We start from the raw sequence: 57,671 nt of genomic DNA, 5'->3' as shown, positions 1-57,671 counted from the left end.
CCCGTTCTCCGTCGGCCCCGACCAGTGCCTCGTGCACAACGGCTCGTTCTCGAACCACATGAGCATCAAGCATCAGCTCGAACGTGACGGCGTCGTCTTCGACAGCGCCAACGACACCGAGGTCGGGGCGCGGTTCGTCGCCAAGCAGCTCGCCGAGGGCGTCGACCTGGAGAAGGCGCTGCTGATGCTGAACGAGACGTTCGACGGTTTCTACACCCTGCTCGTCTCGACGGCCGACTCGTTCGCCGTGGTCCGGGACGCCATCTCCTGCAAGCCCGCCGTCATCGCCGAGACCGACCAGTGGGTCGCGATGGCCTCCGAATACCGCGCCCTGGCGAACCTGCCCGGCGTCGACAACGCCCGAATCTTCGAGCCCGAACCGGAAGAGGTGTACGTATGGCACCGGTAGCCACCACCGAAGCGACTGTCCTGAACCTCGAGACGTCGAGTACCCGTGCCGTCAACGAGCGGCTCACCTCACCCGAAGCCCCGAAGACGGTCACCGTCACCGGCCCGCAGGGCGCGCACGCGCTGGCCTGCGGCCTCGACTCCGACATCGACGTCACCATCGACGGGCACGTCGGCTACTACTGCGCCGGCATGAACCAGCACGCGACGGTGACCGTCACCGGCAACGCCGGAGTCGGGGTCGCCGAGAACATGATGTCGGGAACGGTGCGCGTCAAGGGTGATGCGTCGCAGTCCGCGGGCGCCACCGCCCACGGCGGCCTCCTCGTGATCGACGGCAATGCCGCTGCCCGCTGCGGAATCTCGATGAAGGGCGTCGACATCGTCGTCGGCGGCAACATCGGCCACATGTCCGCGTTCATGGGTCAGGCCGGACGTCTCGTCGTCCTCGGCGACGCCGGTGAGGCCCTCGGCGACTCGCTGTACGAGGCCCGCATCTACGTGCGCGGCACCGTCGCCTCCCTCGGCGCCGACTGCATCAAGAAGGAGATGCGCGAGGAGCATCTGACGGAACTGCGGGAACTGCTGGATCTGGCCGGTTTCGACGCCGACCCGTCCGAGTTCACCCGCTACGGCTCCGCCCGCAACCTCTACAACTTCCACGTCGACAACGCCAGCGCGTACTAGGAGAACCGTCATGACCACCCCGAACCCGGCCCTGCGCGAATCGGCGACGTTCGACCGCGGCGTCATCTCCGAGATCCAACGCGCCGCCGAAACCGGCATCTACGACATCCGCGGCTGGGGTGCCAAGCGCAAGCTGCCGCACTTCGACGACCTGCTGTTCCTCGGTGCGTCGATGTCGCGGTACCCGCTCGAGGGCTACCGCGAGAAGTGCGACACCGACGTCGTGCTCGGCGACCGCAACGCCAAGTTCCCGCTGCACCTGGACATCCCGATCACCATCGCCGGCATGAGCTTCGGGGCACTGTCCGGGCAGGCGAAGGAAGCGCTCGGCCGCGGCGCCAGCGAGGTCGGCACATCCACCACCACCGGTGACGGCGGCATGACCCCCGAGGAACGCGGGCAGTCGAAGAACCTCGTCTACCAGTACCTGCCGTCGCGGTACGGGATGAACCCGGACGACCTCCGCAAGGCCGACGCCATCGAGATCGTCCTCGGCCAGGGCGCGAAGCCCGGCGGCGGCGGAATGCTGCTGGGACAGAAGATCACCGAACGCGTCGCCGGGATGCGCACCCTCCCGATGGGCGTCGACCAGCGGTCGGCGTGCAGGCACCCCGACTGGACCGGCCCCGACGACCTCGCCATCAAGATCATCGAACTCCGCGAGATCACCAACTGGGAGAAGCCGATCTACATCAAGGTCGGCGCCACCCGCACCTACTACGACGTGAAACTCGCCGTGAAGGCCGGAGCCGACGTCGTCGTGGTCGACGGCATGCAGGGCGGCACCGCCGCCACCCAGGACGTGTTCATCGAGCACGTCGGCATCCCCACCCTGGCCGCGATCCCGCAGGCGGTGCAGGCGCTGCAGGAACTCGGGGTGCATCGCAAGGTACAGCTCATCGTGTCGGGGGGCATCCGCAGCGGCGCCGACGTCGCGAAGGCCATGGCCCTCGGGGCGGACGCCGTCGCCATCGGCACCGCCGCTCTGATCGCGCTGGGCGACAACAGCCCCCGCTACGCGAAGCAGTACGAGGAACTCGGCTCGGCGGCCGGGTTCTACGACGACTTCCAGGCCGGCAAGGACCCTGCCGGCATCACCACCCAGGACCCGGAACTGTCCAAGAACCTCGACCCCGTCGAGGGCGGACGGCGGCTCGCGAACTACCTGCGGGTGCTCACCATGGAGGCGCAGACCCTCGCCCGCGCCTGCGGCAAGTCGCATCTGCGCAACCTCGAACCCGAGGACCTCGTCGCCCTCACCGTCGAGGCGTCGGCGATGGCCCGCGTGCCCCTCGCCGGAACCACCTGGATCCCCGGCGCCCTGTAGGCGGCTCCGCCACCCGTGCGCCTTTTTGGTAGCTGGGACAACCAGAAAGGCGCACGGGCGCGAAGCGCCTGCCGGCTTTGACACTATGAGTAGAGGACCGAGAACATGACTTCCTTCGATTCGCTGTGGGCGAGCATCCTCGATGTGGGACAGCACAAGTCGACCAGGGGATACCGAAGATTCGCGTGGAACGACGCCGACCTGACACTGCGCGAATGGTTCTCGGACTGTGCGCAGGCACGCGGCATGAGCGTCGAGGAGGACCGCAACGGCAATCTGTGGGCGTGGTGGATGCCCGAGGGCTGGGACGGCGACCCCCGCGACAGTTTCGTCACCGGATCGCACCTCGATTCGGTACCCGACGGCGGCGCCTACGACGGACCGCTGGGGGTGGTGTCCGCGTTCGCCGCGATCGACCTGGTTCGCGAGCGGGGGATCACGCCGACGCGTCCGGTGGCGGTCACTGCCTTCTCCGACGAGGAGGGCGCACGGTTCGGTGTCGCGTGCGTCGGCTCGCAACTGTCCACCGGGGCGCTGGCACCCGAACGCGCGCTGGCGCTGCGGGACAGCGACGGCATCAGCCTCGGCGAGGCACTGGTCGGCGCCGGCCGCGACCCGCACCATCTCGGCGAGGACCCAGACCTCGTCGACCGCGTCGGCGTGTACGTCGAGTTGCACGTCGAGCAGGGGCGCGCCCTCGACCTGATCGACAGCCCCATCGCCGTGGCGTCGTCGATCTGGCCGCACGGCCGGTGGCAGTTCGTGTTCTCCGGAGAGGCCAACCACGCCGGCGCCACTCGACTCGTCGACCGCCGCGACCCGATGCTCGCGTTCGCCTCCTCCGTTCACACCGCCCGGACCGCCGCGACGCTGCACGAGGCGGTCGCGACGTTCGGCAAGGTGCGGGTACTTCCCAACGGTGCCAACGCTATTCCGTCGGAGGTGCGGGCGTGGCTCGATGCGCGGGCCGCCGACGAGGAGACGTTGACGAAGCTGGTGCAGCAGATCACCGCCGAGGCGCAGGCCTACGCGGCCGCCGACGGTATCGGTCTCGAGGTCGACGCCGAATCGGTCACGCCGATCGTCGAGTTCCCGCACTCCACCCGGGAACGACTGCGCCGCTCGCTCGCCCACCTGGGTGACATTCCCGTCCTCCCGACCGCTGCCGGCCACGACGCCGGAATCCTGTCCGCGAAGGTGCCGACGGCGATGATGTTCGTCCGCAACCCCACCGGCGTGTCCCACTCGCCCGACGAGTTCGCCGAGGCGGACGACTGCAACCGCGGCGCCGAGGCGCTGGCGGACGTGATGGCGGACTGGGTCAGCGGGCACCAGCGTATGTGAGTGGCAAAGCGTGTCGGGGCACTCTTTGCCACTCACGTCAGGAGGTGGGTCGCCATTCCTCCAGTTGCTCGACGGCGGTGTTCGCGACCGCCACGGCCTCGTCCCGGTTGACCCGCGACAGCAGGAGCGCGCTGACGGACAGTGATGTCAGGAGCCGGGTCCGGTGTGCCAGGGTGGCCGTCGACGCGTCCGGGTCGTGGGCCCGGAGAGCGTGGGCGAGCGCCCCGGACAGTTCGCGCTGGTATGCGTCGACGACGGACCGTTGCGTGTCGTCGTGCGCGGCGAAACCGGCGGCACTGTTGAGTAGCAGGCAGCCGCGTCCGGGGGTTTCGTCGGGGAGGGCCGCGAGGGCGCCTGCAAGGCTGCGGTAGTAGCGCACGGCGGCGTCGGGGCGCGTCGGTTCGTCGGTCAGGATGCGGAGCCGGGGGCGAACCACCCGGTCCAGGTAGTCGTGCACGGCCGCGTCGAAGAGTCCGCGTTTGCTGGTGAACGCGTTGTACAGGCTCGACCGATTCAATCCGGTGACGCGCTCGAGGTCGGGTATCGACGTGGCTTCGAAGCCCTTGTCCCAGAACAGGTCGCGGGCGCGGCCGACCACTTCGGCCGTGTCGAAATCCTGCGTGCGCGGCATGACGATCCTCACTCCTGGTTGTGAAACGACCATTTCAGTATATATTGAAATGGTCAGTTCAGAACGAGGAGGGATTTCGTATGGTCGCCGCGGGTCTTGTTCTTGCCGCACTCGCCAGTGCGCTGCACGTCTACATCTTCGTGCTCGAGTCCGTCCTCTGGACCGCGCCGCGCACCCGCGCGACGTTCGGAACCAGTGCCGAAGAAGCCGACGCCACCAAGGAGCTTGCCTTCAACCAGGGCTTCTACAACCTCTTCCTGGCGATCGTGACGGCAGTCGGCATCGTCGCCGTGATCATCGGCGCGACCGCCGTCGGTGCTGCCCTCGTCTTCGCCGGTGCGGGATCCATGCTGCTCGCGGCCCTCGTGCTCCTGCTGTCGTCGCCCGACAAGGCTCGCGCGGCGATCACCCAGGGAACACTTCCGCTGCTCGCGGTACTCCTCCTCGCGCTCGGACTGGCGCTGTGACCTCAGACGTATCGAAAGGAACACCCGTGACCACGAGCACCCAGATTCAGCTGATCAACCGGCCGGTGGGCTGGCCCACCCAGGACGACTTCCGCACCGCGACCGTCGAGCTGCCCGACCTCGGGCCCGACCAGGTGCGCGTGGCCAACGAATTCGTCTCCGTCGACCCCTACATGCGCGGCCGGATGAACGACGTGAAGTCGTACATCCCGCCGTTCGCGCTGGGCGAGACGATGACCGGCGGAGCTGTCGGTCGCGTCGTCGAATCCACCGCCGCCACGCATCCGGTCGGCTCGGTGGTGGTTCACGACCTCGGGTGGCGGGACGTCGCGCAGGGTGATGCCTCGGCGTTCCGCGTCGTCGAAGAGATTCCGGGAGTCTCGATCTCGGCCTATTTGGGAATTCTCGGACTGACCGGGCTCACGGCGTACGTCGGACTCGTGCACATCGCCCACCTGAAGCCCGGCGACTCCGTGTTCATCTCCGGCGCCGCGGGTGCGGTGGGGACGGCCGCCGGGCAGATCGCTCGACTCGAGGGCGCGTCCCGCGTCATCGGATCCGCCGGGTCCGCGGAGAAGGTCGCGCTGCTGACCGACCGTTACGGATACGACGCGGCCTTCGACTACAAGCAGGCACCGGTGCGTGAGCAACTCCGGGGACTCGCGGGCGACGGCATCGACGTCTACTTCGACAACGTCGGCGGCGACCACCTCGAGGCCGCACTCGACGTCATGCGGAACGGCGGCCGCGCCGCCCTCTGCGGTGCCATCTCCGCGTACAACGCCACCGAGCGCACACCGGGCCCCGACAACATGGTGAACATCATCAGCCGCGGGCTCACCCTCGAGGGCTTCACCCTCGGCAACTACACGCACGTCTTCCCCGAGTTCGCCGCCAAGATGGGACCGTGGCTCGCATCCGGCGACGTGGTTCACGACGAGACCGTCGTCGACGGCATCGAGAACTCGGTCGACGCCTTCTTGCAGCTCATGCGCGGCGGAAATGTCGGGAAGATGCTGGTGAAGGTGGCGTAGCCCCCCGTGCGCGGACTTCGTGAATACATCTGTCTCAGGACTTCGTGGACAGTGCGGTCAGTGGCTGGAAGCTAACTGATCAATCAAGGGTGAGCTCGCCGGCGATGACGTCACCGACCATGACGGTGACGTCGTCGCCTCGCCAGTGCACTATCGCTTTCTGATCTCCCCATCGTCTGCCCAGGGAGATCGAGTGCCCGTCGAACTGGACGATCCCGGTGTGTGAGACCGACCGGGTGACCTGCCCGTACCGGGTCTTGTGTTCGGGAGTGGCTGCGACAGTGGGTGTGTCGTCATACCGTTGCTGCGGCGTCCGGCCCGCCAGGCTCTGATGTCGGCGGTTGCCGTAGACCTCCCGGTACTGGTCGAGCAGGGCCTGCAGTTCGTCGAGCGTGTCCGGTGCGGGTTGCTTGCGTAACCATTTCTGCAGGTCGGGGCACTCGGCGACGAACCGGGCAACGTACTTGTAGAACGTTGTCGGTGAGATGTGGTGGGTTCGGCAGAACTCGGCGACGTTGACTTCCTCACCCTGCGCCACCCGGACAATCGCGGACACAAACTCTGGATGCATCGAAACCCTGTTCCACTCATCCCCGAGGATCTCAGGGGCGAGTCGGTCAGTGTTCACGATGTCCTGAGACATCAAGTGTTCGCGATGTCTTGAGCACAGACAGGAGTCCAGAGACTCGTCAACCACGCACGGGCGCGGAGCGCCTAGTAGTGGCAGTCCCCTACATGGAACGGCGGCGATGGTGCAGAACGGGCCGGCACTGTCCGGATATGGTTCGAAGTCCGTCCGTGATGCTCTGGCCGCGACGCTGACACCATTGCCCGAGCACTATGCAGATCCGTGATATGGGATCGGGGAAGGGAACTCGCGCGTACACACCGATGTCGGGCACAGGAATGCGCTGTACGCACGCTGCCATCGCCGCCCCACCCGTGGGCACCAGAGCACCCTCAGAGTAACTCGGGTGCGGCGAGAATGGTTGCGCCGATGGCGCGATGCAGTTCGATCTCGTCCCCGTACCACGCGCGTAGAGCGAGGGCGCGCTTGTAGTACCAGTGCAGTTCCACTTCCGTCGTGAACCCGATCCCGCCGTGCATCTGTAGTGCGTCTTCGCACACGCGCAATGCCGCGTCGGCGGCGTAAGCCTTGGCCACTGCTGCGGTGTGGGCGAGTTTCTGCTCGGTCGAGGCGGGAGCGTCAGCCATCGCTGTGGCGCAGAGGTTCCGCAGGGAGCTCGTGCGCTCATACATGTTCGCCACGGTGTGTTTGACGGCCTGGAATGTGCCGATCGCAGCACCGAACTGTTGTCGCTGCTGGACGTAGTCCACGGTGCGTTCGAGTAGCCTCTCGGCGATGCCGGTCAACTCGCACGCGATGAGTAGCCTTGCCCACGAACGTATCTGACCGATCAACGTGTCCGACTCAGGGCCGACGGCCAACGGTGCGATGTCGCGGTGTGCACCATTGAAGGTCACCCGCCCGTACCGTGCGGTGGGGTCCGCGCTGTCGATCTCCTCGACGACGACTCCTGGGTCGGCGGCGTCCACCACACACACCGCCTGTTCGTCACCGCGCCGGGCGATGACGACGAACGAGTGCGCTTGGGCTGCGAATCGCGCCACCGCGACGCTGCCCTGCAGCCCGTCGTCGGTCAGGGTGATTCCGCCGACGTCGGAGAGCCAGTCGTCGGTGATACCGGGGTCGGCGAGGGCGAGCACTGCGCCCTCGGCGACGGTTCGCTGCAGCCGCGTGGTCAAGGCCGCATTGTCGTGTCCGTTCAGAAGTACCGCCGGGAGGAGGAGGCTTTCGAGCATCGGCCCCGGCACCAGGTGCCGGCCGAACGTGGTGAAGACCGGGCCGAGCGCGCACAGCGGAAAACCCAGGCCGTCGTGACGCTCGGGAACCGCGAGTCCGAACCAGCCCAGTTCGGCGAGCTCAGCCTGGAACTGGACGTCCAGTCCGCCCTTGTCGAGTAGCGCGAGTCGCCGGTCCGAGTCGAACGATCGGGTCAGGTACTCGCTGATGGCGGATGTCAGCGCGTCTCGGTTGTCAGGATGGTCAGCCACGAGGAAGTCCTAGAAGTCGTTCGGCGATGATGTTGCGCTGGATCTGGGAGGTCCCGCCATAGATCGAGGCGGCACGAGAGTAGAGGTGGTTGTGGACCCATCGCTCCGCGTTCAGGCCGAACGGCCGGGCGGACGGCGACGACCGGAGCGGACCGAGCAGGTCGGCGATCGATGCGAAGATGGTCTGCTCGAGGTCGTTGAGGAGGAGTTTGTCGACCGAGTCCTCCGGGGTCGGACCCACGTTGTCGGCGAGGCGAGTGATCGTCTGGCGGGTTTGGGCATCGAGGACCTGCAACGCGACACGGATGCGGCCGATCGCAGTGCTGACCCGGTCGGGTGCGGTCTCACCTCGGTCGTGGAAATACCGGCGGATCTCGGCGACGGCGTCGTCGACCGCTACCTCGTAGTCGACTCGACGTCGCAGGGTGTATCCGGCGCGTTCGGTGCCGAGTGTGTGGATGGCCAGTGGCCAGCCCTCGTTGATCCGGCCGACCAGGTTGCGTCGGGGGACGCGGACCTCGTCGAAGAAGACCTCGCAGAACTCTTCGTCGCCGGTCATCTGGACCAGGGGGCGGACGGTGATGCCGGGGGAGTTCATGTCCACCAGCAGATAACTGATCCCCTTGTGTTTCGGAGCAGCCGGATCGGTGCGGACGAGCAGGGCGCACCACTGGGACATGTGAGCCCAACTGGTCCACACCTTCTGCCCGGATATCACGAAATCGTTCCCGTCGACCCGGGCGCGGGTCCGGAGGGACGCCAGGTCGGAACCGGCGTCAGGCTCCGAGAAACCCTGGCACCAGATGTCCTCACCGGACAGGAGCCGAGGCAGCAGTTCCGTGCGCTGCCCGGGCGAGCCGTAGTGGTCGATCGACGGGCCCACAACGTCGAGGCCGATCAGTCCGATCGGCTGCGGTGCGCGAGCTCGGGCAAGTTCTTCGGTGAATACCAGGTGGTGCATGGGTGTCAATCCCTGTCCACCCGCCTCGACCGACCACGCGATGCCGACCCATCCGGCTTCGTACAGGGTCTTCTGCCAGTCACGCAGAACGGCGAATCGCTCGGTGAGCGCGAGTGGGACCTCCGGAATGGCAGCAGCACCCAACCACTCGCGGGCCTGCGTCCGGTAGCGGGCCAAGTCAGAGGCGAGTTCCTCGCCGAGAATCGGCATGTCAGCGGCCCACGTAGACGGGCGTACGCCCCTCGACGACCGCGTTGACCGCTTCCTTGGAATCGTCGTACCCGGACAGTTCGCCAGTCAGGCCCTGCTCGAACTCGTATCCGGACTTCAGTTCCATGTATTCGATGGTGTTCAGGCTGCGTTTGGCGAAGCCCAAGGTAACCGGGCTGTGACGAGCGATCGACCGCGCCACCGCCCGCGCAGCGTCCACGAGCTGCTCCGGCGGGACGATCTCGAGGATGCCGCCGTACGGCTGGAGCTTCTCCGCCTCGATCAGATCTCCGGTGTAATGCATGAAGCGGACCATCCCTTGCGGCACCAACCGGGACAGGTGCTTGGCACCGCCCATCACACCGACGTTGACTTCGGGAAGGGCGAACCGGGCTCCCTCGGCCGCAACCACCAGGTCGCATGACGCCGCGATCGCCAGGCCGGTGCCGACAGCCACACCGTGCACCGCCGCGATGACGGGAACCGGGTTGTCGTACACCGCCCAGAATGCATTGCGCACCAACTTCATCCGCTCGGACGCATTCGACGGATCCATGGTCTGGAACTCGGCGAGATCGTTTCCGCCGCAGAAATGCCGGCCCCGGCCTGCCAGGACGACAGCACGGGCGTCGGGCAGGTAGTCACGGATGTTGTCGAAGAAGTTCTTGATCTCCTCGTACATCTCGCCATTGACGGCGTTCACCGGTGGTCGATCGAGCCAGACCGTCCCGATCGTGCCCTCCGTCTGCCAGTCGATGAACTTCAGATTCTTCATTGATGTTTCCTGTTTTCTCTCGAAATCGTTGAACAGCCAGGGGAGTGCCGGGCGAGGATCAGCGGCTGCCACCGTCGCAGACCAGGCACTGACCACTGACATAGTCGGTCTCGGGCAGGCACAGTGCGAAGACGGCGCCGGCGGCCTCGTCCGGTCGTCCGGCCCGTCCCAGTGGAATGATGCGCTCGGCCGCGGCGAGCAGCTGCGGGTTGACGCCGACCTTGATCTCGCGGCCTTCGATGTCGATGGTGGAGTTGCCGTCTGCCGACCCCTTCGTCAGGCGGGTGTTGATCAGTCCGTAGGCGACGGCGTTGACGTTGACGTTGTGTCGGCCCCACTCGCGGGCGAGGGTTTTGGTCAGGCCGATGATGCCGGCCTTGGCGGCGGCGTAGTTGGACTGGCCGGCGTTGCCGACGACGCCGGCGTTGGAGGAGATGTTGACCACCTTGCGGTGGTAGTCGGTGGGGTTGGCCTTGATATAGGGATGCGCCGCGCGCAGGATCTGGAACGGCGCCTTCAGGTGCAGGTCGAGGATGGTGTCCCACTGCTCGTCGGTCATCTTCTGGATGACGTTGTCCCAGGTGAAGCCGGCATTGTTGACGATGATGTCGAGGCCGCCGAACGTGTCGACGGCGGTGGCGACGAAGCGGTCCGCGAAGCCTTCCTCGGTGACGGAACCGATACTGGCGACGGCCTTGCCGCCGGCTGCGACGATCTCCTCGACCGTCTCCTTGGCCGGGCCCGGGTCGAGGTCGTTGACGACGACGCTGGCGCCCTCGGCCGCAAACTTCATGGCGATGGCGCGGCCGATGCCGCGTCCGGATCCGGTGACGATGGCCGTCCTGTTGTCGAGCTTGCCCATGATGGGTGTCCTTTCGATCGGGGGAGGATCAGGGGGTAGCGATGACGGCGTCGCCACGTAACGTGACGGTGCCGTCGGTGAGGGTGACGGTGAGGTCGAGGTGCGCCAGGCCGTCCTCGACCTTGACGACGATCCCGGTGCAGATCGGCCGGGCGTGTAGCGGGGTGATGGCGGCGAAGCGCACTCCGTAGGACCGGATGCGTTCTTGCGGAACGTAGTTGGTCAGCAGCCGGCCGAGGTAGGCCATCGACAGCATGCCGTGGGCGAACACGTCGTCGAGGGCGGCTGAACGAGCCACGTCGAGGTCGATGTGCATCGGGTTGTGGTCACCGGAGGCGCCGGCGTAGAGGGCGAGCGTGGTGCGGCTGATGTCGGCAAGCTCCAGTGAGGGAAGGGGGTCGCCGGTCTTCACTTGGTCCCCTTCGGGTTGCGGACGACCAGGGTGTTGGTCAGTCGTGCGATCGGCTTGCCGTCGCGGGTGACGTCGACGGTGCGGACCAGAAAGTCCAGTGCACCGTTCTTCTTCGAGTAGGTGTCGGTCACGCGGCCCGAGTAGCTGAGGGTGTCGCCGGCGTAGGCGGGCGCGGAGTACTCGAATCGCTGCTCGCCGTGCAGGATGTACCGCACGTCGATCCCGAGGTCACGGAGGAGACCGAACGGATCGGGCCTGTCCATGTCCAGGCAGAACAGGAAAGTCGGGGGGACGAGGACGTCACGGTGCCCGGCGGCCTTCGCGGCCTCGACGTCCGAATAGATCGGGTTGGTCTCGCCGATGGCCTGTGCGAAGAACCGCAGCCTGCCGCGTTCGACGACGGCCTCGTGTCGGGGGAGCTCGCGGCCGATGACCGCGGGGTCGATGGCCACGTCAGTCCACCTTCTTGTAGAGGGTGACAACGCAGGCGCCGCCGAGACCGAGGTTGTGCTGCAGGCCGATGCGGGCCCCGTCGACCTGGCGGGCCTCGGCCCGGCCACGCAACTGCCACACCAGTTCGGCGCACTGCGCCAACCCCGTGGCGCCCAATGGGTGGCCTTTGGACAGCAGGCCGCCCGACGGGTTGGTCACGACACGGCCGCCGTAGGTGTTGTCGCCGTCGAGGATGAACTTCTCGGCGGTCCCCTCGGGTGTCAGCCCGAGGCCCTCGTACGTGATGAGCTCGTTGGCCGTGAAGCAGTCGTGCAGCTCGACGACCTGAACATCCTCGGGACCGATGCCGGCCGCCTCGTACACCTGGGCGGCGGCCGCTGCGGTCATGTCGTAGCCGACCAACTGCATCATGTCGCGTGCCTCGAACGTGCTCGGGGTGTCGGTGGTGAGCGCCTGGGCTTCGATGACCACGTCCGCGGCAATACCGTGCTTGCGGGCAAAGTCCTCGCTGCACACCACCGCGGCGGCAGCACCACAGGTGGGCGGGCAGCATTGGAAGCGGGTCAGTGGTCCGAACATGTGCGGCGAGTCGAGGACCTGTTCTTCGGTGAGTAGGTCCCGGAACACAGCGTTGGGGTTGTGGGCCGCGTGCTTGCGGGCTTTCACCGAGATCTTGGCGAAGGTCTCCGGTTTCGTGCCGTACTTGCGCATGTGGGAAACGCCTGCGCCACCAAAAATCTGGGCCGCACCCGGGGTGGCTTCGTCGAATCCCTGCAGGTCCACCATAAGATTATTGAAGCGGAGCATCGGCGCCGGGCGGTCGTCCCAGACCCGCTTGAGCGCACCGGGTTTCATCTGCTCGAACCCGACGGCCAGAGCGCACTCGACTGCGCCGCTGGCAACCGCCTGGCGGGCCAGAAACAGCGCCGACGAGCCGGTGGCACAGTTGTTGTTGACGTTGATGATCGGGATTCCGGTGAGGCCGACGCCGTAGAGTGCGGCCTGACCGGCCGTGGAGTCGCCGTACACGTAGCCGACGTAGGCCTGCCGGATCAGTGAGTAGTCGACGCCCGCGTCCGCCAGCGCGGCGCGCGCGGCCCGGCCGCCCATGATGTCGTAGTTTTCGCTCTTGCCGGGCTTGGTGAACGGGATCATTCCGACCCCGGCCACGTGGACCTTTCGTGTCACTGTCAAACTCCTGATGTCGTCGGATGGGGACTTACTCGAGGCTGCCGAAGTCCGAGCGGTCAGAACCCGGCAGACTTGGCGATGATGGTCTTCATGACCTCATTGGTGCCGCCGTAGATGCGTGAGACGCGGGTGTCCGTGTACAGCCGGGCGATGGGGTACTCGAGCATGTAGCCGTAACCGCCGTGCAGCTGCAAGCACTTGTCGATGATCTCGCCCGCGTTCTCGCTGCAGAACAACTTCGCCTTGGCGGCGTCGGCGACACTGAGATCACCCGTCTCGTGCAGCTCGATGGCTTTGTCCACCATTGCCTGCGCGGCCTCCAGTTTGGCGATGCATTCGGCGATGACGAACTTGGTGTTCTGGAAGTCCGCTACGGGCTGACCGAACACCTTGCGGTCGCGGACGTAGTCGCAGGCGAACGTGATTGCACTGGCGGCAGCGGCGGTGGTGCCGACCGCGATCATCAGGCGCTCCTGCGGCAGGTTGTTGGCCAGGTAGCCGAACGCCGCGCCCTCGGCACCGAGCATATCCTCGGCGGGCACCTTGACGTCGGTGAAGGAGAGCTCCGCCGTGTCGGAGGTACGCAAGCCGATCTTCTCGAGCTTGCGGCCCACCTTGTAACCCTCGCTGGTAGCGTCCACCACGAGAATGCTCAGGCCGGCGCGCCGGTTCTCCTCGGTGGCCGGGGATGTGCGGCAGACCACGAGGACACGGTCGGCCTGGACGCCGCCGGTAATGAAAGTCTTGGCGCCGTTGAGGATGTAGTGCCTGCCGTCCTCCGACAATCGGGCGTTGGTCCTGATTCCGGCGAGATCCGAACCGGTTCCCGGTTCCGTCATCGCGATGGCAGTCATCAGGTCGCCGCTGACGAACCCGGGCAGCCAGCGCCGCTTCTGCTCCTCGGTGCCATAAGCGAGCAGGTATGGCAGAACCAGGCCGGTGTGCACGCCGTACGCACCGAAACTGACTGCGGCACGTGCGGTCTCCTCGACCAGCACCACCTGGTACTTGAAGCCGGTTTCACCTGCCCCACCGTACGACTCGGGCACAGTCATTCCCAGTACGCCCAGCTTGCCGAGCTGGCGGTAGAAGTCGCGCGGCACCATGCCCTCGCGCTCCCACTCGGTGAAGTTCGGGCTGACCTCCGACTCGATGAAGTCGCGGATCACGCTACGGAAGTCTTCATGTTCCTGGTTGAATACATTGCGCTGCATGTCTATTCCTTCGTCTGGGAAATGCGGGGCACGCAATCGTGCCGCCGAGGGTCGGTGATCAACATGAGTACGTCAGCCGAGGAACCGGGACGGTCCGGGACGACGTCGATGTCGAGGTGAGGTCTGCTATCCGGAGGGCCGCAGGCCCGCCAGGTCGGACAGCCGATCTCGGTGACGCTGCAGCGGACCCAGCAGTGTCTGGGCGCTACGTGCTCGGCGGTACGCCAGATGCGCGGGATGTTCCCAGGTGAAGCCGATCCCGCCATGGACCGAGATGTTTCCCAGCGCGCACACCGAGAGCGCCTCTACACAGGCGAGGAGCGCATGTTCGGTATCGAGCGGGGCGGGTTCGCCATCGCGGTCGATTCCCAGGACCGCCTCGTCGAGCACGACGGCGGCGGTTTCGAGGGCGAACCACATATCTGCGAGTCGGTGTTTGACGGCCTGAAAGCTGCCGATCGGGCGGCCGAATTGCCGGCGCGAACATGCATAGTCGACGGCCTGGGAGAGGGCCGATCGTGCAGTTCCCAGGCATTCGGCGGCAAAGACAAAGGCCCCCAGATTCAGGGCTGTCGCCAGTGCGGTGGAGGCTCCCGAGGTGGGGCCGACGGGGACGGCCGGTGTGTCGGCGAAAGCGAGGCGGGCCTGCTTGCGGGTGAGGTCCATGGTGGCCAGAGGATTCCGCTGGACACCGCCACCTTCTACCGGGGTGACGGCAAAGAGTCCGATTCCCGCGTCGCTTCGCGCCGTGACAAGGACGAGTTCCGCTGTACAACCATCGATTACGTCTGTCTTGGTGCCGGTGAGAAACCAGCTGCCGTCGCGAAATTCGGCACGGGTCGCGATGGGGTCGTGTACCGACGAGATCGCGGTGCTCGGAGACGTTTCCTCTTCCCTCAGTGCGACGGTCGCCGTGATCGTTCCATCCGCAATGGCGGGAAGGTAGCGCGTGCAGGCGGACTCGTCGCCGGACGCCTGAAGTAGCGCAGTCGCGAGAACGGTCGACAGCAGCGGGCCGCCGTACAGCGCTCGACCGGCCTCCTCGAATACGGGTGCGAGGTCGGCCGCCGAGAACCCGGCACCGCCACGTTCCTCGCTGATGAGCATGGCGGTGACTCCCATGCCGGTTGCGAGTTCTGACCACAGACTGCGGTCGTAGTCGTCGGGGAATTCCATCCAGTTCCGGACGGCCCGCTCGTCGTGTCGGATGGCGAGCAGGCGGCGGACCGCCGTGGAGAGCTCAGCGCGCTCGTCGGTCGCCGTCGTGAAGGGGGTGATCGTCGTCATTGCTCGTCCTCGGTCTAGGAGTTCTTCAGGCGATTGAACGGTGTGCCGCGTTCCGGGGAGGGTTCGCGGGGCAGTCCGAGGATTCGCTCGCCGATCGTGTTGCGTTGGATCTCATCGGTTCCGCCTCCGATTCCGAGGCCGGGCGCGTCGAGAATTTCGCGAGCCAGCGCGGCGGTGTCAGCGTCCGACAGGTCCCAGCTCGCGCCGGCGGCGAACGCGAGATCTGCGGCGACGCGCGCGTTGCGCTGGCCGTTCCTGGTGCGGTGCAGCTTACCCAGCGAGGTCTCGGGTCCCGGCAGGTGGCCGGCCAGGGTCCGGGCGCTGATCCTGCTGCTGATCAGCGCCGCGGCCCGCTCACCCATCCACGCTTCGAGGAGGTCCTGTTGCACGGCCGACTCGCCGAGGCGGCCGTTGTGCTCGGCCAATCGCAAGAGTGTGTCGACCGGTAGTGGTCGGCGCGAGGACGCACTGCCGGAACGGCTGACCGAGCGCCGCTCGCGTCCGAGGACCGATGTCGCGATCTTCCAGCCTTCACCAGGGGCGCCGATCATGCGGTGGCCGGGTATGTGGACCTCGTCCAGGAAGACCTCGTTGAATTCGCTGTCTCCGGTCATCTGCCGCAATGGCCGAACCTCGACGCCGGAGGCGTGCATGTCGAGAACGAACATACTGAGCCCCTTGTGTTTCGGCGCTTCAGGGTCGGTTCGTGCGAGCAAGATTCCGACGTCGGCGTACTGCGCATAGGATGTCCAGACCTTCTGCCCGGAGACGATCCAACTATCGCCGCCATCGGATACGGCTCGAGTGCGTACCCCGGGAAGATCCGAGCCGGCGTCCGGTTCGGAGAACAGTTGACACCCGATCTGGGTGCCCGACAGCAGTGCGGAGCCGAACTCGACGGCCAGGTCGTGTTCTCCGAACTCGATGAGGATGGGCAAGATGAGGTGTTCGCCCACATGGTGGATCTTGTCTTCCGGCGGAGTGCTCTCGACGCTCAGTTCTGCGAATGCGGACTCGAACTCGTCCGGCAATCCCTGGCCGCCGTAGATTCGAGGGATGTTCAGTCCAGCGAGTCCGGCGTCGAACAACGCGCGCCGGTAGGCGGAACCGCGCGGGCGGAATTCGGTGTGCTGCACAAGAACAGGGGGTACTTCGCAGTGGAGAAACGTGTTCACTCGGTTGCGGAAGTCGGTGCCTGCGTGTGTCGTGTTCATATCCAGTTCCGTGGTGGTCGGTGTGTCGCCTGAATCCGGCTGGTCCGGTGAGGGTGCGCTCATCGTGCTGCCTGCTCGGCGTGCGCCGCGAACCTCGCGGCATCCCGGTCGGGACGCACCAGAAACGTTGCGGCCGCGCCGCCGATGGCCATCAGCAGGCCGGTGATCAGGAATCCCTGTTGGTACCCGGAGATCCTGTCTGCGGCATTTCCGACGAAGTAACCGAGAAGCAGTGGCGCGATGACACCCGCCATGCTGTAGAACGCAACGATGCATCCCAGGACCATCCCGCGCTTGCGTGGATGCACGACGTCGCCGATTGCCGCAAACGCGACGACATACGCCGCGGTGTTCGCCGAGAACGACACGGCGATCAGGGCCATCTGAAGCCAGCCCGTCGGCAGTGCAGTGAAGCCGGCCATCGACAGGCCCGAAAGGACGATCAGGCCGCCGGCCAGATAGCCCCGGGCCACCCTGCGAGACGTGCCTCGTGAAACAAGCCGATTCGACAACCACCCCACCGCCATGGATGCGGCAGCGGCGACGGCATACGGAATCATGATCAGGCGACCCGTTGTGAGCGTGTCGTATCCCAGTCCATCGGAGAGATAGACGGGGAGCCACGCGACCTTCAGCGTTGTCGACCAGTACGAGAAGAACAACAACAGGGCGACACCGACGACCGTTCCCGTCGTCAGCAGTGCGCGGAGGGAGATTTCGACCAAGGGACCGTTGTCGGAACTCGACTCCTGGAGAACGTCGGATGGCGCGTTGTTGCCGAAGATCAACCACACGACGGCCCACAATCCGCCGGCGACGATGAGTACGCCGAAGGCGACATGCCAGGACCAGGTCGCGATGACCCACGTCATGATCGGCGCTGCGAGCAATGGTCCGATCGCGGCGCCGGACGTCGTGATGCCAAGGGGCAATGCCCGCTTGTGGGCGGGGAACCAGGATTGAACGCAGTGCGTGGCGAGCGCGGCGGCGGGGCCCTCCGCAAACCCGAGAACGATCCGGCACGCGAGGAGCACTCCGAAACCCACCGGGCCGAGGAGAGGAACCATCGTGACAACCCACACCAACATCAGCCCTGCGAGCAGCCAACGCAGACTGACTCGTGTGGACAGCGCTCCGAGCACGATGGCACCGACGGCGAACAACCAGAAGAAGGAGCTCTGCAGGAGGCCGAACTGTTGCGGAGTGATGCCCAGATCCCGCTGAATATGTACCCCGGCAAATCCGAGTACCGCTTTGTCGGCGAAGTTGAGCAGCATGAACAAGAACAAGAGAATGGTGATTAGCCATGCACGTCTCGAGACCGGATTCGTCTCGGTGGATCGCACTGCGGTAGTGGTCATAATGGCACTCCGAATGTGGATGAGGGATGGGGTGGGCGCAGGGTCAGCGGCCGGTGAAGACCGGCGGACGCTTTTCGAGGAAGGCTGCGGCTGCTTCCCGCACGTCGTCGGAGCGGGCGCACTGCACGAGGCGCTCGGCTTCCGCGGCGAGGTAGTCGCCGAGGGCCGTCGTCGACGACTGGAGAAGGTTCTGCTTCATAGAACGCAAAGCGAGTGGTGCGGCGGATGCCAAGCGTCGTGCGGTGTCCTGCGCCGTCTCCTGCAAGTCGGCTGCCGGTACGACGGAACCGACGAGTCCCAGACCGAGCGCCTCGGAGGCGGAGAGCTTCCGAGGCAGGAGGTACAGATCGCGCGCGAGCGCTCCGCCGAGCAGCCTGCTCATGAACCAGATGCCGCCCAGATCGCCCGGAAGCCCTGCGGTGAGGAAGGCAGTGTTGAAAACCGCTCGCTCGGAGGCAATCCGAAGGTCTGCGGCGAGTGCGAGCGACAGGCCGGCACCAGCGCACCCGCCGTCGATTGCCGCGATCGTGACTTGGGGCATCTGGTGGAAGTGGTTCAGCATCGTGTTGATCTGCCGAAATCGCTCGGTATCGTCGGCGATCGATTTGCCGCGAACGGTTTTCGTCTCGCGGGGCGCTGCGAGATCCGTGCCCACGCAGAAGTCTGAGCCTCGGCCGGTCAGGATCACAACTCGAACATGGGAGGAAGACGACAACTCGCTCAGGGCCGCCCCGAGATCGTGGAGCAAGTCGAAGGACAGGGCGTTGCGCCGGTCAGGATTGCCGGACTCGATCGTTGCCGTTGCACCCTCGATCCTGGTCGTGACTCGATTGGCCATGGTGTCTCCTCGAATGTTGTGTCGAAGTAGCGTGTTCCAGCTGTAGCCCGTGGTGTCGTGGATGGCGTCGCCGGTGATCCGACCGATCACCCGGCGAGCGCGGCATCATCCTCGGTCCGTACGATCCCGGCAGCGAGAAGTGCGTCCAATTCGGGCTCGGTGTAGCCGATCTCGGCGGCAATCTCCGCGGAGTGTTCACCGAGCCTCGGCACGCGCCGCACAGCACGGTCGTGCTGTGCGCCCAGCCGATAGGGCATCCGGACCACGTCGAACGGGTTGCCGTCCGGGCATTCGCCGCGGGTGAAGAGCTCGCCGGCGGCGACGTCACCTGCACTGCGAACCTGGTCGTAACTGCGTACGGCGCCGACCACGACGCCGTTGCCGGCGAGCAGTTGTACACACTGTTCGCTCGTGCGATCACCGAGGGCGTCGGACAGGGCGACGAGGAGCTCGTCCCGGTTTGCCACGCGCGCCTCGTTGTCGGCAAATCGCGGATCGGTGGCCAGGTCCGGTCGGCCCAGCACGTCGCACAGGCGCGGCCAGTGTTGTGCGGAGTACCCGGAGACCACGATGTAGCCGTCGGTGGTTGCGATCAGGTCTGCCGCCGGTGCGACACCGGGTTGTCCGTTTCCGCGGCGTTGCGGGGCGACGCCGGTGAGGTCGTAGGAAGTCCACTCGGTGGACTGCAGATGCACGGCGACCTCGAGCAGGGAGACCTCGATCGGGGCGATCCGACCGAATCGTTCCCGATCGAGTAGTGCCGCGAGAATGGCCTCGGTGAGAACGTGAGCGGTCGCGGCGTCGATGATGGTGGTGCCTACTCGAAGTGGGGTGCCGCCCATCTCTCCCGTGATGGCCATCAGGCCGCTTTCGGCCTGGGCTGCAATATCGAGTCCGGGCCGGTTTCGAGATGGTCCGTGCAGTCCGAAGCCGCTTACCGTGGCGTAGATCGCTCGTGGGTTCAGTTCCCGAACTCGGTCCGGTCCGAGGCCCAGCGCCGCCATCGCGCCCGGACGCATGTTCTGGATGACGACGTCGGCGTCGGTGATCAGCCGTTCGGCCACCTCGAGTCCGCGGGGGTCCTTCAGGTTCAGGGCGATCGAGCGTTTGCCGCGGTTGTAGGAGCGGAGAATCGCGTCCCCGAGCGAGGTGCCGGATCGCACCCAATCCCCCTCGGGTGGCTCAATTTTGATCACATCGGCACCGAGTTCGGCGAGGGCCTGCGAAGCGCCCGGGGCTGCGACGAACTGGCCGAAGTCGACTACGCGGATCCCCTGGAGCGGGCTGTGCTTCATGGTGTGGTCCGATCTCGTGAAGAGGTGCGAAGGAAGCGGTGCACCTGCCCGGTGGCGGTGTACCGACGTGAGGGGCAGATGCAACGGTTGATGGCGTTGCGGGCCCGGTCCTACGACCATACGATCGGATGTGACGTATATCTAGACTAATATTGACTATGCATACCCTAGTCTGTGGCTATATTTTTGGCTCGTTGTTGGGGATCCCGAGGCTCTCGCGCGACTGCGAGGAACGCCTGGGCTGCCGGTGAGGGGTCGTCGGATCGGTAGTAGATCGCATGACCGGTCGGAAGGTTAGCGTCGAATCTTCGGACCACCGCCCCCAAACGCTCTGCTAGTTCAGCCTCGCCCGACGGCAGGATTCCCCCTCCGACCCCGGCGAGGATCAGGGGAAGGACCATCTGTCGATGGGCGGTCTCGACAACCGAATCGATGTATGGGAGTCCTCGCGCAGCGAGCAGTCCGTTGAGGTGCGAGCGGCCGGCGGTCCCGGGGAACGGGCCGGAGATCCAGTCCCGGCCGATCAAGTCCTCCAACCGGAATGGACGGTCCGGAAAGCGAGAACCGGGCGGCAGAACGGCCAGGACCTTGCACTCGCCCAGCGACAGCATCTGAAATCCAGTCGCAGCTGGGGGAGTTTCGGTCAAGAGCAATTCGATATTTCCGCGCGCAAGATCGTCGAACCCGCGAACCCCGATCGGGACCGTCCGGACGCGAATATTGATTCCCGGGTGCCGCTCCCGATAACGGGCAATGAGCCCGGACAGGGGGTCGATCGCGCGGTTGACCACACATCCGATCTCCAACTCACCAGACTGCAGTTCGGAGATCTCTTCGATGGCCCACCGGGCCGCATCGAGAGCCCGCAGTGCCGCGCGGGCGGGCCCGACGAGTGCCCGCCCGCGGGCAGTCAGGCTCATCCCGCGACCCCGGGTGAAGAGCTTGCACCCGAGTTCGTTCTCCAGTTCGTGAATCGTGTTCGACACCGACGGTTGGCTCAGCTGTAGCCGCCGGGCTGCCGCCGATATCGAGCCCTCATCGACCACCGCGAGGAAGTGCACGAGAAACCGCTTGTCCATAGCTGTGGACTATATAGGCCCTCATTGATATGGCTCTAGTGTCCCATTTGATCGCCCTGTAGTCTCAGTCACATCACCAGCGGCGTGCTCCCCAGATCCGTGGCTGAGCGTCCGCTGCGACGGCCGGTTCCGTCCTGCTTTTCCTCTGCTCGTCGGGAGAGGTTGATGCTCCAGCTCGACACCGTTGGTACGTAGGGATGGAATGCAACCCGGTTGTCAGTCCCGAACTGGTTCGATCCAGACATCGCTGAAATCTCGCCTCTGTGGCGACCTGAAACGTGGCATGGCCGATGGCGTGCGGGAGAAGCGTGGCGCAGGCGCCGGTTGGGTGATGCCGTTCAACTCGATCAACGTTCCCCGTGCCATGAGGTGCTGGTCGCCACTCGCTTCGTCGTAGTCGAGGACGGGAGACACACATGCATCGAGGGGTTCGAAGATTCGAGCCCACTCGTCACGTGTTCTGGTCATAAATGTCGTAGTGAAGATCTCGCGCATTTCATCCCAACGCTCCGTCTCGGTCTGACCGGGGACGACAGCCGGGTCGAGCCCGAGTCCCTTGACGAGTTCGGCGAAGAACTGAGGCTCCAGCGCTCCGACGGCCATGAATCGGCCGTCCGAGGTTTCGTAGGTGTCGTAGAACGGGTAGCCGCCGTCCAGCATGTTGGTGCCCGGTGTGTTGTTCCACTGCCCGGCGCCTCGGAGGGCCCAGATCATGTGGCCCAGGATGCTTGCCCCGTCGACCATTGCGGCGTCGATGGTCTGCCCTGTGGCGGAGCGGCCGCGCTCGAACAGCGCTGCAAGAATTCCGACGACGAGAAACATGGATCCGCCACCGAAGTCTCCGACGAGGTTGAGCGGCGCGTGTGGTCGCTCGCCGTTGCGGGCCATCGCACGCAAATGGCCTGTCATGGCAAGGTAGTTGATGTCGTGCCCGCCACGCTTGGCGGCGGGTCCGGACTGACCCCATCCCGTCATGCGTGCGTAGATCAGGCCGGGGTTCCTGGTGGCGCACTCGTCGGGGCCGAGCCCCAAACGTTCGGTGACGCCCGGCCGGAACCCTTCGATCAGGACATCTGCCCTCTCCACCAGTGCGAGTACGTTCGCAACGTCCGCGGGGTCCTTCAGGTCTGCCTCGATGATGGTCCGTCCGCGTGAGACGTGTTGCTTGTAACCACGATCGAGTTCTGCAGTGCTGCCGTGTCGCCCGATCTGTACGACGTCGGCGCCCATGTCGGCGAGCAGCATCGCGGCATGCGGTACAGGCCCGACTCCAGCGATCTCCAGGATCCGGACACCGGCGAGCGGCCCGGACGATGCAAGGGGACCATTCGGGCGTGAGAAGTCGTTGGTCATCGTCCGGTGAACCTTCCTGGCCGGCGCGCCGCGACCGCGGCGACGCCCTCACTGAAATCGTCGGTGTGGAAAAGTTTTTGCTGTTCTCTCCGTTCGTGCGCCGTCGCGGCGGCAAACTGCTCCGCGAGGTCTCCACGAAGTGTCTGCCGGATGGCTCGGACCGCGAGCGGCGCGGACGTCGCTATCCGAGCCGCGAACGCGCGCGCCTCGTCGCGGAGGTTGCTCGACGGGTCGATCACGGTGTCGACCAACCCGGCGGAGTGGGCCTCTGCGGCCTTGATCCTGCGTCCCGTGTACAGCAGGTCCATGGCGACCTGCTGCCCGACCACTCGGGGCAATGTCACGGACAGTCCGAAGCCGTGGTGGATGCCGATTTGGGCGAAGTTCGCTGCGAAGCGGGCCTCCGGTGACGCAATCCGAAAGTCTGCGGCCATGACCAGGCCCAGTCCGCCTCCTATCGCAGCGCCCTGTACCGCAGCGACCATGGGGAGGGGCTGCCGGAACAGTCTGAGCGCCTGCTCGTATACCGCGCCCGGGTCGCGGTCGTCGGATGAACTGGTGAAATCAGCTCCCGCGCAGAAGGTTCGGCCGTTGCTGCACAGCACGATCGCTCGGGTGCCACCGTCGTCGGCCAGGCCCTCGCAGACCTCGGCCAGACGAGTCAGTAAGGACAAGTCGAAGAAGTTGCTGGGTGGACGGTCGAACTCGACGACGGCGACGTGGTCGTCGCCGACCTCGACCGACACATCGACCAGGTCAGGTATTGGGTGGACCACGATTGTGGCTCCTTCTGGGGTAGATGACTTCGTATACGTGATCGAGACAGTCGCGCTGCGACCGCCGGCAGTGTCACGCGTGTCGGAACCGGGGCCGAAGTCGACAACGCGTGTTCGGCGCCGGCCGTTGCAGCCGCTTGCTCGTCAGCCGGCTGCGTCGCCGTGTGGCTTACCTGTGTGCTCGAAGGGCCGGCGACACGAGGTGTCTCCTGGCAGCGTCAGGCGCCACCCTACCGTAACTCGACATTGATGTCGATACTGCTCAACCCGGTGGCATGGATGCGGGCGCGAGTCTTGTCCAACCGTCTGGCCGGATGTACTGTCCAAGTATTCGACAAGCATGTCGAAATATGGGTTGCGGGTCCACCAGCACCCTGGCGACCTCGATCCGGCATGAAGGCAGTGGTGCTGCATTCATCCGACTCGGCATCTCGAGTAGTGAAGAACTGGAGAACTGATGCATTTCCCACCCACCGTCCTCACCCCGGACGAGCGATCTCTACGAGCGAGCGTGCGCGAGTTCCTGCACGACGAACGGAGCCGCATCGGGAGCGGAAGTACGAACTTCGGCGGCGGCTCAGATCGGGAGTTCAGTCGCAGACTGGCCGACCGGGGATGGGTCGGGATGTCGATCCCCACGGAATTCGGCGGGCACGGCCGGACCGCAGTGGATCGATTCGTCGTGGTGACCGAACTGCTCGCGGCGGGTGCCCCGGTGTCGGCGCACTGGATCGCCGACCGGCAGACCGCGCCCAGCATCCTCAAGTTCGGCACCGACGCGCAGAAGCGATGCTTTCTTCCCCGGATCGCGAAGGCGGAGTGTACTTTCTGCATCGGGATGAGCGAGCCGGACTCGGGATCCGATCTCGCCTCGATCAGGACCTCGGCCACCCGCACCGACGGGGGATGGCAGCTCACCGGCACGAAGGTGTGGACCTCGGGCGCACACGAGGTGGACTTCGTTCTCGTGCTGTGCCGGACATCGCCGCTCGGCGAGAACCGACACGAGGGCATGAGCCAACTCATCGTCGACCTCACCAGTCCCGGTGTCACCGTCAACCCGATCATCAGCATGAACGGAGCGCACCACTTCAACGAGGTGGTATTCGACCAGGTCTTCGTCCCCGACGATCTGCTGCTCGGCGCACAGGGCCAGGGCTGGCGTCAGGTCAACTCCGAACTCGCCTACGAACGTTCCGGCCCTGACCGTTGGCTGTCCACCTATGGCTTGTTCCGCGCCTTCCTCGGCAGCAACGCCGACACGACCTCGGACGCAGTGACCAACGCGGTGGGTCGCATCGCGGCACGATACCGGACTCTGCACAATCTCTCGCTCTCCGTTGCGCGGATGATCGATGAGGGCGGAGCCCCCGCTGCGGAGGCGGCGCTCGTCAAAGACCTCGGCACCGTTTTCGAGAAGCAGGTCGCCGAAACGGTACGCGACCTGGCGGGAATCTCGCCCGACATCGATGCACCGGAGACCGACGCGGGAATCCTCGCCGACGCGATCTTCTCGCTACCCGCCCTGACCATTCGAGGTGGGACCACGGAAATCCTCCGCGGTGCCGCCGCCAAGGAGCTCATCCGATGATCGCCGCAACGATCGACCCGATCCTGACCGACACCGCGCTCCGCATTTTTGCGGAGCACTGTAGCCCTGAAAGACTTGGTGAAGCCGAGAAGGCCGGCTGGTCGGAGGCTCTGTGGAACACTTTGTCCGACAGCGGACTCACGCGGGTCGGCGTCGACGAATCGGGCGGCGGGAGCGGCGGGACGGTGATTGAGGCCGCCGAACTCGTGCGGCTCGCAGCCTATTCGGCTGCCCCGGTACCCCTGGCCGAGGCGCTGCTCATCGCCGGACCTGTCCTGGCGTCGGCGGGGTTGCCGCTGCCGGATGGTCCCGTCTCGGTGGCTCCGGAGCCCGGCGAAATTCATGCCGAAAGGGCGTCGGCCGAGTGGACGCTCAACGGGCGGGCGACCGCGGTGGCGTGGGCGCGGATTTCGGCGCAGATAGTCGTTCTCGCCGAGAGCGCTGACGGGCCGGTCCTTGCGGCGGTCCCCACCACCGAGGTCGAGATCGCGGCCGGACGCAACCTGGCCGGCGAGCCACGCGACACCGTGATCATGCGCGACGTGCGGGTCGGCACCGCGGTCCTGGCATCCAGGATCAGCCTCGACGCCGAGACATGGCGTGCCCGTGGAGCAGCGGTCCGCGCCCTGCAGATCGCCGGGGCACTCGAGAAGACCCTCGAACTCACGGTCCGGCACGCGAAAGAGCGCCACCAGTTCGGCCGGCCCATCGCCCGGTTTCAAGCAGTCGGACAGTTGATCACTCTCCTCGGTGAATCTGTGGCACAGGCGCGCATGGCCGCCGAGGTCGCAGTGGTCTCGCATCGGCTCGACGACGCGATGATCGCGAAGATCATCGCCGGCGAAGCCGCCACTCAGGGCGCGGCGAACGCGCACCAGATACACGGTGCAATGGGCACCACGCGGGAATGCCACCTGCATTGGTTCACCCGCCGCCTGTGGTCGTGGCGCGACGAGTTCGGCGCCGAGACCGCATGGGCCCGGCGTCTCGGAACGAACATCTGCCATCGGGGCTCCGATGGCCTGTGGAACCTGATCACCGCAACTACGATCGAAGGACAAGACTGATGAACGGAATTTTGGACGGCAAAGTCGTCGTCATCACGGGCGCCGGCCGAGGAATCGGGCGGGGTTATGCGCTCGAGTTCGCGCGACACGGAGCCAAGGTCGTGGTGAACGACTTTGGAGGTCCCGCGGACGGTTCGGGCTCGGGAAGCGGTGGACCGGCCGACGACGTCGTCGCCGAGATCGTCGCGGCAGGGGGTGAAGCGGTCGCCAACACCGATGACGTCGCCGACGAACAGGGCGCGCGCAACCTCATCGATACCGCGATCACCACCTTCGGCGGGCTCGACGTTCTCGTCAACAACGCCGGCATCCTGCGCGACCGCACCGTCGCCAACATGTCTTTCCAGGAGTGGGATTCAGTCATTCGCGTACACCTTCGAGGAACCTTCGGCCCTACGCACTACGCGGTGCAGTACTGGCGCGAGCAGCACAAGGCAGGCAATCCCGTCGATGCACGCGTGATCAACACGTCCTCCTCCTCGGGGCTGTACTGCAACCCGGGGCAAGCCAACTACGGCGCGGCCAAGGCAGGAATCGCCGCATTCACCGTGATCACCGCCCAGGAGGTCGCCCGCTACGGAGTGACGGTCAACGCGATCTACCCGACCGCCCTCAGCCGTCTGACCGAGGACGTGTTCAGCAAGATCAAGGCGAAGTTCGACACGCCCGAAAGCGACTTCGACGCTTTCGATCCCGACAATATTGCCCCGGCGGTGGTCTGGCTAGCCGGCCCGGCAGCGCGGGACATCACCGGCCGCGTGTTCGGTCTGCGCGGAGGGAAGATCACGGTCGCCGAGGGATGGGTCAGCGGCCCGACGGTCGAGGTGGACCGTCGCTGGCGTGTCGAAGAACTCGACGCCATCATCCCCGACCTGGTCTCCCAGGCCCGCCCGAACGCCGGTACGGATGGACGGCCCAAGCCTGCGGTGGCGGCGTCGTGACTTTGGATCTGCAGGCAGTCGGCCGCAGCGCCGGCCCCGACACCGTGAGCTGGACATCCTTCGACGCGTTGCTGTATGCGCTCGGAGTCGGGGCCGGACAGGATGACTCGGCACAAGAGCTCGAATTCACCACGGAGAACACCGAGGGCGTACCGCAGCAGGTTCTGCCTACCTACGCAATCGTGCTCGCGCAGCGGGCGCCCGGTCTGAAAGTCGACATCGGCGAGGTCGATCGCACCAAGGTCGTCCATGCCGGACAGGGGCTCATCATGCACCGGGCGCTTCCCGTCGAGGGGAAGGCGAGCCTGACCAATACGGTGACGGGAATCTACGACAAGGGCTCGGGAGCCCTCGTGAGGACGAGCGCCGAGGCGGTCGACTTGGAGACGGGCGAGAAGATCTTCACCACGCAGGGCGCAATCTTCATCCGCGGTGCCGGCGGTTTCGGAGGCCCGCAGGATCCAGCGGCCGGCTCGTCGGAGCCGGAAGGGGAGCCGGATCTGATCGTCTCGGCGGCCACACGCAGTGACCAGGCGCTCCTCTATCGCTTGTCGGGTGACCGCAATCCGCTGCACTCGGATCCTGCATTCGCCGCCCGAGGTGGTTTCACCGCACCGATTCTGCACGGCCTCTGCACCTTCGGGGTCAGCGCCCGAGTGGTGCTCCGTGCGATCGGCGTGGCTGCAGACCAAATGGCGTCGATCAACGGCAGATTCAGCAAGCCGGTCCTGCCCGGCGAGCGCCTCACCGTGTCGGTGTGGAGCGACGACAAGACGCACCTGTTCCGGACCACTGATTCGAGCGGGGAAACCGTTCTCGACCGCGGTGTGCTGACCACCCGTTAGGAAGTAACGACGCCATGGAAAACATCGACGAGTTTCGAGCACGCGCCCGGGCGTGGCTCCACGCACATGCACCGCGAACGGACATCTCGCACGATCTCGCGGCGGCAAAAGCATTCCAAGCCGCACAGTACGACGCAGGGTTCGTCGCGATCACCTGGCCGAGGGAAGACGGTGGTCAGGAACTATCCGCAGAGCACGAGCGGGCGTACCACGAGGAAGCCGGAAGCTACAGGTTGCCCGCCGAACCCTTCGGGGTCGGCATCGGAATGTGCGCACCCATCCTGAGGGAACGCGGCACCGCGTCCCAGCGCGACCTGAACCTGCGGAAGATTCTTCGTGGTGAGGACATCTGGTGCCAGCTGTTCTCGGAACCCGGCGCGGGCTCGGACGTCGCAAGTCTGCAGACCCGCGCCACTCGGGACGACGCCGGTTGGGTGGTCACGGGGCAGAAGGTGTGGACCTCACGCGCCCACTACGCTGATCATGGAATATTGCTGGCACGGACGAATGTCGATGTTCCCAAACACCAGGGCATCACGATGTTCGTCGTCGACATGCACGCGATCGGGGTCGACGTGCGCCCATTGAAGGACATGTCGGGTGGTGCGTACTTCAACGAAGTGTACTTCGACTCCGTCCGTCTCCCTATCGACGCGGTCGTCGGTACCGTCGACGACGGGTGGAGCGCGGCTGTCTCGATGCTGAAGTTCGAGCGGATCGCGATCGGGACTGCACCGCGCAAGCAATCGAATACGTTGTCGGCCGCCAATCTGGTGAAGCTCGCGCGGCAGCGCGGCAAGATCGCCCATCCGCTCCTGCGTAACGAGTTGGTGCGGCTGTCGATCGACGAGCGTGCGGCAATGCTCTTGGGAGTTCGGCTCAACGAGGAGCGGAAGAAGGGCGTCGACCTCGGCGCACGTGGTTCGATCGCCAAGCTCGTCGGCGCTGAACTCACCCGGCGAGCAGCAGGGCTCGCAGTCCGATTGAGCGGACCCGCCGCGGTCGGGTGGGATACAGGCGACGACACCGCCGCGGAGATCGCCCGGGCGATCAATGCCGCACCGTCCGCGGCGATCGCGGGCGGCACCAACGAAATCCAACGCAACATCATCGGTGAACGGGTGCTCGGACTGCCCCGGGAACCGACGGTCGACCGTGACATCGCCTTTCGGGAACTCAGAGGCGGTCCACACCGCGTCCGGTCCGAAAGTGCTTTCCAGACAGGGGAGGGATCGTGACTCTAGTTCTGACGGATGAGCAGGAAGAACTGCGCTCGTCGGTACGTAAGGTAATCGGCGCCAAATGTCCCATGGAGCGCGTACGCTCGTTCGTCGCCGGCGGCGGAGTGGACCAACCCCAGGACCTGTGGACGGCAATGGCACAGCAAATGGGACTTGCCGGCATCGCCATCCCCGACAAGTACGGCGGTACCGGCTCGGGGATACGCGAAGCGGCCGTGGTGACGGAAGAACTCGGGCGGAGCTTGGCGGTGACCCCCTTCCTGTCCTCGATCGTGCTGGGCGGGCAGGCATTGCTCGCCCTCGACGACGAGACGGCGCGTCAGGACTACCTGCCCTCGATCGCGGACGGCTCCGTTCGGATGACGTACGCCTGGTCCGATCACGATCCCACCTCGAAGTCGGGTGTGCGTAGTGGTCCCGCGGGCCTGACCGGAACGGTTCCCTTCGCCCTCGACGGCCTGACGGCAGACCATATCGTCGTCGAGACCGTCGACGCCGGCGGCGAACTCGAGTTCCATCTCGTCTCGACCACCGCGCCGGGACTCACCCGGACGGAACTCGTCAGCGCCGACCCGACACGGTCGGTCGCCCGCCTCGACTTCGACGGCACACCGTCGCGACAGTTGAGGTCGGTCGACCCTGAATCCACTCATAGCCGGATCATCGACCATGCCGCGCATGCACTTGCGGCGGAGCAGCTCGGCGGGATCATCCGAAGTGTGGAGCTGACCGTGGAGTACGCGAAGATGCGCGTGCAGTTCGGCAGATCCATCGGTTCCTTCCAGGCGGTCAAACATCGGCTCGCGGACATGTATTCGGTAGTCGAGCTCGCCACGGGTCTCGTTCGGGATGCCGGCCGGGCGGGTGACGAGGATCCCGCAGCGTTTGCGCTGGCGGCCCGGTCGGCCTTCGCGTACTGCAGTCGCCAATACCCTCGGCTGGCTCGCGAGATGATCCAACTACACGGTGGTATCGCGTACACGTGGGAGCATGACGCCCATTTCTACTACAAACGCGCACATGCGAGCGGCCAGATGCTCGGGGGCCCCGAACCTCATGAGAACTTCGTCGCAACACTTCTCGGCTTCTGAGTATCGGTTGGAGGACACAGTGAACACCACACAAAGCCAGGACGAGTTGTCAGCTGCTCGGGTCGATGGGGCCCTGGGGTTCTGGGAGATCGCACGAGCACAGCCCGACCGAATCGCTGTCGTCGACCCGGCCGGCGCGCAAACCACATTCGGGGACCTCCTCGGACGCGCGGACGCGATCGCGTGCGAACTGCTGGACCTGGGTTTCCGACCGGGCGAATCGGTGGCCGTCTTGATGCGGAACGAACCCCTTTTCGTCGCAGTGCAGTTGGCGACGTCTCAGATCGGGCTCTACCTGACCGCGGTCAACTGGCATCTCTCTGTCGATGAGGTCACCTATATCGTCCGAGACAGCGACGCACGCGCGCTATTCACCGGCTCCGAGGCGGACCTCGCCGGCACCGCAACAGCGGCTGCGGATGCCGCCGGACTCGCGGCGCACTGTCGCTTCGCCAGTTCAGCGATTCCGGGCTTCCGCGATGCCTCGAGCCTCCCTGAGAGGGACGTTGATCCTGCAGTAAGACAGCATGGGATGTCCATGCTCTACACCTCGGGGACCACCGGACGACCCAAGGGCGTGCGAAAAGAGAATCCGAAGACAACGCCGGAAGCCGCCGTTGCGGAATCGATTCCCGGTCGGGAACGTCGGCACGGCATCAAACCCGGTCCGGGCGTGCACGCCGTCGTCGCACCGCTCTACCATGCTGCACCGAACGGGTTCGCGATCAGCGCCCTGCACATGGGCCGCCCACTGATCCTCTTCGACAAGTGGAATCCGGAGGAGTTCCTCAGGGTCGTCGAGAAGTACCGGGTGACGGACACCCACATGGTGCCGACCATGTTCCACCGACTGCTGGCACTGCCCGCCGAGGTGCGCACCCGCTACGACGTATCCTCGCTCGAGGCGGTGGTCCACGCCGCTGCCCCGTGCCCGGTCCACGAGAAATGGGCGATGCTCGAGTGGTGGGGGCCGATCCTGTTCGAGTACTACTCCGCGACCGAGGGCGGCGGTACATCAGTGACCGCACAGGAATGGGTCGAGCATCCCGGCACTGTGGGCCGTGTGTGGCCGGGTGCCGAGATCAAGATCCTCGACGCGGACGGGCGGGAACTGCCTACGGGCGAGATCGGCGGAATCTATATCCGCAACAGCACGTCCTTCGAGTACTACAAGGATCCGGCCAAGACCGCAGAGGCGCGGGAGGGCGACTTCTTCACCGCCGGTGATGTCGGCTATTTCGACGAGGAGGGCTGGCTGTATCTTTCCGACCGCCGCTCGGATCTGATCATCTCCGGCGGAGTCAACATTTATCCGGCGGAGGTCGAGGCGGTACTGCTGACTCATCCGGCCGTCATGGACGCCGGCGTGATCGGTGTGCCCGACCGAGAATGGGGAGCGACCGTGCACGCAGTCGTCGAACCGGCCGCCGGCAGAGAGGCCGGCGAGGCTCTGGCATCTGAGTTGCTCGAACATTGCAAGTCCACTCTCGCACGGTTCAAATGCCCTCGCACCCTAGAGTTCCGCGTCCTACCGAGAACGCCGACCGGCAAGTTGAGTAGAGCCCAGCTCCGAGCATCAATCGTCGGTGATTCGACACGACCGCCCAACCAATCCAGCCCGGGCGACAGCAGCCGCTGACCGGCCTGTCCTTCCCATCCACCCCCATCTCTGAGGAGAACACCATGCGCGATGCCGTTATCGTCGATGCCGTACGCGTCCCGATCGGGCGGCGCAACGGCGCATTGTCCGGATTCCACCCCGCACGTCTTTCCGCGCACGTTCTGTCCGCTCTCGCGGATCGCAACGGCCTGGATCCGCTGACCGTCGACGACGTGATCTGGGGCTGTGTCAGCCAAGTCGGGGAGCAGTCGGGCAACATCGCCCGCATCGCGGCGCTCACGGCGCGGTGGCCCGAGACCGTTCCCGGCACCACGGTGACCCGCGCCTGCGGGTCCAGCCAGCAGGCAGTGTCGTTCGCCGCGGCCACCGTCGTCTCCGGCCAGAACGATGTTGTCGTCGCCGGTGGGGTGGAGGCTATGTCCCGCGTGCCGATGGGATCAGCCGGCACTATTCTGGGCCAGTCCTACCCGACCGAGGTCACCCAGCGCTACGGCGTCGACCAGTTCAGCCAAGGCGTCGGTGCCGAGATGGTGGCGGAGAAATGGTCGCTGTCGCGGACCGAGCTCGACGAGTACGCCCTCCGCTCCCATGCGCTGGCGGCGGCCGCAGCAGACTCGGGAGCGTTCGACCGGCAGATGGTCCCCACCGACACGCTTTCCCAGGATGAGGGCATCCGCCGCAACGGGTCGCTGGAGACGTTGGCCAACCTGAAGCCGGTTTTCAGAGAGGACGGTGTCATCCATGCCGGCAATTCGTCGCAGATCTCCGACGGTTCGGGGGCGCTGCTCATCACCACCAGCGAGTACGCGGCCAAGCAGGGCTGGAAGCCGATTGTCCGCGTGCATACAGCGGTCGCCGTGGGTGACGACCCGCTGATCATGCTCACGGCGCCGATCGCGGCCACCGCCAAGGCGTTGAGCCGGGCAGGCCTGTCCGTGGACGACATCGGTGCGTTCGAGATCAACGAGGCGTTCGCGCCCGTGCCGCTCGCGTGGCAGAAGGAAACCGGTGCGAGCATGGATCGGCTGAATCCGCTCGGTGGCGCAATCGCCGTCGGACATCCGCTCGGCGGGTCCGGGGCCGTCCTGATGACTCGGCTCGTTCATCACATGCGGGACAACGACATCCGATACGGTTTGCAGTCGATGTGCGAAGCCGGGGGAATGGCCAACGCCACGATCCTGGAGTTGCTCTGATCGGCGAGATGGACCGAGTTGCCGACGATCGAACTTTCGGCGGGTCGCAGTGGGTCGCGCCGCATCTGCACGCTGAACGCGTTCAACTTCTGCTGCGTGCCGCCTGCCGGTATAGTCGATAACTATGTCGAATTACGTCCCGTGCGATGTGCCGATGGTCGGCGGAGAAAGGATACTCAATGCCGTCGTCTAAGGATGTCCCCAGCTCGAATGGTGCAGGGGAGACGGGAAATCCATCGACAGCACGGGACCGAAACGGCAAGGGCCCGCGGACTCGTGGGGGATGGACGCCCGCGGGGACTGCGGCGAAGCGCCGCGAGACCCATTCTCGGCAGGGAACTGCGCGCGGTCAGCGGCGGCGTCGAGAAATCCTCGATGCGGCACGGCGGGTCTTCGAACGGGATGGATACATCGACGTCAACGTCGAAGACATTGTGCAGGAGGCGAATGTTTCGAGGGGAAGCTTCTACACCTACTTCCCGTCGAAACTGGATGCATTCCAAGCCTTGACATCCGAGATGGGCGATCAGATCGACCAAGCTGTCACGTATCGGGCGGACCCTGCGCACGTGAGTCCGGTCGATGACCTACGTGAAGCCAATCGTCGATACATCGAGGTTTATCGGGAGAACGCGGCGTTCTACGGGTTGGTGGAGCAGGTATCGACCATGGACGCGGAGACCGGGAGTTTCCGGCAGATCGGCCGCAAGCGTCACATAGACCGTGTCGCCCGGCGTATACGGGCGTGGCAGAAGCAGGGCTACGCGGATCCGGCGATACACCCGACCAGTACGGCTGCTGCTCTGGTATCGATGACGAGCAACCAGTGCTACTGGTGGTTCGTCGGCGGTGAAAAGAGCGGCCACCCCGATCGCGATGACGAAGTGCTTACCGATATTTGGGTGCGGGTGCTCGACCTGCGCGACGACCCTTGTGGTGAGTGGATGGAATCCGCGTAACCTGTCCACCCGGGGCAGGTGCGCCCTGGCCGGCGGCTTGTTTCAAGCCCGGCATCCGATGACAATCGACGGTGCGGATCGTGGGTACTCGTCCGGCCGCCCGGGGTCGGCAACAAACTATGCACAATGAGCCGTGAATAGGACTGCCGGACTGGATGATTGGTTGACCATCCTCTGACAGTTCGGATCGCCCGCTGCGCGCATGCCGCCTCGCGCAGCGTTCGTGGACACTTCCGCTTGCGATGCCTGGCATTCGACGTCGAGTTCGGCTGATGCCGAGGCGACCCTCATCGCGGCGCCCTGAAAGCTCCAACATTTGGGGACAAATCTGGCGGGCCGAGGAACTGAACTGCCGCGACAAAGTCCGACCCAATCAGTCTCTGCGACAACAGAGTCCCGTGACGAGTGCAATGTCCTGAATGCGAGACATCGTCGTCGGAGTCACCTTGGGGGCCGGTTCGCGGCCCCACACCAGGGGTTGACGAGTGACCGCGATCACCTTAATCTCTATTTCGACAGTGATGTCGAAATAGAAGATGGCCGACCCCGACTGAGCACCGCCATTTCTGCAGGAAATGCGTAAGGCCTCACTCGAATGCTGATTTCGACCCGAACCTCATGAAGGATTCTCATGGCCACAGCCAACTTTTCCGTCGATCGCGCGGACACGCGCGCCCCGCAGGACTCTCCCACGACCAGCAAACGTGCGTGGGGAATGACGGGCCTCGTCCTCTTCCTCTACGTCGTCAACTATGCAGACAAGGCCGTCCTCGGCATCATCGCTCAGCCGCTCGCGCACGACCTCGGGCTCGATCACGCCCAGATCGGGCTCGTCGGCTCGCTGTTCTTCGTTACGTTTACGGTCGGCGGGTTCCTTGCCGGTCCGTTGGCTAGGTACCTCACCCTGCGCTGGGCGCTGCTTGCACTCGCTGCCGCATGGTCGCTGGTTATGCTGCCGCTCGTGATCGCTGCGAGCCTGACGGTGCTCATCGTCAGCAGGATGCTGCTCGGAGTGGCCGAGGGGCCGGGCTCCGCGCTCATGCACACCGCCACGTACTCCTGGCACCCGTCGGCCAAGCGTGGTCTGCCGAGCGCACTGCTACTGGGCTCCGCGTCCATCGCAAAGATCGCCCTCGCGCCCATCCTCACTTTCGTCACCATCCAATACGGTTGGCGGGCAGCGATCGTGGCGCTGTCCGGTCTCGGGATGGTGTGGGTCGTGTGCTGGCTGATCGGCTGGAAAGACGGTCCGTTCACCGGCAAGGCGGTGGAGACGGTCGCTGTCGCAACAAGTGTGGACGGCGTCAGTGCGCTCACGCACACCGAGTCTTCGGTTCGCTGGCGTCGCATCTTCCTGTCGCGCACGTTCGTGAGCGTCGCAGTTCTGGCTATGGTCATGTATGCGCTGACGACGGTCGTACTGACCTGGCTGCCGTCCTACTTCGAGCAGGGACTTGGCTATACGAGAATGCAAGCCGGATCGATGTTCGCTGCACCCTCCATCGTGGCACTGCTCCTGATGGTCACCTCCGGTTCGGTCACCGACCAGCTGATCCAGCGAGGCGCCACCTCGCGGCTCGTCCGCGTCATCGTGCCGTGCACCGGTGTCCTGCTCTGTGGGGTAGTACTGACCGCGCTTCCCCTGATAAAGATCCCGGTGCTCGCTGTCGTGGTGCTCTCGATCGGCTACGGGTGTGGAATGATCGCCCTTCCGCTGGTAAGCGCAGCGATCTCCGAACTGTGCCCGCCGCAGCAAACCGCCGGAACAATGGGTGTGTTCATGGCACTCGCCGCCGTCGGCGGGCTGATCGCCCCGTACGCGACCGGTGTCATCGTCGATAATGCTGCCACCGCGGGCGACGGGTATGCCTTGACGTTCCAAGGCATTGGGATCCTCGGTGCCCTCGCCGCAATCCTGGTGCTGGTGTTCGCGAATCCCGAGCGGGACCGCGAGCTCATCCGCACCACGGCATAGTCTGTGCACAACCACTCGTCGATACTCTCGGTATCCGGCGGGTGGTTCACACATGTGAAGCGCCGATTCCTGCCTCGGTCAAGAGGTGGGAATCGGGGTCGACGGGCAGCTCAGCCAGCGCGCTGTCCTCGAGGTGATCTGGCTAAACCGTCGACATCGCGTGCGGCATCTGCGGCGACTGCCCATCCCCACCGGGTCACTCGCCAAGCAGGCCGAGCACGGCGAGCTGACCGTGCGGGTGCAACGATGGCCCGCCGCCACCGGATGGACCATCACTCCGGATCTTCTTTGCCGGACCACGCATGGGACATCGCGAACTGGACTCAGGTTCTTGAACGTCTCGCGAAGTGATGGAATACCCCGCCTGGATTCGCTTGTCGTCAGAGTGGATTCGTTTGTCGTCATCAATGAAGTGCACTGCGGAGCAGGGTCCGGGTGCGCGACCGTGAAGGGCGAGAGGGGGCAATAGGGCGCCCGCCTTCGGGGATCATACGATCACAAATTCTTCCTGACCTGTGGACGAAGCTGCGGCCAGCCGGGCGGCACAGGCGCCGTCGGCCCCGCCAGTGTCGGCGCCCGCACTCCCTCTGCGATTTCGAGGATCGACACGAACCGGTCCTCGTAGGCCACGGTGTCCTCGCCGGTAGTGAAAGACCGGAAGTGGCCGATGTCGAGGTCGGCGGGTCCGTCCCGGGGAGCGGGTATCGGGCGGGAACGGCTGCTCGCGGTGAGCATGCTGTGCGAGCTGAGCTCGACGCCACCACTGCCCGGCAAGGTGTTCCGGCACCGCGAGACCCAACAAGGGCCCGATGCCACGGAGGAACCCGAGAAGGCTTACCGGACTGAGCCGGCGTCGGTCTCCGAGCGAAAGACAGCGCGAGGTGTACCCACCGGCGGAGCGGGTGACGTTCGGTCCGCGAAGGTTGGGCGGTCCGGTGTGAGGGTGCTTCCGATCGGGCTTGGCTGCTGCTCCTCAGCGGGCGGTGGACATCATGGTCGCGACGAGGACAGCGGGCCGCTCGGACCGGTTGCTCCACGCGTGCTTGGTACCTCGCTGCACCACGGAGTCGCCGACCCGGAGCAGTGTTTCTGTTTCCTCGAGGACGACGTAGATCTCGCCCTCCACGACGGTGAGGACGTCGACCGTGTCGGTGACGTGCATCCCGGGGACGTCGCTGTCGACGTGGGTGTCGCCGGCGCCGACCTCGCCCATCGCGTCGGCGAAGGCGTCGGTGCCTTGCCATTCGGCGTCTGGAGGGAATTGGAGCATCCGCACCACGAGCCCGCCTGCCGGTGGGTCGAGCACGATCGTCTCGCCCAGGGTGCTCTCCGAGCCGACTACCGCCGGGAGGGCGTCGACCTGCCACAGGTCGACCGCGCCGAACATCGGGGTCACGAACCGGGTCGCGCCCGGGCCGTCGCTGATGATCGTGGAGCGACCGTCCTCGATCCCGGTGACGACGCAACGGCCGACGAGCTGGTCCGAACTGCTCATGATGTGTCTCTCCTTGACGTAAATGCTGTTGGTGAGGTGATGGGATGAGGGGGTGCGTGAGCTGACCGAGTTGATCGGCAGTTCAGCCCGGCGTGCCGGGTGGTCGCGTCGCGCCGGCATGAGCGAGGGTGTTCCAGTTCTGCGCGGTGTGGCTCTCGACGTCGTAGCCGGCGTCGCGGATTGCCCGGTCGGCTCGCCGGTAGGACGCCAGCAGGGTTCGTGCGGCGAGAGCGTGGCTGCGTGAGATCTGGGCGCTGGCGACGAGCGCGGCGGGGATGAGGTCGTCGTGGGCGACGACCTGGGTGACGAGTCCGGCGGCGTGGGCAGCTGCCGCATCGAGGGGTTCGCCGGTCATACTCATCCTGATCGCGGTGCGGCGGCCGACAGCGGCCGGCAGCAGGACGGTCAGGCCCCAGCAGGGCAGGACCCCGACCCGGGCGTGGGTGTCGGCGAAAGTCGCGCGCTCGGAGGCGATCAGGAAGTCGCAGTGCAGTGCGACCTCGAGCCCGCCCGTAACCGCAGAGCCGTTGATGGCGCCGATGACCGGTTTGGCGGTCGCCGGCCACGGCGCGTGCGAGGCTGCTCCCACGAGTCTCATCAGGTGGGGGTCCTGGGCGGCGACGGCCTTGAGATCGATGCCGGCGCAGAAGGCGGGGCCGGCACCGGTGAGCACGATCGCGTCGACGGCGTCGTCCTGGTCGGCCGCTGCCATCGCGGTGGTCAACTCCTGGAGCACCGGGCCGTTGAGGGCGTTGCGCGACTCGGGCCGGTCGAGCGTGAGGACGGCGGTCCGGTCGAACGTTTCGCACCGGACGAGCTGGTCGGTCATCACAACCCACCTCCCACCATGGCATGCGGTCTGGGCTCGCCTGACGCGGTCTGGGTGCTCATCGGAAGTTGCTCCTGTCGGTTCAGTGATGATCGCGTCCAAAGGGACTCGATCGCCGTTGTGTCGCCGTCGAGCGGCGCGGTGAAATGCGCACGATGGGTTCGCGCGGCGTCAGAGGGAGCGGGCGACGATGTCTTTCATGGTCTCGTTCGAGCCCCCGTAGATCCGCTGCACGCGTGCGTCGGCGTACATTCGCGCGATCTTGTACTCCCGCATGTAGCCGTAGCCGCCGAAGAGCTGGACGCACTTGTCGATGACTTCGCCTTGCTGCTCGGTGAGCCACCACTTCGCCATGGCGGCGGTGGCGGAGTCGAGGCCGCCGTCGAGGTGTCTCTGGATGCAGGAGTCGATGAACACGCGGGACGCGTGCGTCACGGTCGCGCATTCGGCCAGCACGAACTTGGTGTTCTGGAAGTCGAAGATCGTCTGGTCGAACGCCTGCCTGCTCTTCACATAGGTGATTGTCTCCGCCAGTGCGGTCTCCATGGCTGCGACGGCTTGGAGCCCGATGTAGAGGCGCTCTTGCGGCAGCAACGACATCAACTGGGCGAAGCCCTGGCCTTCGACCTCGCCGAGCAGGTGCTCGGTCGGAACGCGAACGTCTTCGAAGAACAGCTCCGCAGTGTCCTGACCGGGCAGGCCGACCTTGTCGAGGACGCGTCCTCGGGTGAAACCTGGGCAGTCGGCGGTCTCCACCAGGAGCAACGAGATACCCCGTGCCCCAGCAGAAGTGTCGGTCTTGACCGCGAGCAGGATGAGGTCGGCGGTCGCGCCGTTGGAGATGAAGGTCTTCGCCCCGTTCACGACATAGCTGCCGCCTTCTCGCACGGCCTTGGTCTTGAGGTTCTTCAGGTCCGAACCGCCGCTGGGCTCGCTCATCGCGACTGCCGCGATCAGTTCGCCGGAGGCCATTCCCGGAAGCCACCGGTATCGCTGTTCCTCGGTGCCGTAGGCAAGAAGGTAGTGCGCGACGACGCCGCTGTGCACGGCGTTGCCGAAGGACAGCTCACCCACGAGCGACTGTGCCTCCAGAACCGCGAGGTCGTGCGCGAAGGTCCCACCACCGCCGCCGTACTCCTCGGGGATCGAGCAACACAGCAGGCCCAACGCTCCGGCCTTCGTCCAGATCTCGGGGTCGACCTGGTGCTGGGCCTCCCACCGCTCCCGCTGGGCGAGCAGGTCGGTGAAGAACCTCTCCGCCAGAGACCCGACCGCTCGGACCTCGTCATCGCGCCAGGAGGAGACGTACCCGCCGCCGCCCCGCGAATGGTCCTCTTGCGCAGCCACCCTCATCCCTTCGCCTCCAGGTCGACGATCCCTCTATGAAGCGGTTCCGGCGGATCCGTGGTGTACATCGCGGCGATCTGCGCGGCGTAACGATCGTTGACGGACTTGCGGCGCACCTTCATGGTAGGGGTGAGCACGTCGCTGCCGGGCTGCCAGTACTCCGGCACCACAGTGAACGCGCGCACCTGTTCGGCGCGTGACAGCTTCGAGTTGGCGACGTCGATCCCTTGTTGCATGGCGTCCTGCAGGCAGGAATGAGAGGAGAGGGCGGCGATGTCGGTCGGAAGGCTGTGCTGCGCGGCGAACACGGCTGCGGAATCGGGGTCGAGGACCACCAGGAGGGAGACGAACGGTCTGAGGTCCGCGATCGCGACGACCAGGCCGGCCAGCGGACATGCGTCGCGGACCGTGCTCTCGATGTGGGACGGCGACATGTTCTTGCCGGAGGCGTTGATGATGAGGTCCTTCTTTCGGTCCACGATCGCAACGTGGCCGCCCTGGATGGTGGCGATGTCACCGGTGTGAAGCCACCCTTCGGCGTCGATGGCCTCGGCCGTCTTCTCGGCTTCCTTGCGGTAGCCCCGCATCACAACCGGGCCGCGGATCAGCAGCTCACCGTCGTCGGCCAGGCCCACCTCGACCTCGGGGTACGGGGTGCCGACTGTGCCGACCCGAATGTCGTCAGGGGGGTGCGTCGTCGCGATCGCGGAGCTCTCCGTCATGCCGTAGACCTCGCGGACGGGGATGCCGAGCATCATCATGAACTCGTGGGCCTCCGGGGTCACCGGGGCGGCACCGGAGGCGGCCACCCGGAGCTCGTCGAGGCCCAAGAGCGCCCGGAGCGGAGCGAGGACGAGCCGGTCGGCCTCGGCGTGCTGCGTCAGGAGCTCGCTGTCGGGATACTCACCCGCCTGCTCGGCACGGACCTTGCGCATCCCGATCTCGAATGCCCACGCCGCGGCGTCCCGCTTGACCTGATCGGTCTCGGCGGCCACGGCCAGTTCGATGCCGGTCCTGAGCTTGTACCAGGTCTGCGGGACACCGAAGAAGACGTGCGGCCGGACCTCGACCAGACCAGCGAGCACGTCCCTCGGATTCGCGATGTCCGTCACCTCGGCCGCTTGAACCATCGCCACGTAGTGGGCGAGCAGCCGGTTGGCCACGTGTGCGTCGGGAAGGTAGGACAGCACACGCTCGTGGACTCGCGGTCCGAGGCCGGCCCTGATGGTGGCCCGGGCGCTCACCAGCGTGCCGGCGTGCGTGAGCTCGACGCCCTTGGGTGTGCCGGTGGTGCCTGAGGTGTACACGATGGTCAGCAGGTCGTCCGGCTGGACTGCCCGCCAGGTCGCGTCGAAGTCGAATTCCGTTGCAGGCGTGGCCTCGACCTCCGCGACGCTGATGGTGCCGTGGGGCGCACCGTCGACGCAGACGATGTGCTCGACGCTGCTGCCCTCCGTCTGCGCCTCGAGCAGTACCGCGACGAAGGCCTCTTCGCAGACCACAACCCGGTTCTCGGCGTTGTCGAACAGGTAGCGGATCGTCTCCACGGGGTTGGTGTTGTACACCGAGAACGGCGCTGCGCCGAGATGGAGCACCGCCGTGTCGACCAGGTGGAACTCCGGCCGGTTGGTGAGCATCAGTGCCACCGTGTCACCCGATCGAACACCCAGACGTGCAAGCCCCGCCGCGATCGTCCGAACCCGGTCGGCGTACTCGCTCCACGTGATCGACACCGCCCCGCCCGGTGTGCGCAGCGCGACTCTGTCCGGGTTGGCCGCGGCGGTCTCCTGGAAGACATGGCAGAAGGTCAGGGGGTTGCTCATGGGGTCTCCTGTAGAAGGTTCGCTGCATAAGTGAATCACACGTCACATCTCCTGGCAATGACGGCTGCGAGCTGGTGACCGTTCCATCGCTCCAAGTGGCGTTCGATAGAATCGAGCGTCACGAAGTTCGCCCTATGGTCTGCGACGTCACCCGTAGCGCCCACCGTCGACGCTGAGAAGACCCGCAGTCCACCCGAGCGGATCGGTTAGGCTGCCAGGCGCATACGAAAGGTCGTGGGGTGAATGGCGACGGGGACCCGGCCGCGCAACCGCAAGGCCTTGATCCGCGTGGCGGCAGCCGAGCTCTTCCGCGACCGCGGCTACCACAACGTCTCCGTGGCAGACGTCGCCGAGGCCGTGGGGATGACCGCTCCGGCCCTCTACCGCCACTACCGCAACAAGCAGGACCTCCTGGCGGACACGGTGGACTCCGTGGTCGACTCCATCGAGGAGGTCCTGACGGGGGCGGACGGGCTCGACGACCTGTTGCGCCGGATGGCGGCCCTCACTGTGCAGCAGCACGGCCTGGCCGCGATCTGGCTGCGTGAGTCCCGCAACCTCGACGACGAGCAGCGCGCAGCGGTCGCCCAGCGCTCTTTCACGTTGATGGAGACGTTCCGGTCCCACCTGCGCAACGAACGCCCGGATCTGCCGGAGTCCGACTGTGTGCTGCTGTCGGTCGCGATCATCGGCGTCTTCGCGATGCCGACGACGGCGCGCCAGCCCCTCTCCCGATCCCGGCCCGAGCACCTCCTCTACCGCGCAGCGTGGGCGAGCGCCAGATGCGACCTCGGCTCGTCGGGACCGGTCGCATTGCTGCCCGACCCGGGAGCCGACGACTCGCACGCGGTCGCCGGCGTGCGGATGCCGCGCCGCGACCTGCTGCTCAACGCGGCGATCCGGCTCTTCGACGAGCGGGGCTTCCAGTCCGTCGGTCTGGGCGACATCGCCGACGCTGCCGGAATCGTGCGCTCCGGTGCCTACCGATACTTCGACAACAAGACCGAGCTCCTCGTCGCCGCCATGACGACGGCCGCCGACCGGATGTGGCACTCGGCCACGGCGGCCCTCGCGCTGGCCGAGGAGCCGCACGAAGCACTCGAGCGCCTCGTCGGCGGCCACGTGGAGTTCGCGCTCGAGAACCCGCACCTGCTGGGGATCATGGTCTACGACCAGGGCGAGCTGCCCGACCACGAGAGACGGCGGTTCGACCGGCTGGTGAGCGACTACGACGACATCTGGCCCCAGGCCCTCGTCCAAGCGCTGCCAGGCACCGACACCGCCGAGGGCATGAGAAAAATCCGCATGACCCGGGTGATGATCTTCTTCTCGGTCCGGTGGGGGCCCCAGCCGCGGCGCGTCGACCTCGGAGAACGCCTCACAGAGATCGCGATGGCGATCCTGCAGGCATGACAGAAGTGAATCGTGCGGCACACGATGTTTGATCGATTCCCTCAATTCTTCCACACTGAGCATCGGGTCTCTTGTTAATATTGTGTCACTTGCCAGGCGTGGTCCTGCCCGCGTCATTTTTCGTTGTGCGGCACATCCGCCGCGATCTTGCCGGGAGGAACGAGCATGTTGCCTGGATTCATCAAAACCGTGGCGTCGGTCGCCGCCATCACGGCGGCAGCCTTCATTTCGGCCGTTGGGCCGGCGAGCGCCGCGCCCACTGGCCCGGAGCAGCCGAACGGGCTTGCCGCGATCGTGTACTCGTTTCAGCATCCGGGGGTCTACCCACCGGGTATGAACGACTTCGGTTGCAAGCCGACTGCCGCACACCCGCGGCCCGTGATCCTGTTGCACGGCACGTTCAGTAATGCGTATGCGAACTGGGCGATGTTTGCACCGCGCATTGCGGCTGCCGGATACTGCGTCTTCGGCCTGAACTACGGCGGTGCGAACGGTTCTCCGGTGCAGGCCACGGGTAACCAGCGCGGCTCGGCGGGGCAACTCGCGGTCTTCGTGGACGAGGTGCTCGCCGCGACCGGTGCCGACAAAGTCGACCTGGTCGGGCACTCGCAGGGCGCGCTGATGCCGCTGTACTACATCAACAAGCTCGGCGGGGCCGACAAGGTGCACAACATGATCGGCGTCGAGCCGGCAACCAACGGCATTTCGGCGTACGGCGTCATGCACCTGTACGACGCGGTCCCGCTGTTGCGCTTCTACCGCGACCTGCTGCTGCCCGCGGCCCAGGACTACACCGCCGGTTCTGACTTCGTCCAGGAGATAGCCGCCAACGGCATGACCAGGCCCCAAGTGCAGTACACGACCATCATCTCGCGCAGCGACCTGATCATCACCGTTCCCGAAGCGCAGCTCCCGCCCGCACCGAATGTGAACAATGTCGTCACACAGGATGTGTGCCCGGCGGATCAGACCAACCACCTCGGGGCGGTCTACGACGACATCACCCTGCAACTGGTGTTCAGCGCGTTGGACCGGGCAACCGCCCACGCTCCGCAATGCCACCCGGTGGCACCTTGGCGCTGAACTGAGAAGCACCGAAGTGGAAACGCTACGCAATCTCCGTTGGCGGCGCACTGACGCCCATCATCCGAGGGCAACCCACGGTGCGATGTCGCGTGGAAACTCATCCGCCAGGGGTGAGGCTGCTACGCCTATGGCTTGGTAAGTGTTGGTTGATCGAGCGAGGACATCCATTCTCTCGAACGGAGCGACCATGTGCTACCAGCCGGAACCGGCGACATCGGAGACCGCGCGGATCAATCGGGACGCGGTCGAACTGTATGACCTGGCCGATCGGCGTGACTTCTCCGACGCCCGTCGCGGGCTGATCGCCGAGCTGCCGGGAAATGTGCTCGCGGACGATGGTTCGGTGGCATTCGACCCGCACGCATTCGACTGGATCGGGGATGATGATCCCGCCCCGGAATCGGTGAACCCGAGTTTGTGGCGGCAAAGCCAGATCATCCGCCACGGCGGTCTGTTTCAGCTGACTGATGGCCTCTACCAGGTGAGAGGCAACGACATCACCAACCTGACCGTGGTAGAGGGCACGGACGGACTGATAGTGATCGACTGTTTGAACGGTGTGGAATCCGCACGCCAAGCCATGGGGCTGATTCGCGAGCATGTCAGCGACAAACCGGTCGCCGCGGTGATCTATACCCACACCCATCTCGACCACTACGCGGGCGTGAAAGGCATCGTCGATGCCGACGACGTGGCTTCGGGCAAGGTGCCGATCATCGCGCCGGGTCATCAGTTCGACAGGTACGCCCTCGGGGAGAACGTCATCGCTGGAAATGCCATGGCACGGCGCAGTTTCTACGCTTTCGGCGGATTTCTGGATCTGAACTCTTGCGGGTATGTCACCGGCGGCATGGGCATCGGCAGCCTCAAAGGACTGACCGTTTCCTACATCTCTCCGACCGACCTGATCACCGAAACCGGTGCCAGACGGGAGATCGCGGGCATCGAATTCGAATTCCTCTACGCTCCCGACACCGAAGCGCCCGAGGAGATGCATATCTGGATACCGCAGTTGAAGGCGCTGACCTGCGCGGAGAACGCCAACCACTCGCTCCACAACATCCAGACCTTGCGTGGCGCGCGGACTCGTGATGCCCGCAATTTCGCCCGCTACCTCGATGAGACCCTCGAACGGTGGGGTGATGAGTCCGAGGTGCATTACGGCCCGCACACCTGGCCGGTGTGGGGAAACGAGCAGGTGACCGCATTCCTGGAATCCCAGCGCGACACCTACAAGTACATTCACGATCAAGCCCTGCGGTTGGCCAACAAGGGTTACACGCCCCTGGAAGCGGCGGAGGTGCTCGAGCTTCCCGAGGAGTTGCGCCGCAACTGGGCCAGCCGCGGTTATCACGGCACTCTGCACCACGATGTGCGCGCGGTGTTCACCAAGGAACTGGGCATGTGGGACGGCGACCCGGTCTCGCTGCATCCGCACCCGCCGGTGGAAACGGCGAAGCGATACGTCGAATTCGCCGGTGCTGACGCAATTCTCGCCGAAGGACGCCGCGCGTTCGAGGCCGGCGACTACCGCTGGGCCACCCAGATCCTGCACCAACTCGTGTTCGCCGACCCTGCCGACACCACCGCCCGTGAACTACAGGCCGACGCGTACGAGCAGATGGGCTATCAAGCCGAAGGCCCGCAGTGGCGCAATATATTCCTCAGCGCGGCAAAAGAACTGCGCCTGGGCGTGCAACCACCGCCCTATGTCACCGCGAGCCGCGACACCATTCTGGCGATGCCGATCGACATCCTCTTCGACTTCCTCGCCGTACAGATTGCCGGCGACCGCGCCGCCGGTGCCGACATCACCATCGACCTGGACTTCACCGACCTCGGCGAACAGTGGACGATGTGGATCCGCCGCGGCGTCCTCAACGCCCGCCGCGGCCGTGGGGCCGATGCCCGGCTTACCGTCACCGGCCCCAAACAGGCATTGACCGGTGTACTCCTCAATCCCGCCACCGCCGAAAAGTTGGCAGAGGATGGAACCATCGAACTCACAGGAGACCGCACCGCGCTGGCTGAGCTGACCGCGATCCTGGACCACTTCGAGCCCACCTTTCCGATCGTGACCCCTTGAAAGGCCACGCGCTGGAGGTGACCTTCCCGCCACCGCATCCTCGAATGCCGAGCCCATGAGGTGCATGCCGGGTTGACCTGCGGTCCGAGGCACGGTTCAGAACAGCGTGCGGCGGCCGGTAGCCGGTCGGGCCGAGCTGGACGAGTTCGGCATCGATCGCGCCGAAAGAAGTTGATGTTTTCGCTGTGCGCGGGCGAGATATGGGTGAGAACTTCGTCGTCGATGCGGCGGCCTCGACGCCGAATCTGTTCGACAGCGGTCCCTTAATCCTCTGCGTTCCAGTCGATTACCGCATTGATGACCAGGTCCAGGCACCATGCCTGTTCAATTTGGGCGGCCCGGATCATGCCTTCGTGGGCATAGAGCAGGTCGCGGCGCAGCGCGTGCAGGGATTCGCCCTTGTTGAGCTGACGGGTGATCTTGCGCCGGCAGTCCGGGCCCGACAGGTATTTCGCGGCGTAGATGGTGCGCCGCGGCGCCCCTTGCTCCTCGAGCGCCGCGACCAGGGAGTTCGGCCGACCGGACGCGGACAGCTTGCCGATAGCACCGACGCGATGGCGTGGCCGAACTTCAGCGACCCGGCGCGAGTCGAAGGCGAACGATCGCTTGGTTTCCAATCGAAAGTGTCGCAGATAGGCCGGAGAGAAGTAGTGCTAGATAAGATAAAAGTTGACTTTAGCTATCGCTAAGGTGACACTGAATTCCAGCCGAGCGATCGTTCGGCTCGTAAAGCCTGAACGAAAGGACGGCGCGGATGACAACGTCCACCGCCGATGTGAATGCCCGCGACGATCGGGCGCCCACGCCCGAGCTCGACCTCCCCGCCCTGACGGCCTATCTCGGCGCCGCGCTCGACGACGGACTGCATGGACCGCTGACCGCCTCCTTGATCAGTGGTGGCCGGTCCAACCCGACGTACCGCGTCGCCAACGCCGACCGGACGTGGGTGCTGCGGCGCCCGCCCTACGGGCACGTCCTGCCAAGTGCACACGACATGAAGCGCGAGTTCACCGTGATCAGGGGACTGGCGGGAACAGCCGTTCCGGTGCCCGACGCGGTACTGCTGTGCGAGGACAAGGACGTCCTCGGTGCGTCGTTCTACCTGATGGAACTGGTGGACGGAACGCCCGTCGGGACCGTCGAGCAGGCGTCGGCTCTCACCCCGGACGACCGTCGCCGGCTCGGATTGGATCTGGCCGACACCCTGGCCACGCTGCACGGCGTAAACCCGGACGCGGTCGGGCTCGGCTCGTTCGGCCGCCCCGACGGCTACCTCGAACGCCAGCTCGACCGCTGGTCCCGGCAGTGGGAGGCCTCGCGCACCACCGATCGGCCCGAGGTGTCCGTGCTGCTCGACAAGCTGCGCCGGGCGCTGCCCACCTCGCACTTCCCGGGCATCGTCCACGGCGACGTCAAACTCGACAACGTGCTCGCGTCCCGCGACGACGCCGGGAAAATCGTCGCGGTCCTGGACTGGGAAATGGCCACGCTCGGCGACACCCTCGCCGACGTCGGGATCATGCTGAGCTTCTGGGACCAGCCCGGCGCCGTCGACAACCCGGTGACCAAGGGTCTCGCCCGACTCGACGGATTCCCCACCCGCGCCGAACTTCTCGATCGCTACGCCACACAGCGCGGCATCGAGATCCCCGACATCGACTGGTACACGGTGTTCGCCGACCTCAAGATCGCCGTCATCCTCGAGGGCATCAACGCCCGGCACGCACAGGGCGACACCGTCGGTGGGGGTTTCGACGACGTCGGCGACATGGTCGGCCCGCTGTTGCAGCGCGCACTCGACCTCGCCGCCGTGTCGCCCGTGTCCGAACTCCGCCGCTGACCGCGGCACCACCGAACAGATTGGAGCCACCGAAGTGGATTTCGACTACAGCCCGAAAGTGCTGGAACTGCAAGCGAAGCTGACGAAGTTCATGCAGGAGCGGGTACTGCCTGCCGAGACGATCGCCGAAGAGCAACTGGCGTCGAAGCCGGACCACTGGGGTGCGCCGCCGATCGTGGCCGACCTGAAGGCGGCCGCGAAGCGCGAAGGCTTGTGGAATCTCTTCCTGCCCGCGCGCGAGGGTGCGGGCCTGACGAACCTCGAGTACGCGCCCCTGGCGGAACTCACCGGCTGGAGCCCGTTGATCGCGCCCGAGGCGTTCAACTGCAACCCGCCCGACACCGGCAACATGGAACTGCTGCACCTGTACGGCACCGACGAGCAGAAGCGGGAATGGCTCGAACCCCTGCTCGCGGGCGAATTCCGGTCGTGCTTCTCGATGACCGAACCCGACGTCGCGAGCTCGGACGCCAACAACGTCCGCCTCGAGATCGCCGAGGACGGCGACGACTGGGTGCTGACCGGCCGCAAGTGGTGGTCCACCGCGGCCCTGCGCGACGACTGCCGGGTGGCGATGGTCATGGGCGTCACCGACCCGGACGCCCCGGTCGGCAGCCGCCACAGCATCGTCCTCGTTCCCATGGACACCCCCGGTCTGACCATCATTCGGTCCACGACGGTGCTCGGCTTCACCGACCGCCACGAGGGCGGGCACGGCGAGATCGTCTTCGACAAGGTCCGCGTCCCCAAGGCGAACCTCCTTGGACCGCGCGGCAAGGGCTTCGCGGTCGCGCAGGCCCGCCTCGGTCCGGGGCGCATCCACCACTGCATGCGGTTGATCGGCATGGCCGAGCGGGCGATTGCACTGATGACCGAACGTGCCCGCACCCGGGTGGCGTTCGGCAGGCCCCTCGCCGACGAGGGGGTCGTGCAGGCGACCGTCGCGGACGCGCGGATCCACCTCGACGCCGCCCGGCTGCTGGTGCTGCGGGCCGCCTGGCGGATGGACGCCGAGGGCACCAAGGCCGCCCGTCACGACATCGCCGCAGCCAAGGTGATGGTGCCGCTCACGGTCAAGCAGATCGTCGACGACGCGATGCAGATCTTCGGCGGCGCCGGGCTGTCACAGGACACCATCCTTCCGGTTCTGTACGCGCAGGCCCGGTTCCTGCAGATCGCCGACGGCCCCGACCAGGTACACCGCCGCTCCCTCGCCCGCGCGGAGTTCGCCGCCACCCCAGCGCTGACAGCAGTTCAGCCGTAATCACGCGCGGGGCGTTCCGTCAAGTGTGAGCCAGCGGTGGGCCCGTCCCACATGACATCTCAGACAACAGACCGCAAGGGCGAAAGAGGAGGCTCTCAGAACGCATTCGGAAACTGGTCACGTCCACGCGAGGGGCCGGATCATGACACCGATCATGGCGATGTGAATGACGGCTTCGTGGTGGTCGGGCACCGAGCAGCAGACCGGTCACGTCCACGGCGACGTGGCGCTTGACCCCGTTCGTTCGTTTCCCGCCGTCCCATCTGCGACGGGATCGGGGCACCGTGTCGGCGCCGGGCACCTCTGTCCGACCGATCCTCGCCTCGACCTGCTGTACCTACAAGCCGCTGGCAGCAGCGGAGACAGCCTCGGTGACCCCCACCTCGGCGACGTCATCGATTCGCCACCGACACGGCGCCGGACACAGTCATCGAGGCATTCGCAGGCAGAACTCGCGAAACCTGGCGATCGCAGTGCCGCTGCTGGTCACCGAAGGCGGCAACAGTTACGGCCCCGGCCGCAAGTGTGCCTACGAGGCGGCTTGCCGCCTCATCGAACTCATCGACGACGGTGACGACAGCAGCCGCGATAGCGTCTTACGCGGTGCATCCCCGTCACTGATCGCTGCTGTCACGGGTAAAGCGCTGCCCCCTCCTCCATGCCCGGAGCTCTCCTTGCCGCGTGTTGGACCGGCCAGACCGACGTGGTCACCACTAGCCTCTGGTCTCGGAGTACCGTTCGCGCACTTCGGGTGCCGGGTCGGCCTCGTAACGCTGGGTGGACGTCTGATCCCACTTGGGTGGTTCCGGGGTCCCGGCCAGCGTCCAGGTCGCCTGCCTGCATGCGCCGATCGCGACGTACTCCGCCGGTTGCGGCACCAGGACCGGGGCCCCGAAGATGGCGGGCGCGAGTTCGCACAGTGCCTGTGAGCGGGCGCCGCCGCCGACGAGGAGGATGCGACGCACCGTGACGCCCTGGGCGGTCAGGTGGTCGATGCCTTCCGCCAGGCCGCACAGCAGGCCCTCGACCGCCGCGCGGGCGAGGTGGGCGGGGGTCGAATTGGCCAGCCTAAGTCCGTGAACGGAGCCGGTGGCATTGGGACGGTTGGGGGTGCGCTCACCCTCGAAATACGGCACCATCACCAGGCCGCCACTGCCGGACGGCGCCGACAGCGCCAGCCGCGACAGCTCGTCGTGATCGACGCCCAGCAGCGATGCGGTCGCGTCGAGCACCCGGGCAGCGTTCAGCGTGCACACGAGGGGCAGTTGACGTCCGGTGGCGTCGGCGAAGCCGGCGACGAATCCACCCGGATCGTTCGCCGGTGTCACGGACACCGCGGACACGACGCCCGACGTTCCCACGGAGACGACGACGTCACCTTCCTGGGCGTCGAGAGCCAGTGCGGCGGCGGCATTGTCGCCGGTTCCGGGGCCGACGGCGGCGCCCCAGCGGGTTTCCCCGATCTTCTCGGCCGGGCGGGCCACGCGCGGCACGGTGGCCGTGCGTCCGCGCAGTGCCAGCGACAGCAGGTCGGGGCGGTAGGAATCCGTGGCCGCGGAGAAGTATCCGGTGCCGCTGGCGTCGCCGCGGTCGGTGGCCAAAGTGCCGAGATCGGACCTGCCGGTGAGCTGCCAGCCGAGCCAGTCGTGGGGCAGGCACACCGCGGACGTCCGGTCGGCGTTCGCCGGTTCGGAATCGGCGAGCCAGCGCAGTTTGCTGACGGTGATCGCGGCGAGCGGCACCACACCGACGGCGTCCGCCCACGCGTCCGGACCACCGAGGTCGTCCACCAGTTGGGCGGCGGCGTCGGCGGAGCGAGTGTCGTTCCACAGCAACGCCGGACGCACGACCGTCCCGGTGTCGTCGAGGCACACCATGCCGTGCTGTTGCGCGCCGACCGACACCGCGGCGACGTCGTCCAGTCCGCCGGCGGCGGCGATGGCGCTGTCGAGGGCCGAAGCCCACGCCTGCGGGTCGACCTCGGTGCCGTCCGGATGCGACGCCCTGCCCTCGCGGACGAGTTGACCGGTGTCGGCGTCGCAGACGATCACCTTGCACGACTGGGTGGACGAATCGATGCCCGCGACGAGGGTCATTGCCGGACACCCGCCGCGCGATCCAGTGTCTCGCGGGTGGGCAGGTCCGCCCCGGCACGCGCGACCGTGAGACCCGACATCAGCACCGCGTTGTCCAGCACGTTCCGCACTTCCTCCGGGGCGATCGCGTGGAGTGCGTTGCGGCTCTCCGCGCCGAGGAAGCCGTGCGACCAGAACCCGTCGAGGAGCCCGGCCATGAACGCGTCGCCCGCGCCGACCGTGTCGACCACCTCGACGTTGCGGGCCGCGACCTCGACGAGTCCGGCCGCGCAGACCGCGAATGCGCCCTCGGCGCCCTTCGTCACCGCGACCATCGCCGGGCCGCGGGACAGCCACTCGCGGGCGATGTCCTCGGGATTTCGGTCGGGGTCGTACCAGCGGAGGTCCTCGTCGCTGACCTTGACGATGTCCGAGATCGACACGAGGTGCTCGATCCGCTGCCGGGCGCGTGCCTTGTCGGTGATCAACACCGGTCGTACGTTGGGGTCGTAGCTGATGGTCGCCGACGAGCGGCGGCGGTCGAGCATGTCTGCGACGACGTCGCAGCCGGGTTCCATCACGGCGGCAATGGAACCGGTGTGGACGAGCGCCGGTGTAGACGACCCGCTCGGGCAGGGAAGGTCCCACTCGATGTCGAACTCGTAGGTGGCGGATCCGGCGGAATCGAGGGTGGCGTGGGCCGTCGCCGTTCGCTGCGCGGTGATGCTGCCGGGCGCGAGGCTCACTCCCGACTGCTCGAGGTGCCGGACGATCGCGCCGCCTCTCGTGTCGTCGCCGATCCGGGTGACGAATTCGACCGGACGACCGAGCCGGCCGAGGCCGACCGCGACGTTGAGCGGGCTGCCGCCGACATACTCGGTGGTGGCGCCGTCGCCCGCCGTCACGATGTCGATGAGAGCTTCACCGATGACCAGACTCATGACTGCACCTTCTCACGCAGAGCCTCGAGTGTCTCCCGTGCACCGACGCTGTACAGCGAGTCCAGCGCCCAGAGGTACGCGGTGACGAAGCGCGGATTGTCGGCCAGGTCGCCGAAGACAGACTGATTCTCGATGAAGGCAGTGCGGTTCTCGTGCTGGCTGCGCGCGATCGGCACGAGGGAGTCCTTCAATTGGTCGACGACGTCGATGGGTTCGCCGTCCTCGTCGACTCCCTCGGCATACCGGGCCCAGCTCGCCACGATCGCGGCCGACAGCCGGATGTGCCGGTCGGCCAGCAGGTTTTCGCGGATCACGGGCAGCAGCCACTTCGGGATGCGGTCGGAGGATTCGGCGCACAGGCGGGCGACGGTGTCGCGGATCTCGGGGTTGGAGAATCGTTCGATGAGCGTGCGCTTGTATTCGTCGAGATCGACTCCGGGCACCGGCGCCAGGGTGGGCGTGGCCTCCTCGTCCATGTATGCGAGCAGGAAGTCGGCGAAGAGTGGGTCCTGCGCGACGTCGTGCACGAGCCGGTATCCCGACAGGTAGCCGAAGTAGCAGAGGGCCTGGTGGCTCGCGTTGAGCAGACGCAGCTTCATCAGTTCGTAGGGTTCGACGTCGTCGACCACCTGGACGCCGACGTCCTCGAATGCCGGGCGACCGAGCGGGAAGGCGTCCTCGAGCACCCACGACGTGAACGGTTCGGCGGCGACGGGCCACTGGTCGTCGATGCCGAACCGCGACGACAGCGCCTCCGTCACCTCGGGGGTGGTGACGGGCGTGATGCGGTCGACCATCGAGTTGGGGAACGACGTCTCCGCGCGCATCCAGGCCGCCAGTTCGGGATCCTTCAATTCGGCGTACGCCAGGAACATCTTGCGCGCCACGTCGCCGTTGCCCTGAATGTTGTCGCAGGACATGATGGTCGGCGACGGCAGCCCGCGCGCTCGGCGCCGGGCCAGTGCCTCGACGACGAGTCCGAATGTGGTCCGCGGCGCGGCGCCGTCGGTGAGATCGTGTACGACATCCGGGTTCTCGGCATCGAACTCGCCGGTGTCGTGGGTGAAGTTGTAGCCGCCCTCCGTGATCGTCAGTGAGACGATCTTCGTGGACTCCGCGGCGATCTTCTCGATCACGGCCTCGGGGTCGTCGGGGGCGAAGAGGTAGTCGACGATGGACCCGATGACGCTGACGTCCCAGGTGCCGTCCGGGTGCCGCAGCGCCAGCGTGTACAGGCCGTCCTGCGCGTCGAGGACGTCCTTCATGCGCCGGTCACCGGGCAGGACCCCGACCCCGCAGATGCCCCACTCGCGGGCCTCCCCGCGTCGCAGCAACCGGTCGACGTACATCGCCTGATGTGCGCGGTGGAATCCGCCGACACCGAAATGCACTATCCCTACGGTGATGTCGCTTCGATCGTAATTCGGCACCTGCACGGTGTCGTCGAACTGTTGCAGTGCCTGCGCGCACAGTTGCATCGGTCTCTCCTCATTCCTGGACGCGTACGACGGCCTTGAGGCTGCCCGGCGTCCGGTCTGCGTTCAGTGCTTGCTCCGCTTCGGCGAGCGGAAATCTTCCGGTGACCATCGAATCGAGGTCGACCCGCCCCGACCGCGCGAGGGCGATCGCCGTCGGCCACGTGTTGGCGTAGCGGAATACCCCGGTCAGTACCAACTCCCGGTTCTGGATGGTCTGGACCGGCAGTGTCATCTCGGGGGCGCCCATGCCCACCAGAACCACGGATCCCGCGGGCCTGACGGCCTGGATTCCGGCCAGCACCGCACTCGGGGCCCCGGACGCGTCGACGAACGCGTCCACGTGGAGTCCCGCGACGTCCTGCTCGCGGGGGTCGAGCACCGCGGTGGCACCGAATTTGGTTGCGACGTCGCGTCGCCGGGGATCGAGGTCCGAGACGACCACTTCGGTGGCACCGAACGCGAGGGCGGTCTGCACCATGGCGATTCCGATCGGCCCCGCGCCCGCGATCAGAACACGGGATCCCGCCGTCACTCCGGCTTTGCGGGTGGTGGCGATGGCCACGGACAGCGGCTCGCACAGCGCGGCCGCGTCCTCGGACATCTCGTCCGGAATCGCATGGGCGAACGCCGAGCCGATGGTCACGTATTCGGCCAGCGCCCCGTCGATCGGCGGGGTGGCATAGAACTGCATGTGCGGGCACAGGTTGTAGAGACCGCGCCGGGATTCGTCGGTGTCCGGGTCGGGGCGTTGCGGTTCGATGGAGACACGCTGCCCGATACGCGCTGCCGGGACCCCGTCGCCGACACCTACGACGGTGCCCGACGCCTCGTGGCCCAGCACGATCGGCTGTTCGACCACGAACTCGCCGATGCGGCCCTCGCGGTAGTAGTGGGCGTCCGATCCGCAGACACCTACCGAGGCCACGCGGACCAGGACGTCGCCGGGGGCGGGAGTGGGCACGGGGCGTTCCCGGATCTCGATCACACCCGGCTCGACGAGCACGCTGGCACGCATCGTCCTGGGGATATCCGAAGGGAGTGTTGTGTGGGTCACACTTCGATGCTAGCGTACTGAGCAGATGAACGCATAGTGATCATTTGCTCACGGTTTCCCCGGGGCTCCGAAGACACACACGACGGACCCGGGATCATGGCGAGGAGAACCAGTGACGTCCCCCAACTCGACGGCCCCGACGCCGTCTCTCATCACGGCACCACCGCCGTCCACGACGGAGGATCTGCGCCTCGCGTTGCGCGCTGCAACGCTGTACTACCTCGACGGAATGACCCAGGCCGAGGTCGCCACACGACTCGGTGTCTCCCGCCCCACCGCGGGCCGGCTGGTGGCACGAGCCCGCGCCCAGGGCCTGGTGCGCATCGAGGTGCAGGCACCCGCGCATCTGCGTGATGCGCTGCGCTCGGACGAGGAGCGCGCGCTCGAGGAGAAGTACGGACTCGTCGAGGCGGTGGTGGTCGCCGATTCCGTCGACGCCGCCGGTGCGATCGACGACCACAACAGCTTCGCCGGCGTCGGGCGGGCCGCGGCGTCGCTGCTGGTTCGCCGGATTCGGGAAGGCGACACCCTCGGATTCACCTGGGGGCCGGAGACGGTCGCCGTCGCGCAGGGTCTGCCGTCCGGGGCGGCCACGTGCGCGTCCGTCGTCCAGCTCGACGGCTCGGTGAGTGCCATCAACTACCAGACCGGAACGGAGTACGTCCTGGGTAGATGCGCAGAGCAGCTGCAGGCCAACACTGTTCGGCTTCCCGTTCCGCTGTATGCGGACGCGTCGACTGTGGTATCCATGCGGAGCGACTCCGTCATCTCCAAGGCGCTCGAGGCCGGGCGGACCGCGGAGATGATGATGTTCGGAACGGGTGCCGTCTCCACGTCGACCACCCTGTTCGAGGGCAGCTTCATCGACACGGACATGCTGTCCGTGCTCACCGGCCTCGGCGCGGTCGGCGAAGTCGGTGGACGCTTCTACCGGCTCGACGGAACCGAGGTTGCCGGCCCTCTGGACGAACGGGCCATGTCCGTTCCTCTCGACGACATCCGCGCGTGCGAGGGGTCGATCCTCGTCACGGGTGGCGTCGCCAAACACCAAGCGGCACTGGGTGCCCTCCACGGCGGACTGGCCAAGATGCTGGTCTGCGACATCGAATGCGCACGTTGGCTGCTCGATCAGTAGCACCACGCAAGAGAGGTGAAGATCGGTGAAGAAACACAGGAAACCGGCGACGATGCTGGTAGCCGGAGCGGGAGCGCTCTGCCTCACGCTGAGCGGATGTGCGGGCGCCGGATCGCTGGGCGCGTCGGACCAGACCATCACCATCGCGATGGTCTCCAATTCACAGATGCAGGATGCCCAGAGCCTCGCCTCGCAGTTCGAGGAAGAGAATCCCGACATCGACCTGAAGTTCGTCACGCTGTCGGAGAACCAGGCGCGCGCGAAGATCACGGCGTCCACGGCAACGGGTGGCGGTGAGTTCGACGTCGTGATGATCAGCAACTACGAGACCCCGCAGTGGGCCAAGTACGGCTGGCTGAAGAACCTTTCGGAATACGCCGAGGCGACGGAGGGTTACGACGAGGCCGACTTCATCCCCACCCTGCGCGAGTCGCTGTCCTACGAGGGGAGCATGTACTCGGTGCCGTTCTACGGCGAGTCCTCGTTCCTGATGTACCGCAAGGACCTGTTCGAGCAGGCCGGAATCACCCTGTCGGAGAAGCCGACCTGGACCGAGGTGGCAGCGGCCGCAAAGCAACTCGACTCCGAGGACATGGCAGGCATCTGCCTACGCGGCAAGCCGGGCTGGGGTGAATTGCTCGCACCCCTCGACACGGTCATCAACACGTTCGGTGGCCGCTGGTTCGACGAGGACTGGAACGCTCAGCTGACCAGCCCGGAGGTGGAACGCGCGGTGCAGTTCTACGTCGACCTGGTGCGCGAGTACGGCGAGCCCGGCGCCGCGACGAGCGGTTTCGGCGAGTGCGCCACACAGCTGGCCCAGGGCCAGGTGGCGATGTGGTACGACTCGACGTCCGCGGTGTCCACCCTGGAGGATCCGGCGTCGAGCGCCGTCGTCGGCAAGATCGGGTACGCCCCCGCGCCGATCGAGGTGAAGGACAACTCCGGCTGGCTGTACAGCTGGTCGCTGGGAATCCCCGAGAGCAGCGAGAATCCCGATGCGGCGTGGAAGTTCATCTCGTGGATGACCGACAAGCAATACATACGCACGGTCGGTGAGGATCTGGGCTGGGAGCGGGTGCCTCCGGGCAGCCGGCTGTCGACCTACGAGATTCCCGAGTACAAGGAAGCCTCGGCGGCCTACGGACCGCTGACGCTCGAGGCGATCGAGGACGCGACACCGGATGCGCCCACCGTGCAACCGGTTCCGTACACCGGCGTGCAGTTCCTGGCGATCCCGGAGTTCCAGGATCTCGGAACCCGCGTAAGCCAGCAGATCAGTGCGGCGATCGCAGGCCAGCAGACCGTGCCCGAGGCGCTCGCCCAGGCACAGCAGTACGCCGAGGTGGTCGGCGCGACCTATCGGGAGGAACGATGACAACCATCGCCGAGAAACCCACCGCGGACGGCACCGCCGACCGGGTGCGGGAACTGCGGGAGGCCAAGGACGACAGCGTCTCCCGCGCCGAGGGATGGCGTCGCCGGGGGCCGTTGCTGCCCGCTCTGATCTTCATGATCGTGGTGACCCAGATCCCGTTCCTGTTCACGCTGTACTACTCGACGCAGTCCTGGAACCTGGTGCGTCCGGGCTCCCAGGCGTTCGTCGGGCTGCAGAACTACGTGGACGTGTTCCAGGACAGCCAGTTCCGTGAGGTCGCGGTCAACACCGTGATCCTGATCGTCGGCACCGTGCTGATCTCGGTGGTGCTCGGGTTGCTGCTCGCCCTGCTGCTCGACCGTGCCTTCCTGGGCCGCGGCATCGTGCGTACCCTCCTCATCACCCCGTTCCTGGTGACACCCGTCGCCGGTGCGCTGCTGTGGAAGACCACGATGTTCGACCCGGTGTTCGGCATCGTCAACTTCGTGCTCTCCCCGTTCGGGGTGGGACAGGTCGACTGGGTCAGCAAGTTCCCGCTCGCCGCGGTCATGGTGAACCTGATCTGGCAGTGGACCCCGTTCATGATGCTGCTGATCCTGGCGGGTCTGCAGTCCATGCCGCGCGACATCCTCGAGGCGGCGCGGG

The 57,671-nt window shown here is 66.0% G+C and carries 50 protein-coding genes and 2 pseudogenes (2 of these 52 running past the window's edge); 25 read left to right on the top strand and 27 right to left on the bottom strand.

Annotated elements, in window-relative coordinates; translation table 11 throughout:
• The 4 genes from ACLIVD_RS32710 to ACLIVD_RS32695 all read left to right on the top strand — a co-directional run.
• On the top strand, window positions 1–409 hold the final stretch of the coding sequence (locus ACLIVD_RS32710; RefSeq protein ID WP_491931324.1) for a class II glutamine amidotransferase. The gene continues 488 nt to the left of window position 1, outside the view; the window shows 409 of its 897 coding nt (coding positions 489–897); the start codon falls outside the window, past its left edge; it ends in the stop codon at window positions 407–409.
• Window positions 397–1,095 carry a protein glxC gene (locus ACLIVD_RS32705; protein ID WP_491931323.1) on the top strand — a complete coding sequence of 233 codons (699 nt, stop codon included), beginning with the start codon at window positions 397–399 and terminating at the stop codon, window positions 1,093–1,095. The genes ACLIVD_RS32710 and ACLIVD_RS32705 overlap by 13 nt, the downstream gene beginning before the upstream one ends.
• 10 nt (window positions 1,096–1,105) lie before the next feature.
• Window positions 1,106–2,422 (top strand): FMN-binding glutamate synthase family protein, encoded by a 1,317-nt coding sequence (locus tag ACLIVD_RS32700; protein ID WP_491931322.1) that lies wholly within the window; start codon window positions 1,106–1,108, stop codon window positions 2,420–2,422.
• 105 nt (window positions 2,423–2,527) lie between these two features.
• On the top strand, window positions 2,528–3,766 hold the full coding sequence (locus ACLIVD_RS32695; protein WP_491931321.1) for an allantoate amidohydrolase: 1,239 nt from the start codon (window positions 2,528–2,530) through the stop codon (window positions 3,764–3,766).
• 37 nt (window positions 3,767–3,803) lie between these two features.
• On the opposite strand, the gene ACLIVD_RS32690 is transcribed toward ACLIVD_RS32695, so the two are convergent.
• Window positions 3,804–4,397: a TetR/AcrR family transcriptional regulator gene (locus tag ACLIVD_RS32690; RefSeq protein WP_164064009.1), complete on the bottom strand. Its 594-nt coding sequence runs from the start codon at window positions 4,395–4,397 to the stop codon at window positions 3,804–3,806.
• Between the two features lie 80 nt (window positions 4,398–4,477).
• Here ACLIVD_RS32690 and ACLIVD_RS32685 point away from each other — a divergent pair, with 80 nt between their 5' ends.
• Window positions 4,478–4,864, top strand: a complete 387-nt coding sequence (locus ACLIVD_RS32685; RefSeq protein ID WP_280781212.1) for a DUF1304 domain-containing protein — start codon at window positions 4,478–4,480, stop codon at window positions 4,862–4,864.
• Window positions 4,865–4,890: 26 nt separating this feature from the next.
• Window positions 4,891–5,898 (top strand): NADP-dependent oxidoreductase, encoded by a 1,008-nt coding sequence (locus tag ACLIVD_RS32680; RefSeq protein ID WP_491931320.1) that lies wholly within the window; start codon window positions 4,891–4,893, stop codon window positions 5,896–5,898.
• Window positions 5,899–5,977: 79 nt separating this feature from the next.
• Here the strand turns inward: ACLIVD_RS32680 and ACLIVD_RS32675 are convergent, their stop codons facing one another.
• Complete coding sequence (locus ACLIVD_RS32675) at window positions 5,978–6,469, bottom strand: transposase (RefSeq protein WP_491931319.1); 492 nt, start codon at window positions 6,467–6,469, stop codon at window positions 5,978–5,980.
• 163 nt (window positions 6,470–6,632) lie between these two features.
• On the opposite strand from ACLIVD_RS32675, the pseudogene ACLIVD_RS32670 reads away from it, so the two are divergent.
• Window positions 6,633–6,785: pseudogene (locus ACLIVD_RS32670) on the top strand (IS30 family transposase); the annotation flags it as partial.
• A gap of 73 nt (window positions 6,786–6,858) precedes the next feature.
• Here the strand turns inward: ACLIVD_RS32670 and ACLIVD_RS32665 are convergent.
• The 16 genes from ACLIVD_RS32665 to ACLIVD_RS32590 all read right to left on the bottom strand — a co-directional run bounded on the left by ACLIVD_RS32665 (window position 6,859) and on the right by ACLIVD_RS32590 (window position 23,255).
• Window positions 6,859–7,974, bottom strand: a complete 1,116-nt coding sequence (locus ACLIVD_RS32665) for an acyl-CoA dehydrogenase family protein (RefSeq protein ID WP_491931318.1) — start codon at window positions 7,972–7,974, stop codon at window positions 6,859–6,861.
• Window positions 7,967–9,145 (bottom strand): acyl-CoA dehydrogenase family protein, encoded by a 1,179-nt coding sequence (locus ACLIVD_RS32660; protein ID WP_491931317.1) that lies wholly within the window; start codon window positions 9,143–9,145, stop codon window positions 7,967–7,969. The genes ACLIVD_RS32665 and ACLIVD_RS32660 overlap by 8 nt, the downstream gene beginning before the upstream one ends.
• Before the next feature lies 1 nt (window position 9,146).
• A complete protein-coding gene (locus tag ACLIVD_RS32655; protein ID WP_491931316.1) occupies window positions 9,147–9,920 on the bottom strand; it encodes an enoyl-CoA hydratase-related protein in 774 nt (257 codons plus the stop codon).
• A 58-nt stretch (window positions 9,921–9,978) separates the two neighbouring features.
• Window positions 9,979–10,782 carry an SDR family NAD(P)-dependent oxidoreductase gene (locus tag ACLIVD_RS32650; RefSeq protein ID WP_491931315.1) on the bottom strand — a complete coding sequence of 268 codons (804 nt, stop codon included), beginning with the start codon at window positions 10,780–10,782 and terminating at the stop codon, window positions 9,979–9,981.
• A 28-nt stretch (window positions 10,783–10,810) separates the two neighbouring features.
• Complete coding sequence (locus ACLIVD_RS32645; RefSeq protein WP_491931314.1) at window positions 10,811–11,194, bottom strand: MaoC/PaaZ C-terminal domain-containing protein; 384 nt, start codon at window positions 11,192–11,194, stop codon at window positions 10,811–10,813.
• Window positions 11,191–11,646: a MaoC family dehydratase N-terminal domain-containing protein gene (locus ACLIVD_RS32640; RefSeq protein ID WP_491931313.1), complete on the bottom strand. Its 456-nt coding sequence runs from the start codon at window positions 11,644–11,646 to the stop codon at window positions 11,191–11,193. The genes ACLIVD_RS32645 and ACLIVD_RS32640 overlap by 4 nt, the downstream gene beginning before the upstream one ends.
• 1 nt (window position 11,647) lies before the next feature.
• Complete coding sequence (locus ACLIVD_RS32635) at window positions 11,648–12,835, bottom strand: lipid-transfer protein (RefSeq protein ID WP_491931312.1); 1,188 nt, start codon at window positions 12,833–12,835, stop codon at window positions 11,648–11,650.
• 59 nt (window positions 12,836–12,894) lie between these two features.
• Window positions 12,895–14,052, bottom strand: coding sequence for an acyl-CoA dehydrogenase family protein (locus tag ACLIVD_RS32630; protein WP_491931311.1), 1,158 nt, complete (start codon window positions 14,050–14,052; stop codon window positions 12,895–12,897).
• Between the two features lie 126 nt (window positions 14,053–14,178).
• A complete protein-coding gene (locus tag ACLIVD_RS32625) occupies window positions 14,179–15,339 on the bottom strand; it encodes an acyl-CoA dehydrogenase family protein (protein WP_491931310.1) in 1,161 nt (386 codons plus the stop codon).
• A 14-nt stretch (window positions 15,340–15,353) separates the two neighbouring features.
• Entirely contained in the window at window positions 15,354–16,553 is a 1,200-nt protein-coding gene (locus ACLIVD_RS32620) for an acyl-CoA dehydrogenase family protein (protein WP_491931309.1), read from the bottom strand.
• A 59-nt stretch (window positions 16,554–16,612) separates the two neighbouring features.
• Window positions 16,613–17,914 carry an MFS transporter gene (locus ACLIVD_RS32615; RefSeq protein WP_491931308.1) on the bottom strand — a complete coding sequence of 434 codons (1,302 nt, stop codon included), beginning with the start codon at window positions 17,912–17,914 and terminating at the stop codon, window positions 16,613–16,615.
• A 43-nt stretch (window positions 17,915–17,957) separates the two neighbouring features.
• Window positions 17,958–18,752: an enoyl-CoA hydratase/isomerase family protein gene (locus ACLIVD_RS32610; protein ID WP_491931307.1), complete on the bottom strand. Its 795-nt coding sequence runs from the start codon at window positions 18,750–18,752 to the stop codon at window positions 17,958–17,960.
• 86 nt (window positions 18,753–18,838) lie between these two features.
• On the bottom strand, window positions 18,839–20,047 hold the full coding sequence (locus ACLIVD_RS32605) for a CaiB/BaiF CoA transferase family protein (protein ID WP_491931306.1): 1,209 nt from the start codon (window positions 20,045–20,047) through the stop codon (window positions 18,839–18,841).
• Between the two features lie 167 nt (window positions 20,048–20,214).
• On the bottom strand, window positions 20,215–21,126 hold the full coding sequence (locus ACLIVD_RS32600; protein WP_491931305.1) for a LysR family transcriptional regulator: 912 nt from the start codon (window positions 21,124–21,126) through the stop codon (window positions 20,215–20,217).
• 216 nt (window positions 21,127–21,342) lie between these two features.
• Window positions 21,343–22,479: a CaiB/BaiF CoA transferase family protein gene (locus ACLIVD_RS32595; RefSeq protein WP_491931304.1), complete on the bottom strand. Its 1,137-nt coding sequence runs from the start codon at window positions 22,477–22,479 to the stop codon at window positions 21,343–21,345.
• Window positions 22,476–23,255 (bottom strand): enoyl-CoA hydratase/isomerase family protein, encoded by a 780-nt coding sequence (locus ACLIVD_RS32590; protein ID WP_491931303.1) that lies wholly within the window; start codon window positions 23,253–23,255, stop codon window positions 22,476–22,478. Before ACLIVD_RS32590 ends, ACLIVD_RS32595 begins: the two co-directional genes overlap by 4 nt.
• A gap of 457 nt (window positions 23,256–23,712) precedes the next feature.
• On the opposite strand from ACLIVD_RS32590, the gene ACLIVD_RS32585 reads away from it, so the two are divergent.
• The 10 genes from ACLIVD_RS32585 to ACLIVD_RS32540 all read left to right on the top strand — a co-directional run bounded on the left by ACLIVD_RS32585 (window position 23,713) and on the right by ACLIVD_RS32540 (window position 35,782).
• Window positions 23,713–24,846: an acyl-CoA dehydrogenase family protein gene (locus ACLIVD_RS32585; protein WP_491931302.1), complete on the top strand. Its 1,134-nt coding sequence runs from the start codon at window positions 23,713–23,715 to the stop codon at window positions 24,844–24,846.
• Window positions 24,843–25,913, top strand: coding sequence for an acyl-CoA dehydrogenase family protein (locus tag ACLIVD_RS32580; RefSeq protein WP_491931301.1), 1,071 nt, complete (start codon window positions 24,843–24,845; stop codon window positions 25,911–25,913). Before ACLIVD_RS32585 ends, ACLIVD_RS32580 begins: the two co-directional genes overlap by 4 nt.
• Complete coding sequence (locus tag ACLIVD_RS32575; protein WP_491931300.1) at window positions 25,913–26,854, top strand: SDR family oxidoreductase; 942 nt, start codon at window positions 25,913–25,915, stop codon at window positions 26,852–26,854. The genes ACLIVD_RS32580 and ACLIVD_RS32575 overlap by 1 nt, the downstream gene beginning before the upstream one ends.
• Window positions 26,851–27,699, top strand: coding sequence for a MaoC/PaaZ C-terminal domain-containing protein (locus ACLIVD_RS32570; protein ID WP_491931299.1), 849 nt, complete (start codon window positions 26,851–26,853; stop codon window positions 27,697–27,699). Before ACLIVD_RS32575 ends, ACLIVD_RS32570 begins: the two co-directional genes overlap by 4 nt.
• A gap of 14 nt (window positions 27,700–27,713) precedes the next feature.
• Window positions 27,714–28,937, top strand: a complete 1,224-nt coding sequence (locus ACLIVD_RS32565; protein ID WP_491931298.1) for an acyl-CoA dehydrogenase family protein — start codon at window positions 27,714–27,716, stop codon at window positions 28,935–28,937.
• Window positions 28,934–30,031 carry an acyl-CoA dehydrogenase family protein gene (locus tag ACLIVD_RS32560; protein ID WP_491931297.1) on the top strand — a complete coding sequence of 366 codons (1,098 nt, stop codon included), beginning with the start codon at window positions 28,934–28,936 and terminating at the stop codon, window positions 30,029–30,031. The genes ACLIVD_RS32565 and ACLIVD_RS32560 overlap by 4 nt, the downstream gene beginning before the upstream one ends.
• A gap of 19 nt (window positions 30,032–30,050) precedes the next feature.
• A complete protein-coding gene (locus ACLIVD_RS32555; RefSeq protein WP_491931296.1) occupies window positions 30,051–31,670 on the top strand; it encodes an AMP-binding protein in 1,620 nt (539 codons plus the stop codon).
• Window positions 31,671–31,714: 44 nt separating this feature from the next.
• Window positions 31,715–32,848, top strand: a complete 1,134-nt coding sequence (locus tag ACLIVD_RS32550) for a thiolase family protein (protein WP_491931295.1) — start codon at window positions 31,715–31,717, stop codon at window positions 32,846–32,848.
• 179 nt (window positions 32,849–33,027) lie between these two features.
• Window positions 33,028–33,807 (top strand): TetR/AcrR family transcriptional regulator, encoded by a 780-nt coding sequence (locus ACLIVD_RS32545; RefSeq protein WP_491931294.1) that lies wholly within the window; start codon window positions 33,028–33,030, stop codon window positions 33,805–33,807.
• Between the two features lie 631 nt (window positions 33,808–34,438).
• On the top strand, window positions 34,439–35,782 hold the full coding sequence (locus tag ACLIVD_RS32540; RefSeq protein WP_491931293.1) for an MFS transporter: 1,344 nt from the start codon (window positions 34,439–34,441) through the stop codon (window positions 35,780–35,782).
• 973 nt (window positions 35,783–36,755) lie between these two features.
• On the opposite strand, the gene ACLIVD_RS32535 is transcribed toward ACLIVD_RS32540, so the two are convergent.
• The 4 genes from ACLIVD_RS32535 to ACLIVD_RS32520 all read right to left on the bottom strand — a co-directional run bounded on the left by ACLIVD_RS32535 (window position 36,756) and on the right by ACLIVD_RS32520 (window position 41,276).
• A complete protein-coding gene (locus tag ACLIVD_RS32535; RefSeq protein WP_491931292.1) occupies window positions 36,756–37,277 on the bottom strand; it encodes a cupin domain-containing protein in 522 nt (173 codons plus the stop codon).
• An 82-nt stretch (window positions 37,278–37,359) separates the two neighbouring features.
• The gene (locus tag ACLIVD_RS32530) at window positions 37,360–38,106 is read right to left on the bottom strand and encodes an enoyl-CoA hydratase (protein WP_491931291.1); all 747 of its coding nucleotides are present in this window, start codon (window positions 38,104–38,106) and stop codon (window positions 37,360–37,362) included.
• 171 nt (window positions 38,107–38,277) lie between these two features.
• Window positions 38,278–39,453 carry an acyl-CoA dehydrogenase family protein gene (locus ACLIVD_RS32525; RefSeq protein WP_491931290.1) on the bottom strand — a complete coding sequence of 392 codons (1,176 nt, stop codon included), beginning with the start codon at window positions 39,451–39,453 and terminating at the stop codon, window positions 38,278–38,280.
• Window positions 39,454–39,455: 2 nt separating this feature from the next.
• Window positions 39,456–41,276, bottom strand: a complete 1,821-nt coding sequence (locus ACLIVD_RS32520; RefSeq protein ID WP_491931289.1) for an AMP-dependent synthetase/ligase — start codon at window positions 41,274–41,276, stop codon at window positions 39,456–39,458.
• Between the two features lie 243 nt (window positions 41,277–41,519).
• On the opposite strand from ACLIVD_RS32520, the gene ACLIVD_RS32515 reads away from it, so the two are divergent.
• From ACLIVD_RS32515 to ACLIVD_RS32505, 3 genes are all read left to right on the top strand, one after another.
• Window positions 41,520–42,689 (top strand): TetR/AcrR family transcriptional regulator, encoded by a 1,170-nt coding sequence (locus ACLIVD_RS32515; RefSeq protein ID WP_491931288.1) that lies wholly within the window; start codon window positions 41,520–41,522, stop codon window positions 42,687–42,689.
• Between the two features lie 189 nt (window positions 42,690–42,878).
• Window positions 42,879–43,772, top strand: coding sequence for an esterase/lipase family protein (locus tag ACLIVD_RS32510; protein WP_491931287.1), 894 nt, complete (start codon window positions 42,879–42,881; stop codon window positions 43,770–43,772).
• 190 nt (window positions 43,773–43,962) lie between these two features.
• Window positions 43,963–45,861 carry an alkyl/aryl-sulfatase gene (locus ACLIVD_RS32505; RefSeq protein WP_491931286.1) on the top strand — a complete coding sequence of 633 codons (1,899 nt, stop codon included), beginning with the start codon at window positions 43,963–43,965 and terminating at the stop codon, window positions 45,859–45,861.
• A gap of 112 nt (window positions 45,862–45,973) precedes the next feature.
• On the opposite strand, the pseudogene ACLIVD_RS32500 reads toward ACLIVD_RS32505, so the two are convergent.
• Window positions 45,974–46,444: pseudogene (locus ACLIVD_RS32500) on the bottom strand (Tn3 family transposase); the annotation flags it as partial.
• Window positions 46,445–46,615: 171 nt separating this feature from the next.
• Here ACLIVD_RS32500 and ACLIVD_RS32495 point away from each other — a divergent pair.
• Entirely contained in the window at window positions 46,616–47,701 is a 1,086-nt protein-coding gene (locus tag ACLIVD_RS32495) for a phosphotransferase family protein (RefSeq protein WP_491931285.1), read from the top strand.
• Between the two features lie 34 nt (window positions 47,702–47,735).
• Window positions 47,736–48,965 carry an acyl-CoA dehydrogenase family protein gene (locus tag ACLIVD_RS32490; RefSeq protein WP_491931284.1) on the top strand — a complete coding sequence of 410 codons (1,230 nt, stop codon included), beginning with the start codon at window positions 47,736–47,738 and terminating at the stop codon, window positions 48,963–48,965.
• A 713-nt stretch (window positions 48,966–49,678) separates the two neighbouring features.
• Here ACLIVD_RS32490 and xylB read toward each other — a convergent pair.
• Genes xylB through ACLIVD_RS32470 form a run of 4 tightly spaced genes read right to left on the bottom strand, consistent with a single transcriptional unit; the run spans window position 49,679 to window position 54,474 of the window.
• On the bottom strand, window positions 49,679–51,061 hold the full coding sequence (xylB, locus tag ACLIVD_RS32485; RefSeq protein WP_491931283.1) for a xylulokinase: 1,383 nt from the start codon (window positions 51,059–51,061) through the stop codon (window positions 49,679–49,681).
• On the bottom strand, window positions 51,058–51,981 hold the full coding sequence (locus ACLIVD_RS32480) for a carbohydrate kinase family protein (protein ID WP_491931282.1): 924 nt from the start codon (window positions 51,979–51,981) through the stop codon (window positions 51,058–51,060). Before ACLIVD_RS32480 ends, xylB begins: the two co-directional genes overlap by 4 nt.
• A complete protein-coding gene (locus ACLIVD_RS32475) occupies window positions 51,978–53,459 on the bottom strand; it encodes a mannitol dehydrogenase family protein (protein WP_283332086.1) in 1,482 nt (493 codons plus the stop codon). Before ACLIVD_RS32475 ends, ACLIVD_RS32480 begins: the two co-directional genes overlap by 4 nt.
• A gap of 10 nt (window positions 53,460–53,469) precedes the next feature.
• On the bottom strand, window positions 53,470–54,474 hold the full coding sequence (locus tag ACLIVD_RS32470) for an NAD(P)-dependent alcohol dehydrogenase (protein ID WP_105414377.1): 1,005 nt from the start codon (window positions 54,472–54,474) through the stop codon (window positions 53,470–53,472).
• Window positions 54,475–54,625: 151 nt separating this feature from the next.
• Between ACLIVD_RS32470 and ACLIVD_RS32465 the strand changes: the two genes are divergently transcribed.
• The 3 genes in view from ACLIVD_RS32465 to ACLIVD_RS32455 are tightly spaced (at most 52 nt apart) and all read left to right on the top strand, a layout consistent with a single transcriptional unit that may run on beyond the window.
• Window positions 54,626–55,648: a sugar-binding transcriptional regulator gene (locus ACLIVD_RS32465; protein WP_317569129.1), complete on the top strand. Its 1,023-nt coding sequence runs from the start codon at window positions 54,626–54,628 to the stop codon at window positions 55,646–55,648.
• Between the two features lie 52 nt (window positions 55,649–55,700).
• A complete protein-coding gene (locus ACLIVD_RS32460) occupies window positions 55,701–57,026 on the top strand; it encodes an ABC transporter substrate-binding protein (RefSeq protein WP_491932947.1) in 1,326 nt (441 codons plus the stop codon).
• Window positions 57,023–57,671: the 5' portion of a carbohydrate ABC transporter permease gene (locus tag ACLIVD_RS32455; protein ID WP_105414379.1), read on the top strand. 317 nt of this gene lie beyond the right edge of the window; the window shows 649 of its 966 coding nt (coding positions 1–649); the start codon lies at window positions 57,023–57,025; the stop codon falls past the right edge of the window. The genes ACLIVD_RS32460 and ACLIVD_RS32455 overlap by 4 nt, the downstream gene beginning before the upstream one ends.

Source organism: Rhodococcus sp. G6(2025) (assembly GCF_058628105.1).
This window is presented reverse-complemented; position numbering and strand designations above follow the sequence as displayed.

Coding starts and splice junctions, on each gene's coding strand:
- ACLIVD_RS32615 (WP_491931308.1), bottom strand. CDS start 17,914: ATGACCACTACCGCAGTGCGATCCACCGAGACGAATCCGGTCTCGAGA.
- ACLIVD_RS32475 (WP_283332086.1), bottom strand. CDS start 53,459: ATGCAACTGTGCGCGCAGGCACTGCAACAGTTCGACGACACCGTGCAG.
- ACLIVD_RS32695 (WP_491931321.1), top strand. CDS start 2,528: ATGACTTCCTTCGATTCGCTGTGGGCGAGCATCCTCGATGTGGGACAG.
- ACLIVD_RS32530 (WP_491931291.1), bottom strand. CDS start 38,106: ATGACCGACCAGCTCGTCCGGTGCGAAACGTTCGACCGGACCGCCGTC.
- ACLIVD_RS32520 (WP_491931289.1), bottom strand. CDS start 41,276: ATGAGCAACCCCCTGACCTTCTGCCATGTCTTCCAGGAGACCGCCGCG.
- ACLIVD_RS32460 (WP_491932947.1), top strand. CDS start 55,701: ATGCTGGTAGCCGGAGCGGGAGCGCTCTGCCTCACGCTGAGCGGATGT.
- ACLIVD_RS32610 (WP_491931307.1), bottom strand. CDS start 18,752: ATGGCCAATCGAGTCACGACCAGGATCGAGGGTGCAACGGCAACGATC.
- ACLIVD_RS32620 (WP_491931309.1), bottom strand. CDS start 16,553: ATGAACACGACACACGCAGGCACCGACTTCCGCAACCGAGTGAACACG.
- ACLIVD_RS32585 (WP_491931302.1), top strand. CDS start 23,713: ATGCATTTCCCACCCACCGTCCTCACCCCGGACGAGCGATCTCTACGA.
- ACLIVD_RS32650 (WP_491931315.1), bottom strand. CDS start 10,782: ATGGGCAAGCTCGACAACAGGACGGCCATCGTCACCGGATCCGGACGC.
- ACLIVD_RS32685 (WP_280781212.1), top strand. CDS start 4,478: ATGGTCGCCGCGGGTCTTGTTCTTGCCGCACTCGCCAGTGCGCTGCAC.
- ACLIVD_RS32545 (WP_491931294.1), top strand. CDS start 33,028: ATGCCGTCGTCTAAGGATGTCCCCAGCTCGAATGGTGCAGGGGAGACG.
- ACLIVD_RS32575 (WP_491931300.1), top strand. CDS start 25,913: ATGAACGGAATTTTGGACGGCAAAGTCGTCGTCATCACGGGCGCCGGC.
- ACLIVD_RS32625 (WP_491931310.1), bottom strand. CDS start 15,339: ATGACGACGATCACCCCCTTCACGACGGCGACCGACGAGCGCGCTGAG.
- ACLIVD_RS32675 (WP_491931319.1), bottom strand. CDS start 6,469: ATGCATCCAGAGTTTGTGTCCGCGATTGTCCGGGTGGCGCAGGGTGAG.
- ACLIVD_RS32655 (WP_491931316.1), bottom strand. CDS start 9,920: ATGAAGAATCTGAAGTTCATCGACTGGCAGACGGAGGGCACGATCGGG.
- ACLIVD_RS32630 (WP_491931311.1), bottom strand. CDS start 14,052: ATGCAGCGCAATGTATTCAACCAGGAACATGAAGACTTCCGTAGCGTG.
- ACLIVD_RS32705 (WP_491931323.1), top strand. CDS start 397: ATGGCACCGGTAGCCACCACCGAAGCGACTGTCCTGAACCTCGAGACG.
- ACLIVD_RS32605 (WP_491931306.1), bottom strand. CDS start 20,047: ATGAAGCACAGCCCGCTCCAGGGGATCCGCGTAGTCGACTTCGGCCAG.
- ACLIVD_RS32505 (WP_491931286.1), top strand. CDS start 43,963: ATGTGCTACCAGCCGGAACCGGCGACATCGGAGACCGCGCGGATCAAT.
- ACLIVD_RS32580 (WP_491931301.1), top strand. CDS start 24,843: ATGATCGCCGCAACGATCGACCCGATCCTGACCGACACCGCGCTCCGC.
- ACLIVD_RS32480 (WP_491931282.1), bottom strand. CDS start 51,981: ATGAGTCTGGTCATCGGTGAAGCTCTCATCGACATCGTGACGGCGGGC.
- ACLIVD_RS32690 (WP_164064009.1), bottom strand. CDS start 4,397: ATGCCGCGCACGCAGGATTTCGACACGGCCGAAGTGGTCGGCCGCGCC.
- xylB (WP_491931283.1), bottom strand. CDS start 51,061: ATGACCCTCGTCGCGGGCATCGATTCGTCCACCCAGTCGTGCAAGGTG.
- ACLIVD_RS32565 (WP_491931298.1), top strand. CDS start 27,714: ATGGAAAACATCGACGAGTTTCGAGCACGCGCCCGGGCGTGGCTCCAC.
- ACLIVD_RS32515 (WP_491931288.1), top strand. CDS start 41,520: ATGGCGACGGGGACCCGGCCGCGCAACCGCAAGGCCTTGATCCGCGTG.
- ACLIVD_RS32495 (WP_491931285.1), top strand. CDS start 46,616: ATGACAACGTCCACCGCCGATGTGAATGCCCGCGACGATCGGGCGCCC.
- ACLIVD_RS32550 (WP_491931295.1), top strand. CDS start 31,715: ATGCGCGATGCCGTTATCGTCGATGCCGTACGCGTCCCGATCGGGCGG.
- ACLIVD_RS32660 (WP_491931317.1), bottom strand. CDS start 9,145: ATGCCGATTCTCGGCGAGGAACTCGCCTCTGACTTGGCCCGCTACCGG.
- ACLIVD_RS32470 (WP_105414377.1), bottom strand. CDS start 54,474: ATGCGTGCCAGCGTGCTCGTCGAGCCGGGTGTGATCGAGATCCGGGAA.
- ACLIVD_RS32540 (WP_491931293.1), top strand. CDS start 34,439: ATGGCCACAGCCAACTTTTCCGTCGATCGCGCGGACACGCGCGCCCCG.
- ACLIVD_RS32595 (WP_491931304.1), bottom strand. CDS start 22,479: ATGACCAACGACTTCTCACGCCCGAATGGTCCCCTTGCATCGTCCGGG.
- ACLIVD_RS32700 (WP_491931322.1), top strand. CDS start 1,106: ATGACCACCCCGAACCCGGCCCTGCGCGAATCGGCGACGTTCGACCGC.
- ACLIVD_RS32535 (WP_491931292.1), bottom strand. CDS start 37,277: ATGAGCAGTTCGGACCAGCTCGTCGGCCGTTGCGTCGTCACCGGGATC.
- ACLIVD_RS32600 (WP_491931305.1), bottom strand. CDS start 21,126: ATGGACAAGCGGTTTCTCGTGCACTTCCTCGCGGTGGTCGATGAGGGC.